The 55,864-nt window shown below is 72.9% G+C and carries 53 protein-coding genes (1 of these 53 cut by a window edge); 23 read left to right on the plus strand and 30 right to left on the minus strand.

All coding sequences use genetic code 11. The features are described from left to right. Together ACFY1T_RS29600 and ACFY1T_RS29605 are read left to right on the plus strand one after the other, a co-directional pair. The coding region (locus ACFY1T_RS29600; RefSeq protein WP_390790860.1) for a putative Ig domain-containing protein at positions 1-312 on the plus strand (312 nt) is incomplete at its 5' end. 440 nt (positions 313-752) lie between these two features. Then, positions 753-1,535 (plus strand): CAP domain-containing protein, encoded by a 783-nt coding sequence (locus tag ACFY1T_RS29605; protein ID WP_390790861.1) that lies wholly within the window; start codon positions 753-755, stop codon positions 1,533-1,535. 9 nt (positions 1,536-1,544) lie between these two features. Here the strand turns inward: ACFY1T_RS29605 and ACFY1T_RS29610 are convergent, their stop codons facing one another. The 5 genes from ACFY1T_RS29610 to ACFY1T_RS29630 all read right to left on the minus strand — a co-directional run bounded on the left by ACFY1T_RS29610 (position 1,545) and on the right by ACFY1T_RS29630 (position 4,883). Then, positions 1,545-2,786 (minus strand): ROK family transcriptional regulator, encoded by a 1,242-nt coding sequence (locus ACFY1T_RS29610; protein WP_390790862.1) that lies wholly within the window; start codon positions 2,784-2,786, stop codon positions 1,545-1,547. Positions 2,787-2,860: 74 nt separating this feature from the next. Next, entirely contained in the window at positions 2,861-3,427 is a 567-nt protein-coding gene (locus ACFY1T_RS29615; protein ID WP_390790863.1) for a DinB family protein, read from the minus strand. Between the two features lie 46 nt (positions 3,428-3,473). Continuing rightward, the gene (locus tag ACFY1T_RS29620; protein WP_390790864.1) at positions 3,474-4,097 is read right to left on the minus strand and encodes a glyoxalase; all 624 of its coding nucleotides are present in this window, start codon (positions 4,095-4,097) and stop codon (positions 3,474-3,476) included. A 5-nt stretch (positions 4,098-4,102) separates the two neighbouring features. Continuing rightward, the gene (locus ACFY1T_RS29625) at positions 4,103-4,435 is read right to left on the minus strand and encodes an AraC family transcriptional regulator (RefSeq protein WP_390790865.1); all 333 of its coding nucleotides are present in this window, start codon (positions 4,433-4,435) and stop codon (positions 4,103-4,105) included. Positions 4,436-4,472: 37 nt separating this feature from the next. Next, positions 4,473-4,883: a VOC family protein gene (locus ACFY1T_RS29630; protein ID WP_390790866.1), complete on the minus strand. Its 411-nt coding sequence runs from the start codon at positions 4,881-4,883 to the stop codon at positions 4,473-4,475. Between the two features lie 444 nt (positions 4,884-5,327). Here ACFY1T_RS29630 and ACFY1T_RS29635 point away from each other — a divergent pair, with 444 nt between their 5' ends. The 4 genes from ACFY1T_RS29635 to ACFY1T_RS29650 all read left to right on the plus strand — a co-directional run bounded on the left by ACFY1T_RS29635 (position 5,328) and on the right by ACFY1T_RS29650 (position 10,855). Beyond that, complete coding sequence (locus ACFY1T_RS29635; protein WP_390790978.1) at positions 5,328-6,053, plus strand: response regulator transcription factor; 726 nt, start codon at positions 5,328-5,330, stop codon at positions 6,051-6,053. 4 nt (positions 6,054-6,057) lie between these two features. After that, a complete protein-coding gene (locus ACFY1T_RS29640; RefSeq protein WP_390790867.1) occupies positions 6,058-7,326 on the plus strand; it encodes a sensor histidine kinase in 1,269 nt (422 codons plus the stop codon). Between the two features lie 129 nt (positions 7,327-7,455). Then, entirely contained in the window at positions 7,456-8,238 is a 783-nt protein-coding gene (locus tag ACFY1T_RS29645) for an ABC transporter ATP-binding protein (protein WP_390790868.1), read from the plus strand. A gap of 55 nt (positions 8,239-8,293) precedes the next feature. Beyond that, complete coding sequence (locus tag ACFY1T_RS29650) at positions 8,294-10,855, plus strand: ABC transporter permease (RefSeq protein ID WP_390790869.1); 2,562 nt, start codon at positions 8,294-8,296, stop codon at positions 10,853-10,855. Positions 10,856-10,957: 102 nt separating this feature from the next. Here the strand turns inward: ACFY1T_RS29650 and ACFY1T_RS29655 are convergent, their stop codons facing one another. The 3 genes from ACFY1T_RS29655 to ACFY1T_RS29665 form a co-directional block, all read right to left on the minus strand. Continuing rightward, positions 10,958-12,175, minus strand: a complete 1,218-nt coding sequence (locus tag ACFY1T_RS29655) for a cytochrome P450 (protein WP_390790870.1) — start codon at positions 12,173-12,175, stop codon at positions 10,958-10,960. Then, the gene (locus ACFY1T_RS29660) at positions 12,172-12,888 is read right to left on the minus strand and encodes a tRNA-dependent cyclodipeptide synthase (RefSeq protein ID WP_390790871.1); all 717 of its coding nucleotides are present in this window, start codon (positions 12,886-12,888) and stop codon (positions 12,172-12,174) included. The genes ACFY1T_RS29655 and ACFY1T_RS29660 overlap by 4 nt, the downstream gene beginning before the upstream one ends. 183 nt (positions 12,889-13,071) lie before the next feature. Beyond that, positions 13,072-13,278 carry a hypothetical protein gene (locus ACFY1T_RS29665; protein ID WP_390790872.1) on the minus strand — a complete coding sequence of 69 codons (207 nt, stop codon included), beginning with the start codon at positions 13,276-13,278 and terminating at the stop codon, positions 13,072-13,074. Between the two features lie 170 nt (positions 13,279-13,448). Between ACFY1T_RS29665 and ACFY1T_RS29670 the strand changes: the two genes are divergently transcribed. Next, positions 13,449-14,435: a cation diffusion facilitator family transporter gene (locus ACFY1T_RS29670; protein WP_390790873.1), complete on the plus strand. Its 987-nt coding sequence runs from the start codon at positions 13,449-13,451 to the stop codon at positions 14,433-14,435. Positions 14,436-14,492: 57 nt separating this feature from the next. Here ACFY1T_RS29670 and ACFY1T_RS29675 read toward each other — a convergent pair whose 3' ends face one another. Continuing rightward, positions 14,493-14,768 (minus strand): isoamylase early set domain-containing protein, encoded by a 276-nt coding sequence (locus ACFY1T_RS29675; protein ID WP_030863784.1) that lies wholly within the window; start codon positions 14,766-14,768, stop codon positions 14,493-14,495. A gap of 293 nt (positions 14,769-15,061) precedes the next feature. On the opposite strand from ACFY1T_RS29675, the gene katG reads away from it, so the two are divergent. Next, complete coding sequence (gene katG / locus ACFY1T_RS29680) at positions 15,062-17,251, plus strand: catalase/peroxidase HPI (protein WP_390790874.1); 2,190 nt, start codon at positions 15,062-15,064, stop codon at positions 17,249-17,251. 138 nt (positions 17,252-17,389) lie between these two features. Here the strand turns inward: katG and ACFY1T_RS29685 are convergent, their stop codons facing one another. The 6 genes from ACFY1T_RS29685 to ACFY1T_RS29710 are packed head-to-tail and all read right to left on the minus strand — an operon-like array spanning position 17,390 to position 23,094. Further along, a complete protein-coding gene (locus ACFY1T_RS29685) occupies positions 17,390-18,454 on the minus strand; it encodes a pyridoxal-phosphate dependent enzyme (protein ID WP_390790875.1) in 1,065 nt (354 codons plus the stop codon). Then, on the minus strand, positions 18,375-19,379 hold the full coding sequence (locus ACFY1T_RS29690) for a GHMP kinase (RefSeq protein ID WP_390790876.1): 1,005 nt from the start codon (positions 19,377-19,379) through the stop codon (positions 18,375-18,377). Before ACFY1T_RS29690 ends, ACFY1T_RS29685 begins: the two co-directional genes overlap by 80 nt. Then, entirely contained in the window at positions 19,379-20,230 is an 852-nt protein-coding gene (locus tag ACFY1T_RS29695) for a Rossmann-like domain-containing protein (RefSeq protein ID WP_390790877.1), read from the minus strand. The genes ACFY1T_RS29690 and ACFY1T_RS29695 overlap by 1 nt, the downstream gene beginning before the upstream one ends. Beyond that, the gene (locus ACFY1T_RS29700) at positions 20,227-21,039 is read right to left on the minus strand and encodes an ABC transporter ATP-binding protein (RefSeq protein ID WP_390790878.1); all 813 of its coding nucleotides are present in this window, start codon (positions 21,037-21,039) and stop codon (positions 20,227-20,229) included. Before ACFY1T_RS29700 ends, ACFY1T_RS29695 begins: the two co-directional genes overlap by 4 nt. Continuing rightward, a complete protein-coding gene (locus tag ACFY1T_RS29705) occupies positions 21,036-22,082 on the minus strand; it encodes a FecCD family ABC transporter permease (RefSeq protein WP_390790879.1) in 1,047 nt (348 codons plus the stop codon). The genes ACFY1T_RS29700 and ACFY1T_RS29705 overlap by 4 nt, the downstream gene beginning before the upstream one ends. Then, positions 22,072-23,094: an ABC transporter substrate-binding protein gene (locus ACFY1T_RS29710; protein ID WP_390790880.1), complete on the minus strand. Its 1,023-nt coding sequence runs from the start codon at positions 23,092-23,094 to the stop codon at positions 22,072-22,074. Before ACFY1T_RS29710 ends, ACFY1T_RS29705 begins: the two co-directional genes overlap by 11 nt. A 137-nt stretch (positions 23,095-23,231) precedes the next feature. Between ACFY1T_RS29710 and ACFY1T_RS29715 the strand changes: the two genes are divergently transcribed. The 11 genes from ACFY1T_RS29715 (at position 23,232) to ACFY1T_RS29765 (ending at position 36,971) form a co-directional block, all read left to right on the plus strand. Further along, the gene (locus ACFY1T_RS29715; protein ID WP_390790881.1) at positions 23,232-24,506 is read left to right on the plus strand and encodes an MFS transporter; all 1,275 of its coding nucleotides are present in this window, start codon (positions 23,232-23,234) and stop codon (positions 24,504-24,506) included. 95 nt (positions 24,507-24,601) lie between these two features. After that, positions 24,602-25,153, plus strand: coding sequence for a GNAT family N-acetyltransferase (locus ACFY1T_RS29720; RefSeq protein WP_390790882.1), 552 nt, complete (start codon positions 24,602-24,604; stop codon positions 25,151-25,153). Between the two features lie 155 nt (positions 25,154-25,308). Further along, positions 25,309-26,790, plus strand: coding sequence for a Y4yA family PLP-dependent enzyme (locus tag ACFY1T_RS29725; RefSeq protein ID WP_390790883.1), 1,482 nt, complete (start codon positions 25,309-25,311; stop codon positions 26,788-26,790). Then, positions 26,787-28,112 carry a pyridoxal-phosphate dependent enzyme gene (locus ACFY1T_RS29730; RefSeq protein ID WP_390790884.1) on the plus strand — a complete coding sequence of 442 codons (1,326 nt, stop codon included), beginning with the start codon at positions 26,787-26,789 and terminating at the stop codon, positions 28,110-28,112. Before ACFY1T_RS29725 ends, ACFY1T_RS29730 begins: the two co-directional genes overlap by 4 nt. Before the next feature lies 1 nt (position 28,113). Continuing rightward, positions 28,114-29,334, plus strand: coding sequence for an aminotransferase class V-fold PLP-dependent enzyme (locus ACFY1T_RS29735; RefSeq protein WP_390790979.1), 1,221 nt, complete (start codon positions 28,114-28,116; stop codon positions 29,332-29,334). A 55-nt stretch (positions 29,335-29,389) separates the two neighbouring features. After that, entirely contained in the window at positions 29,390-30,172 is a 783-nt protein-coding gene (locus ACFY1T_RS29740; RefSeq protein ID WP_390790885.1) for a class I SAM-dependent methyltransferase, read from the plus strand. Positions 30,173-30,330: 158 nt separating this feature from the next. Then, complete coding sequence (locus ACFY1T_RS29745) at positions 30,331-32,007, plus strand: FAD-dependent oxidoreductase (protein ID WP_390790886.1); 1,677 nt, start codon at positions 30,331-30,333, stop codon at positions 32,005-32,007. Continuing rightward, positions 32,004-33,467 (plus strand): ATP-binding protein, encoded by a 1,464-nt coding sequence (locus ACFY1T_RS29750; protein ID WP_390790887.1) that lies wholly within the window; start codon positions 32,004-32,006, stop codon positions 33,465-33,467. The genes ACFY1T_RS29745 and ACFY1T_RS29750 overlap by 4 nt, the downstream gene beginning before the upstream one ends. A 35-nt stretch (positions 33,468-33,502) precedes the next feature. Beyond that, on the plus strand, positions 33,503-33,859 hold the full coding sequence (locus ACFY1T_RS29755; protein WP_390790888.1) for a UBP-type zinc finger domain-containing protein: 357 nt from the start codon (positions 33,503-33,505) through the stop codon (positions 33,857-33,859). Positions 33,860-34,272: 413 nt separating this feature from the next. After that, positions 34,273-35,496: a methyltransferase domain-containing protein gene (locus ACFY1T_RS29760; RefSeq protein ID WP_390790889.1), complete on the plus strand. Its 1,224-nt coding sequence runs from the start codon at positions 34,273-34,275 to the stop codon at positions 35,494-35,496. A gap of 107 nt (positions 35,497-35,603) precedes the next feature. Further along, a complete protein-coding gene (locus ACFY1T_RS29765) occupies positions 35,604-36,971 on the plus strand; it encodes a (2,3-dihydroxybenzoyl)adenylate synthase (protein WP_390790890.1) in 1,368 nt (455 codons plus the stop codon). Positions 36,972-37,317: 346 nt separating this feature from the next. On the opposite strand, the gene ACFY1T_RS29770 is transcribed toward ACFY1T_RS29765, so the two are convergent. The 5 genes from ACFY1T_RS29770 to ACFY1T_RS29790 all read right to left on the minus strand — a co-directional run bounded on the left by ACFY1T_RS29770 (position 37,318) and on the right by ACFY1T_RS29790 (position 44,112). Next, positions 37,318-38,667: a carotenoid oxygenase family protein gene (locus ACFY1T_RS29770; protein WP_390790891.1), complete on the minus strand. Its 1,350-nt coding sequence runs from the start codon at positions 38,665-38,667 to the stop codon at positions 37,318-37,320. A gap of 59 nt (positions 38,668-38,726) precedes the next feature. Further along, the gene (locus ACFY1T_RS29775) at positions 38,727-39,185 is read right to left on the minus strand and encodes an SRPBCC family protein (protein WP_390790892.1); all 459 of its coding nucleotides are present in this window, start codon (positions 39,183-39,185) and stop codon (positions 38,727-38,729) included. Further along, positions 39,182-40,654 (minus strand): MFS transporter, encoded by a 1,473-nt coding sequence (locus tag ACFY1T_RS29780; RefSeq protein WP_390790893.1) that lies wholly within the window; start codon positions 40,652-40,654, stop codon positions 39,182-39,184. The genes ACFY1T_RS29775 and ACFY1T_RS29780 overlap by 4 nt, the downstream gene beginning before the upstream one ends. 136 nt (positions 40,655-40,790) lie before the next feature. Next, positions 40,791-42,782, minus strand: a complete 1,992-nt coding sequence (locus ACFY1T_RS29785) for an AAA family ATPase (RefSeq protein WP_390790894.1) — start codon at positions 42,780-42,782, stop codon at positions 40,791-40,793. A gap of 76 nt (positions 42,783-42,858) precedes the next feature. Then, positions 42,859-44,112, minus strand: coding sequence for a cytochrome P450, cyclodipeptide synthase-associated (locus ACFY1T_RS29790; RefSeq protein WP_390790895.1), 1,254 nt, complete (start codon positions 44,110-44,112; stop codon positions 42,859-42,861). Positions 44,113-44,585: 473 nt separating this feature from the next. Between ACFY1T_RS29790 and ACFY1T_RS29795 the strand changes: the two genes are divergently transcribed. After that, positions 44,586-45,248: a DUF4232 domain-containing protein gene (locus tag ACFY1T_RS29795; RefSeq protein WP_390790896.1), complete on the plus strand. Its 663-nt coding sequence runs from the start codon at positions 44,586-44,588 to the stop codon at positions 45,246-45,248. Between the two features lie 59 nt (positions 45,249-45,307). Here the strand turns inward: ACFY1T_RS29795 and ACFY1T_RS29800 are convergent, their stop codons facing one another. Then, on the minus strand, positions 45,308-45,661 hold the full coding sequence (locus ACFY1T_RS29800) for a nuclear transport factor 2 family protein (protein WP_390790897.1): 354 nt from the start codon (positions 45,659-45,661) through the stop codon (positions 45,308-45,310). A gap of 70 nt (positions 45,662-45,731) precedes the next feature. Between ACFY1T_RS29800 and ACFY1T_RS29805 the strand changes: the two genes are divergently transcribed. Further along, entirely contained in the window at positions 45,732-46,604 is an 873-nt protein-coding gene (locus tag ACFY1T_RS29805; RefSeq protein ID WP_390790898.1) for a LysR family transcriptional regulator, read from the plus strand. Between the two features lie 26 nt (positions 46,605-46,630). Here ACFY1T_RS29805 and ACFY1T_RS29810 read toward each other — a convergent pair whose 3' ends face one another. The 5 genes from ACFY1T_RS29810 to ACFY1T_RS29830 all read right to left on the minus strand — a co-directional run bounded on the left by ACFY1T_RS29810 (position 46,631) and on the right by ACFY1T_RS29830 (position 51,176). Beyond that, positions 46,631-47,629, minus strand: a complete 999-nt coding sequence (locus ACFY1T_RS29810; protein WP_390790899.1) for an FAD binding domain-containing protein — start codon at positions 47,627-47,629, stop codon at positions 46,631-46,633. Further along, a complete protein-coding gene (locus tag ACFY1T_RS29815; protein ID WP_390790900.1) occupies positions 47,626-49,737 on the minus strand; it encodes a xanthine dehydrogenase family protein molybdopterin-binding subunit in 2,112 nt (703 codons plus the stop codon). Before ACFY1T_RS29815 ends, ACFY1T_RS29810 begins: the two co-directional genes overlap by 4 nt. Then, a complete protein-coding gene (locus tag ACFY1T_RS29820) occupies positions 49,734-50,261 on the minus strand; it encodes a (2Fe-2S)-binding protein (protein ID WP_390790901.1) in 528 nt (175 codons plus the stop codon). Before ACFY1T_RS29820 ends, ACFY1T_RS29815 begins: the two co-directional genes overlap by 4 nt. Positions 50,262-50,313: 52 nt before the next feature. After that, a complete protein-coding gene (locus tag ACFY1T_RS29825) occupies positions 50,314-50,589 on the minus strand; it encodes an isoamylase early set domain-containing protein (protein WP_390790902.1) in 276 nt (91 codons plus the stop codon). Between the two features lie 125 nt (positions 50,590-50,714). Next, positions 50,715-51,176, minus strand: coding sequence for an SHOCT domain-containing protein (locus tag ACFY1T_RS29830; protein WP_390790903.1), 462 nt, complete (start codon positions 51,174-51,176; stop codon positions 50,715-50,717). Positions 51,177-51,444: 268 nt separating this feature from the next. Between ACFY1T_RS29830 and ACFY1T_RS29835 the strand changes: the two genes are divergently transcribed. Together ACFY1T_RS29835 and ACFY1T_RS29840 are read left to right on the plus strand one after the other, a co-directional pair. After that, on the plus strand, positions 51,445-51,801 hold the full coding sequence (locus ACFY1T_RS29835) for a carboxymuconolactone decarboxylase family protein (RefSeq protein WP_390790904.1): 357 nt from the start codon (positions 51,445-51,447) through the stop codon (positions 51,799-51,801). 390 nt (positions 51,802-52,191) lie between these two features. Beyond that, on the plus strand, positions 52,192-53,256 hold the full coding sequence (locus ACFY1T_RS29840; protein ID WP_390790905.1) for a hypothetical protein: 1,065 nt from the start codon (positions 52,192-52,194) through the stop codon (positions 53,254-53,256). Positions 53,257-53,271: 15 nt separating this feature from the next. Here the strand turns inward: ACFY1T_RS29840 and ACFY1T_RS29845 are convergent, their stop codons facing one another. The 4 genes in view from ACFY1T_RS29845 to ACFY1T_RS29860 are tightly spaced (at most 38 nt apart) and all read right to left on the minus strand, a layout consistent with a single transcriptional unit that may run on beyond the window. Further along, on the minus strand, positions 53,272-54,696 hold the full coding sequence (locus tag ACFY1T_RS29845; RefSeq protein WP_390790906.1) for a cytochrome P450: 1,425 nt from the start codon (positions 54,694-54,696) through the stop codon (positions 53,272-53,274). After that, on the minus strand, positions 54,693-55,316 hold the full coding sequence (locus ACFY1T_RS29850) for an ATP/GTP-binding protein (protein ID WP_390790907.1): 624 nt from the start codon (positions 55,314-55,316) through the stop codon (positions 54,693-54,695). The genes ACFY1T_RS29845 and ACFY1T_RS29850 overlap by 4 nt, the downstream gene beginning before the upstream one ends. Next, a complete protein-coding gene (locus ACFY1T_RS29855; protein WP_234435394.1) occupies positions 55,297-55,611 on the minus strand; it encodes a DUF742 domain-containing protein in 315 nt (104 codons plus the stop codon). Before ACFY1T_RS29855 ends, ACFY1T_RS29850 begins: the two co-directional genes overlap by 20 nt. Positions 55,612-55,649: 38 nt before the next feature. Then, positions 55,650-55,864: the 3' portion of a roadblock/LC7 domain-containing protein gene (locus ACFY1T_RS29860; RefSeq protein WP_390790980.1), read on the minus strand. Its footprint extends 175 nt past the window's final position; 215 of the gene's 390 nt are visible here — the last part of the coding sequence; its start codon lies beyond the right edge, outside the window — the gene reads right to left on this strand; it ends in the stop codon at positions 55,650-55,652.

The raw sequence follows: 55,864 nt of genomic DNA on the forward strand, positions 1-55,864 counted from the left end.
ACCCCCACTCCGACGCCGACCCCCACACCCACCCCGACCCCCGGCCCCGGTGACCTGAAGCTGACCAACCCCGGCCCCCAGACCTGCAAGTTCAACCAGACCTGCACCATCCAGCTCACCGCCACCGGAGCCAAACCCACCCTCCGCTACTCCGCCACCGGACTCCCCTTCGGCCTCACCATCGACACCAACACCGGCCGCATCACCGGCAAACCCTGGACCACCGGAACCCTCCAGATCACCGCAACCGCCACCGACTCCACCCCAGCCACCGCCACCGCCACCTTCCCCCTCACCGTCAACTGGTTCTGACCGGCAACCGGGGGCGGGCGCACACCACCCGCCCCCGAAGCCGCGCTTGGTTCCACGCGAAACAGTGACATGCATCACCACCGGTGAACTGATCACGGAAGCATTACGTCCGTTCTCATCTCCCCGACATGTCGATATTTGTCCCACTCGAATCGGCATTCCACCCTTCGCCCGACATGGGTGTCCCCAGCGACGCCACCATCGGCGGCAACTGGCCATGTCACAGCCGTGTCTGATGGAGGATCCCGATCTCACGAGGCCGGCCGGCCACCCGGTCAGCACGACTGTCCGCCCTTTTCAAGCCCGGCGCCCGGCGCTGTCCCGCGGCCCGGCGGCGGGACTTGCCAGCCCGTTCCGGGGCTTCTAAGAATGGCGGCCCGGCCCCCGCGCTCCAGCAGCTCAGGCGCAGGACGCATCGCAGAAACCACGTGAGGTCACGCATGCACAAGCACCGCAAGAAGACGCACTACAAGAAAATAACCATCGCCGCCGTCACCCTCGGCCTCGTGGGCATCCCCACGGCCGCCATGGCGTGCCTGCACACCAATGAGGCGGGCGGGGCGAAGGCCGGCGGCAGGCACGGCATGCGCCCTTCCCACACCGCCCCCTCCCCCACCGAGTCGATCGTGACCGTGGCGGAGCCGACGCAGGCCCCGGTCCCCTTCGAGACCGCGACGGCCACCCCGGTCACCCCGGCCGCGCAGACCACCGGGGCCCCGGAGACCGAACAGCCGGCCACCGAGCCGACGCGGCAGCCCCCCGCGGCGAAGCCCGCGCGCCCGGCCCCGGCGAAGCCCTCCGCTCCGGCCACCGCGGAGCAGCCGGCCACCCCGACGGGCGGGGCCTCCGGCCCGGCCGCCGAGGTGGTGGCCCTCGTGAACCAGGAGCGCGCCAAGGTCGGCTGCTCGGCGCTCACCGTCAATCCGAAGCTGACCGCGGCCGCGCTGAACCACAGCCAGGACATGGCCTCGCACTCCAACATGTCGCACACCGGCTCCGACGGATCGGACCCGGGCGAGCGCATCACCCGGAGCGGCTTCGCCTGGACGACGTACGGCGAGAACGTCGCGTACGGCTACAGCACGCCCGAGCAGGTCATGACCGGCTGGATGAACAGCCCCGGGCACCGCGAGAACATCCTCAACTGTGCCTTCAAGGAGATCGGCGTCGGGCTCGCGCAGCCGAACTCCTACTGGACGCAGGACTTCGGCACGGCCCGCTGACGGCTCCCGCTAGCGGGAGGTGTCGAACACCTCGTCCCGCGTCGTGGCCAGGGCGCACTCCAGCGCCCCGCGCAGGACGGGGTGTTCGCGGATGTCGGCGAGGACCAGGGGCGGCTGGCAGGCGGACAGTTCGGCGAGCTCGGCCTCGACCAGGGCGCGCAGCGGCTCGCCGCCCGCGAGGAACACTCCGCCGGAGAGGACCACGAGCTCGGGGTCGAGCACGCCGGCGATCGAGGACAGTCCGGTGGCGACGGCCGTCGCGAACTCCTCCAGCACCTTGCGGTACGGGCCTTCGGCCTCGGCCGCGGCCCGCCTGAGGATGGCCATGGCCTGCCCGAGCGCCGGGTCGGCGGCCCCGCGCCGTCCCGGGCCGGCGGCGGTCTCCGCACCGTCCGCGCCGCTGCCGATGCCCAGCCTGCGCGCCATCTCGGGCACCACCTGGAATCCCGCCAGGTCCTGGTACCCGCCGGTCTCCGCCACTTCGGGGTTGCGCACCAGCGGGGTGCCGGGGACGGGCATGAAGCCGACCTCGCCCGCCCCGCCCGTACGCCCGCGGTAGAGGCGGCCGCCGAACATCATGGCGGCGCCGATGCCCTCCTCGTTCCACAGCAGGAAGAAGTCCTCGTACCCGCGGGCCGCTCCGGTGCGCCCCTCGGCGATGGCGACGAGGTTGACGTCGTTCTCGCAGTCGACGGGCATGGGCAGTCCGGCCGCCAGTTCCCGCAGCAGGGTCGGCGACTGCCAGCCCGGCAGGTGGCTGGGGTAGCGGAGGCGGCCCTCGCGGTGGTCGAAGGCGAGCGGGGCTCCGACGACGACCCGGTGGATGGCGTCGGAGGTGAGCCCGGCCGCCCGCGCGGCGCCCTCGACGGCCGCGATCACCTGGTCGACCTCGCCGCCGCACGCCTCGGGGTCGGTGAGCTCGTAGGTGCCGATCGTCCGCCCGGTGAGGTCCGCGACCGCCGTGCGGATCAGGCCGGGGGTCACGTCGAGCCCGGCCACGTACGCGGCCGCCGGGTTGAGGGTGTACAGCAGGGCGCCCGGTCCGGGGTGCCCGGCGGAGGTGCCGCCGGCCACGACCAGGCCGGACTCCTCCAGGCGGGCCAGCATCTGGGAGGACGTCGGCTTGGACAGCCCGGACAGCCGGGCGATCTGGGCCCGGGACAGCGGCCCCTGCTCCAGCAGGAGCTCCAGGGCGGCGCGGTCGTTCAAGGTGCGCAGGACCCGGGGTACGCCGGGCGCTCGGTTCGTCACACGTACCCCTGGTCGGCTGTCAGAAGATCTTCCCTGCCATGATACCGGCGCCTGCCCGGCCGGACCGTGGGCCGCTACTGGCCCACTCTTCCGTCGACGCACTCGCGCAGCAGGTCGGCCTGGCCGCAGTGCCGGGCGTACTCCTCGATCCGGTGCACCATCAGCTCGCGGATCGCGATCCCGTCCTTCCCCACGCGCGTGCCCAGGTCCGGGTGGGCGGCCAGCGCCGCGTCGGTCGCGGCCTGCTCGCGCTCCAGATCGGCTCGGGCGGCATCGACCACCGCCTGATCGGCGACGGCTCCGTGGAAGTCCGCGTCCTTCGCGCCGTACAGCTTCGGCAGCGGTTCGCCGTCGGTGATCCAGTTGCGCCAGTCCCGTTCCACCTCGGCGAGGTGGCGCACCAGGCCCAGCAGGGACATCGTCGAGGGAGGAACCGACCGGCGGGCGAGCTGCTCCGGGTCCAGGTCCTCGCACTTCATGCGCAGGGTGATGCGGTAGTTGGCGAGGAAGTCCTGCAGGGTCGCGAGTTCGCCGTCGGGGCTGTTCTCGTTGTTGCGGGGGTCGTCGTCCGGGTCGGCCCACATGTCGGGGTAGACGGTCGCCCGGGTCCATCGCGCGGATTGATCACTCATGCGTCGCATGGTCGTCCGCGAAGGCCCGGGGCCGCCACCGAATTCTGGAGACCGGTCAGGGCGCGGCCGTCCGCGACGGAGCCTCCCACGCGAACCCGTCCGGGTCGGCGAAGGCCTCGCCGTCGCCGCCGAGCACCAGCCGGTGCGATCCCGTCCCGTCGACGGGGACGCCGACCTCCTTGGCGAGGGCGCGGCGCCCGTACAGCGCCAGCTTGACGCCGCCCGCCGGGGCCTCGAACTGCACGTACTTGCTGCCGAAGCCCTTGGCGACCGTGAGGCCGCGGTCGAGGTAGAACCGCTTGCTCGCGAGCACGTCCGCGGATCCGAGCAGGAGCACCATCTCGTCGAACCGCAGCAGGGCCGGGCCCCTGTCCTTCTTCTCGGAGGTGGCGACCTTCCAGATGGTCCCGTCCGGTGCCCGGACGACGCCTCCGTAGCCCCAGAAGGACTTCGCGGCGGGCTTCAGCGGCGTGGCACCTGCGTCGAGGGCGGCGCCGAGGAAGCCGTCCACCACGGACGGCCTGGACACGGTGAGCGCGAGCGCGAACCCGCGGAAGCCGGTCGTCGGTGTCTGCGAGGCGCGCAGGCCCACCTGGTCGCCGAGGCCGAAGGCGGTGTAGAAGCGGTCGGCGGCCGTGGTGTCGGCCACCTCGAGGGTGACGGATGCGATGGAGTTCATGCCCTTCACGCTAGGTCCGGGAGGGCGGCCGCCGCTTCTCGATTCCTGACCGGTCCGCGGGCGGCCGGCGGTACGCCGGCCGGCCCGGTGGGGCGGGCGCCGAAGGCGGCGCGCTCGATGCGCCGCGCCATCAGATAGTCGTACGGCGACTTCCCGTACGCGAGCCGGAACTCCCGGCCGAGCTGCCCGGCCGCCATGCCCGCGCCGCGGGCGAGCGCCTCGACGTCCAGCGGCCGCGCGTACTCCCGGTCGATCCGGTCGCGGACGCGGCGCAGCCGGGCGAAGTCCTTCAGGCGCTGCGCCTCGGTGAGCGCGCGCCCCCACGCGGGATTGCACATGCCGGAAACCCCCTCCGTCCCTGCTCGGTGTCGCGGCTCAGCGCAGTTCCTGGATCCGGATCAGGTTGCCCGCGGGGTCGCGGAAGGCGCAGTCGCGGATGCCGTACGGCTGCTCGGTCGGCTCCTGCACCACTTCGGCGTCGCCCGCCCGGACCTTCTCGAAGGTGGCGTCGAGGTCCCGGGTGGCCAGCAGGATCCAGCCGTAGGTGCCCTTGGCCATCATCTCGACGATGGTGCGGCGCTCGGCTTCGGTGATGCCGGGGTCGGCGGCCGGCGGCGCCAGCAGGATGGACGTGCCGGGCTGGCCGGCGGGGCCGACGGTGATCCAGCGCATCTTGCCCTGGCCCACGTCGCTGCGGACTTCGAACCCGAGGATGTCGCGGTAGAAGGCCAGGGCGGCCTCCGGGTCGTCGTGCGGCAGGGAGCTCGTGTGAATGGTGATGTCCATGACCCACACGGTAGTTCCGGCGCCGCGCCCGGCGCTTCTCCGTTCCTGATCCGCGCGCCGGTCACTTTCCGACGGTGTTCATGAGGATGATCGCCGCGAGATCGGCCAGGATGACGCAGACGACGCCCAAGATCATGCTCCAGGCCCGGCGTGATTCGTCCATGCCTTTCAGTCAAACCGCACGGCCCCGGAGCGGCAACCAGAGTGCCTCCGGAACGGGGTTTGTATCCGCCGTGTATCAGGGAGCGCTTGGTCGTCCATCGAAGCGGGAGACCGGGTCGCCGAAGCCGTGGCCGCGCCCGTCACCTGCCGTATCGTTCCTTTTCGGGTCGCCCGCCGCCCCGCCCGTCCGCCCCCACAGGAGTCCTCCCCGTGTCCTCGTCCACCCCCGCCCAGGCCTGCGCGCGCCCCGTGCGCGTGCTGCTGGTGGAGGACGACGAGCTGATGCGCCGGTCCTTCACCGTCGCCCTCGAACGCTACGGCTACCGGGTGCGGGCCGCGGCCGACGGCCTCGCCGGGCTGGAGCTCTTCCGCGACGGCGGCCGGGACGGCGAGGGCACCGGCGTCCTCGACGGCGGCGACGGCGACGACGGCTTCGACCTGCTGATCCTGGACGTGATGCTGCCCGGCCTGGACGGCATCGGCCTGTGCCGCAGGGTCCGGGAGACCAGCCTGGTGCCGATCCTGATGATGTCCGCCCGCGGCGACGGGCTCGACATCGTGGCCGGTCTGGAAGCCGGTGCGGACGACTACGTCGTCAAGCCCGTGGACACCTACGTGCTCGTGGCCCGCATCCGCTCGCTGCTGCGCCGGGCGACGTACGCGCCCCCGGCCCCGGGCGCCGGGCGCGCCGCCGGCGAGGAGCAGACCGCCCCTTCCCAGGGCGACCTGCTGGTCTTCGGGGACCTGACCCTCGACACCGGCGGCCTGGAGGTCTTCGTCTCCGGAACCGCGGTGGCACTGACCCCGACCGAGCTGAAGCTCCTGCTGGAGTTCGCCGCACACCCGGGCGTCGTGCTGGAACGGCACACCCTGCTGCGCAACGTCTGGGAGTACGGCTGGGACGGCGACAGCCGGGTCGTGGACCTGTGCGTGCAGCGGCTGCGCCGCAAGCTCGGCCGGGACCGGATCGAGACGGTCCGCGGCTTCGGCTACAAGCTCAGGCGCTGAGACCGTGCGCCCGTACCGCCGTCTGCCCCGTCTGGACCGCGTCTCCCTGCGCTGGAAGATCGCCGCGCTGGCCGCGGCCACCGCCTGCCTGGTCGCGGCGGCCGTCGGCGTACTCGTACACCTGTGGACCGCGAGCGACATCCGCGGTCGCGCCGAGATGCGCGCGTTCAACGGCGTGTACGCGGCCATGGAGACGTACCGGCGCACCGGGACGCTGGTGGACGGCGCCGAACTCGATCCGGCCGAGCTGCCCCGCGTACTGGACCACCCGGCCGACGGCGTCCGGCACACCGCCTACGACGGCCGCGTCGACAACAACGTCGGCCCGAGCTTCTGGGCCGCCCAGCGGGTCGGCGGGCCGGGCAGCCCCGTGCTGGCCGTCCGCGTCAACATGAGCCCGGAACTCCACGACCTGCGCCGGCTCGACATGAGCATGGCCGTGGCCTCGCTGGTCTCCCTCGCCGCGGCCGTGCCGCTGGCGGCCTACGGGGCCGGGCTCCTCGGCCGCCGGCTGCGACGGGTCTCCGAGACCGCGGGGCGGATCTCCGCCGGTGACCTGGACGCCCGTACCGGGCCCACCAAGGGCGGCGACGAGGTGGCCGACATCGCCGCCACCGTCGACCTCATGGCCGACAGCCTCGGCCGGCGGCTTCGGACCGAGCGGCAGTTCACGGCGGACGTGGCCCACGAGCTGCGCACCCCGGTCGGCGGTCTGCTGGCCGCCACCGACCTGCTGCCGGCGGGCGAGACGGAGGACCTGGTACGGGGCCGCGTACGCGATCTGCGCGCTCTGGTCGAGGACCTGCTGGAGATCTCCCGGCTGGACGCGGGCGCCGAGCGCCCGGTACGCGCCCGCGTACCGCTCGGCGAGGTCGTCCGCGAGGCCGTGGCGCGCACCGGATTCGACGCGTCGGTCACGGTGGCGCACACCCCGGGCACGGCGGCTGCCGAGAGCGTCGAGACCGATCCGCGCCGCCTCGAACGGATCGTCGGCAACCTCGTCGTCAACGCCCACCGGCACGGCGCCACCCCGGTCGAGGTCACCGTCGAGGGCCGTACGGTCGTCGTACGGGACCACGGCCCCGGCTTCCCCGCCGACCTCCTGCGCGAGGGTCCGCGCCGCTTCCACACCGGCGCGGCGGAGCGCGGCTCGGGCCACGGCCTGGGGCTGACCATCGCCCTGGGACAGGCCCGGGTGCTCGGCGCCGAGCTGCGCCTGGACAACGACCCGGCCGGCGGCGCCGTGGCCACCCTCTGCCTGCCCGCGGCCTGACGGGCCCGCCCCGCCCGCTACACGACTGATACGAAGCGACGCGGCAGCCGACACACGGCGGCCCCCGCCCCCGATACACGTCCCGGACACCCTTCGAAGTGCATCCACCCGCACCGAAGAGGAGTCCCCGTGAGCGCCGCACCCTTTGACGCCCTCGCACCGCACCCGACGGCCGGCCTCGCGGCCGCCACCAGCGAACTGTCGAAGGTCTACGGGAGCGGCGACACCCGTGTCGTCGCTCTGGACCGCGTCAGCGTCGCCTTCCGGGAGGGCGAGTTCACCGCGATCATGGGCCCCTCGGGCTGCGGTAAGTCGACCCTGATGCACTGCGCCGCCGGGCTCGACACGGTCAGCTCCGGCTCCGTGCGCATCGGCACCACCGAGCTGAGCACGCTGGGCGACCGGCAGCTGACCGAGCTGCGGCGCGACCGGATCGGCTTCATCTTCCAGGCCTTCAACCTGCTGCCGACGCTGACCGCGCTGGAGAACATCACGCTGCCTCTGAGCATCGCGGGCCGCCGCCCCGACCGGCAGTGGCTGGAGCGCGTGGTCTCCATGGTCGGGCTCTCCCAGCGGCTCGGCCACCGGCCCGGACAGCTGTCCGGCGGACAGCAGCAGCGCGTGGCCGTGGCCCGCGCCCTGGCCTCCCGGCCCGCGATCGTCTTCGGCGACGAGCCCACCGGCAACCTCGACTCCCGCGCGGGCGCCGAGGTGCTCGGCTTCCTGCGCGACTCGGTGCGCGAGCTCGGCCGGACGGTGGTCATGGTGACGCACGACCCGGTCGCCGCCGGCTATGCCGACCGCGTGGTCTTCCTCTCCGACGGCCGCCTGGTCGACGAGATGGCCCGCCCCACCCCGGAACGGGTGCTGGACCGGATGAAGGCCTTCGACGCCCGCGCCCGCACCAGCTGACCCCGGCCCGGCTCCCCCGGCTCTCCCCGTACGCCCTCGTCCCCGAAAGCTGCCCATGCTGAGAACAGCCCTGCGCAACGTCCTGGCGAACAAGGCCCGTCTGGTCATGACCGTCCTCGCGGTCTGCCTGGGTGTCGCGTTCGTCTGCGGCACCCTCGTCTTCGCCGAGTCCTCCGCCGCCGCCTACCGCGCCGCCGCGTCGAAGGACTTCGCGGGGATCGCGGTCACCGTGACCCCGAAGTACGCCCCGCCCGGGGCCGGTGCGGAGAGGCCCGGCGCCCTGGACGACGCGCTCGTACGCAAGCTGGCCGAGGTGGACGGCGTCGCCGCCGCGCGGCCCGCGGCCGACGGCTCGGCCACCCTGAACGGCGCGGACGGCCGTCCGCTGCGGGCCGGCAGGGCATGGTCGAACCTGGCCGCCGCCTACGTACCCGGCAAGGACGGCACGGACAGCCGCCATCCGCTGGTCGAGGGCCGCGCCCCGCTCGGGGACGGGGAACTCGCCGTGGACGGCGGGACCGCCGCGGCCGGCGGGTTCAAGATCGGCGACACGGTCACGCTGGCCACCGACGGCCCCGTCCTGAAGAAGCGGCTCGTCGGCATCGTCAGGACCCGGGACTCGCGGGTGACCGCCGGCGGAACCCTCGCCGTGTTCGACAAGGCGACCGCCCAGGAGCTGTACGCCTCCCCCGGCCTGTACACCTCGATCGACGTGTCCGCCAAGCCCGGCACGGACGAGTTCGAGCTCGCCCGGCGGATCACCGCCCTGCTCCCGGCCGACCGGGCCGAGGCCGTCACGGGAGCCGCCCAGGCGATCCGGCAGGCCACCTACACCGACACGCTGACCCGCGGCCACCAGAAGATGCCGATGCTCTTCGCCGGGGTCTCGCTCTTCATCGGTTCCTTCCTCATCGTCAACACCTTCACCATGGTCGTGTCCCGGCGCACCCGGGAGATCGCGCTGCTGCGGGCGATCGGCGCCTCGCGCCGCCAGGTGGTCCGCTCCGTCCTGTGGGAGGCGGTCCTGCTCGGCCTGGTCTCGTCGGCGGCAGGTTTCGTACTCGGCCTCGGCATCGCCTCCGCACTGCCCCGCCTCCTGAGCACCTCTCAGGAAGCCCTGCCCGACGGCCCCCTGGTGATCGGCCCGCTGCCCGTCATGGCGGCGCTCGGCGTGGGCGTGGGCGTCACGGTGCTCGCCGCCTGGCTGCCGTCCCGCAAGGCGGCGAGGGTCGCGCCCATCGAGGCGCTGCGCACCGGCGAGCAGCCGCCGACCGCGACCGCCTCCCGGGTCCGGGGCGCGGCGGGACTGCTCCTGCTCCTCGGCGGCGGCGGACTGCTGGTCTCGCTGACGGGGGCGAAGGACGCGTCGGAGGAGAACCTGCAGTACGCGATGTTCGGCTGCGCCCTGCTCGTCGTCGCGTTGATCGTGCTGGCGCCGCTGCTCGCCGTCCCCGTCATCCGGCTGACGGGACGGCTGACCGGCCGCTTCGGGGTCACCGCGCACCTCGCCCGCGAGAACGCGCTGCGCGACCCGCGGCGCACGGCGGCCACCGCCTCCGCCCTGATCGTCAGTACGGCGCTGGTCGCCGGGCTCGCCGTCATCGGAAACTCCACAGAGCGGGCCCTGGACCGGCAGGCCGCGGCCGGCCTCGGCGCCGACTACGTGATCGGCAGCACGGGCAGCATGACCGCCATCGACCCGGGCACCGAGAAGCGGGTGGCGGGCACCCCCGGGGTGAAGACGGCGGCCGGCGTCGCGGACTCCACCGTCTTCACCGGCGGCGGCGTCCGAAAGATCGCCGGCATCGACCCGGCCACCGTGGGCGACGTCATGAAGCTCGACTTCGTCAGCGGCTCCCTGAAGGACCTCGGACCGGGACGGGTCGCGCTCTCCGCCGCCGTCGCCCGGGAGCAGGGCGTGAGCGCGGGCGGCCGGGTCAAGGCGCGCATCGGCCGCAACCAGGAGTTCACGCAGTACACGGTCGTCGGCGTCTACGAGGACAACCCCACCGCCGGGGAGGTGCTGGGCTCCCGTGCCGACGTGCAGCGCGACAGCTTCCTGCCCGGCTCGGTCCAGCGGATCCTCGTGCGCACCGACGGCGCCGCGGTCTCGAAGACCACCGAGGACCGGCTGCGCGCGGCCGCGGGCAACAGCCCGCTGGTGCAGGTGAAGGACCGGCAGGCACTGGTGGACGAGGCGGCCGGCTCCCTGGCCGACCTGCTGACCCTGATGTACGGGCTGCTCGCGATCGGTACGGTGATCTCGCTGCTCGGCATCGTCAACACCCTGGCCATGTCGGTCGCGGACCGCACGCGCGAGATCGGTGTCCTGCGTGCCATCGGCATGGAGCGTGCCGGGATCCGGCGGATGATCCGCCTGGAGTCGGTGACCGTGGCCGCCTTCGGCACGCTGCTGGGCCTGACGGGCGGGCTGTTCGGGGCCTGGGCGGTCGGCTCGCTGGCCAACGGCGCCATGAAGGAGTACTCCCTGGCGCTGCCCTGGGGGACGCTGCTCCTCGTGTGTCCGGTGTCCTTGACGATCGGCGTGCTCGCGGCCGCCGTGCCGGCCCGCCGCGCCGCCTCGCTGAGCCCGCTGGAGGCCGTGGCGGAGCGGTGACGGACGGACGCACGTGACGCCGGGGGCCGGGGTGGTCAGACCCGGCCCTCGGCGCCGTGCGTTCAGCGCGGGCGCATGCCCGTGCTCATCTCATGCTCATGCTCACCAGAGCACGGGCATCCGCTCGGGGATCCGCTTCATGAACCCCGTGCGCCAGACGAGTTGCTCGATCGGCACGGCCAGGTCGAGGCCGGGCAGCCGCTCGAGGAGCACCTCGATGGCGATCTGCGCGTGCCGCTTGCCCAGGGCGGTGGCGGGGCAGTAGTGGCCCCCGCCGCCGAAGGACAGGTGCGCGTTCGGGTTCGGCCGGTCGAGGCGTACCGTGTGCGGGTCCTCGAACTCGGCGGGGTCGTGGTTCGCGGCCTCGACGAGGACGAGGACCAACTCCCCCTTCTGCACGGTGACGTCGCCGAGCTGCATGGTCTCGGTGGCGATCCGGGGCAGCCCGTCCGCGATCGACAGGTTGATGCGCAGCAACTCGTCCACGGCGGCGGGCACGAGCGTCGGGTCGGCGATCAACTCGGCCTTGAGTTCGGGGTGCTGGATCAGCGACACGAGCGCCATCGTGAGGAATCCCATGACGCTGATGACGCCCGCGCCGAACATCGTGACGCCGACGGTGGCGAGCATCTCGTCGGTCAGGTGCGCGTAGTCGGGGTCCTCGCGCAGGGCGGCGAGCTCGGCCATGAGGCCCGTCGTCGCCGGGTCGTCGAGCCGGCCGATCATGTGGTCCATGTCGCGGTCCCAGTTGATGCCCGCCGCGGGGATGGGGCGCGGGCTGTTCATGAACGCGACGTGCAGCGACCGGTAGAGGTCGGGCCCGTCGCTCTGGGGGATGCCGAGGATGTGGCAGTGCAGTCCGGTGGAGTACGGGACGGTGAAGTCGTGGCGCAGGTCGGCCGGAATCCCGGTGGCGACGAGCTGGTCGACGAGGGCGTGCGCGTGGCCGACCAGCCACTCCTCCAGCCCGGGAGCCTTCGGGTTGAGGGCCTTCATCACGGCCTTGCGCAGCCCGGCGCCCGTGATGTTCCCCATGTTGTTGACCACCTCCGGGGGGATGGTCAGCGCGTACTGGCGGGGTGCGCCCTCGGCGGAGGTGTCCTTGAGGGAGAACCGGGGGTCGTCGAGCACCTGCCGGCACAGGCGGTACGAGGACACCAGCCAGGCTTCCGCCCCGGCTATCGTGCGGACCTTCTTGACCGGCTCGCGGGTGAGCAGGTGCGTGATCTCGTCGGGCAGTCGCGTGCCGTTGGCGTCGAACGGGAACCGGGTGAGCTCGTCGGCCGGGGCGGCCGTGATGGGTTCGATGGTGCTGGTCATGCGGAGCGGTCCTGTTCTTCGCGTTCTTCGGCGGGGGTGATGACGGCATGGCCCTGATTGCGCGAGGCGCGCAGTCCCCAGCCCCGCGCGTACAGCAGCTCCGCCAACGGCAGTGCCTGGTGGTAGCAGTTGAGGGAGGAGCTGACGCCGAGGATGGCCGGTGTGTCGAGGAACAGCGGCACTTCGGCGCACACGTACTTGATGCACACTTCGCGCTGCAGCTCGGTCGGCGGCAGGCCGTTCAGCTTGTCGGCGAGGAACCGGGCCGCGAGCTGGTCGCACACCTCGCGGAATTCGGGGTCGTCGGCCATGAGGACGTCGAGCCCCGAGCGGATGCGCTGGTAGGCGGGGAGTTCCAGGAGCGCGGACATGGGGCGGCCGCGCAGCCGCTCCCCCTCGGGGTCGAGGGCGGCGACGGCGGAGGTGACCTTGGCGCGCACTCCGCGGAGGTTCTTCACCGCCTTGCGCTGCGCCTCGACCTCCGGGTAGCCGAGTGCCACGAACATCTCGGCGACGTGCATGTCGGTCCAGATGAGATCGACCTGGCGGAAGTGGTCGAGCCCCCACCGGGCGAGTTCGAGCACGCGGTCGTGGGTGAAATAGGAGTTCCCGGACGAGATGCCTATGACGGCATGGTCTCCCTCGTCGTGGATGACCTGGCAGTGAGGCGTATAGGGACGGACGGCGAAGATGCCTTGAATGGCAGTCGTCAACGTGAGTATTTCCCCTGCGCCGCGAGTCCCGCAGGGCCGTGTGCCCTGGGTGTGGCGACGCGAGAGATGACGCTACAGAGAACGGCCCTGATGATCCAGAGCTACCGACCGGTTACTCTACGGAATTGTGCCGCGCGAGCCGTGCGATCATACGATCTTGCCCCTCGGCGGATCCGCCAGGGGTCATTCCGAGGGCTTCCCGTGAGGGATCTCGCGCACCGGTCCGGGCCCCTTCTTCGGGGACTGCCCCGGCCTGTCGAGACGGCTCGCCTCGTCGGTGTCCGCCGCCCGCACGGGGTGTTCGTCCTTGCCCGTGTGCGGGGCGCGCCGTCGCTGCCCGTCCCCGTGGCCGTGCAGGGGTACGCCTCCGGCGCCGCCTTGGTCTTCCATGGCCCGTCACTCCTCGACCGCGTGTGCGTCCCCCGCAGTGCACCTGCCCCGCCCCTCGAGCGGGAAACCTGCGCCGGTTGGGACGCCCCCGTGCGGGCAGGCGCCGCGGTACGAGAACACGAGCCGGTACCGCTCGTACCCGACCCACGCGCAACCAGGGGGCCGAAGCCATGGGCGATACCCGTACGCACTCCGAGCGCAAGAGGAAGCAGGACTCCGAGACCCGGTTCACCGTGTGGGTGGCCCTCGCGGCCAATCTGGTCATCTGCGTCGCCAAGGCCGTCGGCGGCGTCATCGCCGGCTCCCCCGCGCTGCTGTCCGAGGCGGCCCACTCGGTGGCCGACAGCCTGAACGAGGTCTTCCTGCTGGCCTCGGTCAAGCGCAGCCGGCGCCCGGCCGACCGGCGCCACCCCTTCGGCTACGGCAAGGAGCGCTACTTCTGGTCGCTGCTGGCCGCCGTCGGCATCTTCGTCACCGGAGGCTGCTTCTCGGTGTTCCAGGGCGTGGAGGCGTTCCGCGCGGGCGGTTCCGAATCCCACGAGGGGTATCTGATCGGCTTCGCCGTGCTCTTCGTGGCACTGCTCGCCGAGGGGGCCTCGCTGGCCCGGGCCGTCCTCCAGGTCCGCGGCGCGGCCGCGGCCGCCGGCCACGGCATGCGCGAGGAGATCCGGGTGGGCCGGGATCCGGCGCTGCGGACCGTCCTCGCCGAGGACGGCACGGCCTGCGCGGGCGTCCTGCTGGCCATGGCCGGCATGGGCCTCCACATGGCGACCGGGCGGATGGCCTACGAGGCGTCCGCCTCCGTCCTGATCGGCGTCCTGCTCGTCTACGTGGCCTACGCGCTCGGCAAGGGCGCCCGGGCCCAGCTGATCGGCGAGGCCGCCGATCCCGAGGTCCAGCGCGGGGTGCGGGAGCTGCTGTGCGAGCAGCCGGAGATCGACTCGGTCACCGCCCTGCTGACGATGCGGCTGAGCCCGGATTCGGCGCTCCTGGCCGCGAGCGTCGACCTGACGCCCGGGTACGACAGCGAGACCGTCGAGGACGCGATGGTCCGCATCAGGGAGGAGCTCAAGCAGCGCTGGCCCGAGCTGGACCAGGTGTTCCTCGACGTCACGGACGCCGCGGCGGCCCGCCGTGCGACGGGCCGCGCCCGATGACCGCCGCCGCGGCGCCGCCCGCCCCGGCCGTGCGGGCGGGGCGGGCGGCTGCCGGGATCAGGTCTGGAGGCGGCAGTTGGGGCCGTCGTGGCCGTCGGCGCTCTCGTCGTTGAACCAGTAGTCCCCCGCCGCGAGGTAGCGGAAGGAGTGCGTGACCTTGGCCGGCAGCGCCACCGTCACCGCGCGCGTCCCGTCGGGACGGGATTCGAGCACGTGGGAGCCGGGTTGCCAGCCGTTGAACGTTCCCACCACGCTGACCGGGCCGGGCGGGTCCCCGTCGGGCAGCACGAAGGTGACCTCGGTGGCGTTCTTTCGGCGCTGTCTCTCGAGCACGGACAACTCCTTCTCACTGTCGGGAGGGGGCCATCCTGACGGTCCGGCCCGTCCCCGACCGGCGACCCGCCGGGGCGCGGGACACGTCACCCGTCCGGGTCGACCGCGTTGATCCGAAAACCCGCCTTTTCCCGAATTCCTGAGCGCCCGGAAGAGTTCTGCGTGTTCTCGCGGCCGTGCGGTCCGCGGTGCGCGACCATACGGACGCCCGGCAGTCAGCAGTGAGAAGTCAGCGGCAGAAGCAGAAGAAGAACAGAGCAGCAGAAGACACCGAGACAGGAAGAAGGGCGGACGTGTCCGGCAGCGAAAGCGAGAACCCAGCAATTCCCTCCCCGACCCCGGCGCCGACTCGGCCCAGGACGAATCAGGACTGGTGGCCGAATCAGCTGGACCTGCAAGTCCTCCACCAGCACTCGCCCCTGTCCGATCCGATGGGCGAGGAGTTCGACTACGCGAAGGAGTTCGCGACCCTCGACGTCGACGCGCTGAAACGGGACGTCTTCGAGGTGATGACCTCGTCCCAGGAGTGGTGGCCCGCCGACTACGGCCACTACGGGCCGCTGTTCATCCGGATGAGCTGGCACGCCGCCGGTACGTACCGCATCGCCGACGGCCGGGGCGGCGGCGGGGCCGGCTCCCAGCGCTTCGCCCCCCTCAACAGCTGGCCGGACAACGCCAGCCTGGACAAGGCGCGCCGTCTGCTCTGGCCGGTCAAGCAGAAGTACGGGCAGAAGATCTCCTGGGCCGACCTTCTGATTTTCGCCGGGAACTGCGCCATCGAATCCATGGGTCTGCCGACGTTCGGATTCGGATTCGGGCGCAAGGACACCTGGGAGCCGGAGGAGATCTTCTGGGGGGCCGAGGACACCTGGCTGGGCGACGAGCGCTACAGCGGCGACAGGGAACTCTCCGGTCCGCTGGGCGCCGTGCAGATGGGGCTGATCTACGTCAATCCGGAGGGGCCCAACGGAAACCCCGATCCGGTGGCCGCCGCCCGCGACATTCGCGAGACGTTCGCGCGCATGGCGATGGACGACGAGGAGACGCTGGCGCTCATCGTCGGCGGTCACACGTTCGGAAAGTGCCACGGCGCCGTGGACCCCGCCTACATCGGGCCCGAACCCGAAGCGGCCCCCATCGAGCAGCAGGGCATCGGCTGGAAGAACGCGTCCGGCACCGGCGTCGGCGTCGACGCGCTCACGAGCGGGCTCGAAGGCGCGTGGACCACCGCGCCGACGAAGTGGGACAACGGCTACCTGGACAACCTGTTCGGATACGACTGGCAGCTGACGACCAGCCCCGCCGGCGCCAACCAGTGGACGCCCGTGGACCCGGCGGCCCAGGGCACGGTGCCCGACGCCCACGACCCGTCGAAGCGGCACGCCCCGATGATGCTCACGACGGACCTCGCGCTGAAGGTCGATCCGGTCTACGCGCCGATCGCCAAGCGCTTCCACGAGAACCCGGACCAGCTCGCGCTGGCCTTCTCCAAGGCCTGGTACAAGCTGCTGCACCGCGACATGGGTCCGCTGCCGCGCTACCTCGGCCCGTGGGTCGCCGAGCCGCAGCTGTGGCAGGACCCCGTGCCCGCCGTCGATCACCCGCTGGTGTCGGACGCGGACGTCGCCGCCCTCAAGGGGAAGATCCTCGCCTCGGGACGGTCCATCCCCCAGCTGGTCACCACCGCCTGGGCGGCCGCGGCGAGCTTCCGCGGCACCGACAAGCGCGGCGGGGCCAACGGGGCCCGGATCCGGCTCGCGCCGCAACGGGACTGGGAGAGCAATGCCCTGCCCGAGGTGGGCGAGGTGGTGGGGACCCTGGAACAGATCCGGCAGGACTTCAACGCGTCGGCGACGGGCGGCACGAAGGTCTCGCTCGCCGACCTGATCGTCCTGGGCGGGTGCGCGGCCGTCGAGCAGGCCGCCAGGAACGCCGGGCACGAGGTCACGGTCCCCTTCACCCCGGGGCGTACGGACGCCTCGCAGGAGCAGACCGACGTCGACTCGTTCGCCGTGCTCGAGCCCAGGGCGGACGGGTTCCGCAACTACCTCCGGCAGGGCGAGAAGCTCGCGCCGGAGACCCTCCTGCTGGACCGCGCCAACCTGTTGAACCTCACCGCTCCCGAGATGACGGTCCTGGTCGGCGGCATGCGCGCCCTGAACACCAACTTCGGGCGGTCCCGGCACGGCGTCCTCACCGACCGGCCGGAGTCGCTGACCACCGACTTCTTCGTCAACCTGCTCGACATGGGTACGGAGTGGAAGGCCTCGGCCGCGGCCGAGAACGTGTTCGAGGGCCGCGATCGCGCCTCGGGCGAGGTCAAGTGGACGGCCACCGCCGTCGACCTCGTGTTCGGTTCGCACTCGCAGCTGCGGGCGCTCTCGGAGGTCTACGCCTCCCAGGACGCGGGCGGGAAGTTCGTGCGCGACTTCGTGTCCGCGTGGGACAAGGTGATGAACTCCGACCGGTTCGACCTCGGCTGATCCCCGGCCCCTTTAGAGTCGGTACCTGAGTCCGAGTCCGAGTCAGAGGGCCCGGTCGGCCACCCCCGGCCGACCGGGCCCTTCTCGTGCCGCCGCGCTCCGGTCGCCGGGGTGGCTCGCGGGTGCGCGCCGGGGAACTCACCCCGGCCGGCCGACCCCCCGGACCGCAGGTGCGGCAGGGGCGCGGTTCCACCGCATCCGGGACCACGGGAGGGCCAGTTCTCCCTGGTCGCGGACCTCCCGCGGCGCGAGGTGCTCGATCGGCGCCGCCTCCCGGTGCCGGGCGTGGACGGTGTCGGCGTACCGGTGCCCGGTGTCGGCGGCGATGAACAGGACCGTGCGCTCTGGGGCGCGCTCGCGCTCGTGGCGGGCGGCGAGGTAGCCGGCGCCGGTGGAGAGCCCCGCGAAGACCGCGTGCCGGCGCAGCAGATCGACGCTGCCCGCCAGCGCGGCGTCGAACGAGATCCAGTGCAGGATGTCGTACAGCTCGTGCGAGACGTTCCCGAACGGGATGGAGCTGCCGATCCCGGCGATGATGATCTCGGGGTCGCGGACGTGCTGGGCGCCGAAGGTGAGGCTGCCGTACGGCTGGACGCCGACCAGTTCGACATCGGCCGGTGCGCCGTCGGCCGGGCCGGCGGCCGCCCCGCGCAGGTAGCGGGCGAGGGCTCCGGTGGAGGCCCCCGAGCCGACCCCTCCCACGAGGGTGAGTCCGGCCGCGTCTGCGGTCCCGCCTCCGGTCGCCTCACGTATCCGGTCGGCGATCACGCGGTAGCCGAGGTAGTGGACGTCGTCGTGGTACTGCCGCATCCAGTGGTACTCGGGGTGCTCGGCGAGGATCTCGTGGATCCGCTCCACCCGCCGCTCCTGGTCGAGCCCCAGGTCGCTGCACGGCTCCATCTGCTCCAGGGTCGCCCCGAGCACGGCGAGCTGGGTGCGCAGGGTGCCGTCCACCGTCGTCGAGCCGACGATGTGGCAGCGCATGCCGTACCGGTGGCAGGCCAGGGCGAGGGCGTACGCGTAGATGCCGCTGGAGCTGTCCAGCAGGGTGTCCCCGCGGCGCACCGCCCCGGTGTCGAGCAGACGGCGTACCGCGGCGAGGGCGGAGACCACCTTCATGGTCTCAAAGCGCAGGCAGACGAGCCGGTCGTCGAGCCGTATCAGGTCCGGACGGCCGATCGCCTCGGCGATGTGCTGGTCCATGCGGGAACTCCTTGCCGTTGGCGGGGAAGGTGGTGAAGGTCCGGGTGGCGGGGATGCCGTGGGCGTCGAGGGCGCGCAGGCAGCCGCGTACGCGGTGGCGCAGGCCCGGCGCGGACGGGTCGAAGAGCACGCCCGCCACCGCGCCGCTGTGCGCGATCTGCACGCCGACCGCCCCGACCCGACGGTGGATCGCGGTCAGCGCCTCGAACTCCGGATGACGGAGGACTTGTTGGCCGCGCCGGGCACTGGCGGTGGCCACCTCGCCGAGGAGCCGGGCGTCCGCGGTGGCCACCGCCCGGCGCAGCAGCGTGCGCAGCCGCTCCCAGGCCCGTACGTCGTCCTCGTCGGGTTCCCGTACGGGCAGGGAGAGGGTGTCCACGGGCGCGCCCCCGCCGAGGGCGCAGCCCACCACGACGAGCGGCGGCAGGGCCGGGCCGAGGGTTTCCAGTACCCGGCCCTCGCGCTGGGCGAACAGCACCGGCCGGCCGTCCAGCATCAGGGGGTCGCAGGCCTGTTCCGCCCGTACGGCCAGCCGGGCGACCGTCTCGGGGTCCGGCCGCATTCCGTACGAGTGCGCGACCGCGCGGACGGTGGCGATCACGTCACTGGTCGAGCTGCCCATGCCGAGGCCCACGGGGATGTCCCCGGTGAGCCTCAACTCGCCGCCGCAGGGCGGCTGTCCGGCCCGCCGCGCGCATTCCGCCACCGCGAGGGCCGCGGCCCGTACCGCTTTCGTGCGGTCGGCGGGCACGGCGGTGAGTGCTCCGGGCGCCGTACCGGGTCTGCGGACGAACTCGGCGCGGCTGCCCGGGCCGGCCATGGGGAGGGTGACCAGGCCGGCGCACCGGCGGCCGTCGGTGTCGAGGAACACCCCCTGGAGGATCTCGCCGTGGTGGCAGGGGGCGTGTCCGGTGCCGGTGGGCATCACGCGCCGTTCACCGTCCGGTAGCGGTACAGGACCGTCTCCTCGGCACTGAACTGGGAGAACGGGAACGGCTCCGCGCAGAGGGCGGTCACGCCGGAGCCGAGGAAGGCGCGGGCGACGGCGCTTCCGGTCTGCGCGTAGACGATCAGCGGGATGCCGCGGGAGCGGCAGCGCTCCAAGGCGGTGTCGAAGGAGCCGTTGCTCAGGGTCATTCCGGTGGCGACGACGGCCTCGGCGCGCTCCAGCACCTCGTCCATGTCGTCGGTGACGGGGTCGCCCCACTGGGTGGTCTCGAGGTTGAAGTCGCAGGGCAGCGGTTCGCCGCCGCGCTCGCGGATCGCCTCGACGAGCGGGTTGACGACGCCGATGAGAGCCACGCGGGCCCCCGCCTCGATGTCGAGCAGCCCGGCGATGGCCGCGTCGCGGGCCCTCGCGCGCATCTCGGGGGTACCGGCGGGGAGGATGACGGGTTCGGCTTCGCCCGCCGTCGCGGCCGCCCGGTGCGGGCGGGTCTGGGACAGGTACGCGTCGAGGGCGGCGATCCTCAGCGGGCGGGGGGCCTCGCGCAGCAGGGCGTCGAGCGGAACGCCGCAGGAGTCGCGGCAGACCGCCGGGTCGATCTCGCCGGCCTCGAAGGCGCAGCCTCCGAAGGAGCCGCCGAGGCGGACCAGGACGTACTGGTTGAGGTAGGTGGTGTCGCCGCCGGCCAGCCGGGTGCCGTGGTGGATCCAGAACACGCTGGTGGCGACGAGTTCGGAGGGGAGCGGGCCGTGTTCGCCGGCCAGGACTGCCTCGACGAGCCCGTCGACGGACGGCGGCGCGAAGGCGGGGAGGGGGGCGGTGCGGTTCACGGGGTTCCTTTTCGGAGGGTGGATCGGGGTACGGGGGGCCGGGTGCCGCGCGGTCCCCGGTAGGTGACCGCGGGGTGGCCGAGCGGATCGGTCGTGAGTGCGGCGTCGACTTCGAAGACCTCGGCGAGCCGCTCGGCGGTGAGAACGGCCGCGGGGGCGCCGGAGGCGATCAGGCGGCCGTGGTGCAGGAGCAGCAGCCGGTCGCAGTACCGGGCGGCGAGCGACAGGTCGTGCAGCGCGACCAGGACCGTCTGCCCGCTCCCGGCCAGCAGCTCCATCAGTTCCAACCGGTGTTTGACGTCGAGGTGGTTGGTGGGCTCGTCGAGCAGGAGCGCGTACGGCTGCTGGGCCAGCGCGCGGGCGATGTGGGCGCGCTGGCGCTCCCCGCCCGACAGGGCCTTCCAGGGCCGGCCCGCGAGCGCGGTGAGTCCGACGCGGTCCAGCGCGTCGGCGACCACGGCCCGGTCGGCGGCGTCCGGTCCGCGCCAGCGGTCCCGGAAGGGGGTCCGTCCCAGGCCGACGACGTCGGCGACCCGCAGGTCGCTGTCGGCGCCCGGGTCCTGTGCCACGAAGGCGACGTGGCGGGCGGTCCGCCGGGCGCTCCAGCCCCGTACGGACTCGCCGTCGTAGCGGACCGTACCCGCGTCGGGCGTCCGCAGCCCGGCCAGGCAGCGCAGCAGCGAGGACTTGCCCGAGCCGTTGGGGCCGAGCAGCGCGACGGTCTCGCCGGAGGCGATGTCCGCGCCGACCTCCCGTACCACCTGCGTGCCGGCCACCGACCAGCTCACGTTCTCGGCGCTGATCCTCACAGCTCGCCCCGCTTGCGCAGCACGAGGAGGAAGAGCGGTACGCCGAGCAGGGCGGTGACCACACCGACGGGAACCTCGCGGGGCGCGAAGGCGATCCGCGCGAGCGCGTCCGTCCACACCAGGAACACCGCGCCCGCGAGCGCCGCGTACGGCAGGAGCAGCCGGTGCAGCGGCCCGACGAGGAACCGCACCCCGTGCGGGACGATCAGCCCGACGAATCCGATGGCGCCGACGGTGGCCACCGCGACGGCGGTCAGGGCGGCGGTGACCACGAGCAGCAGCATCCGCGTGGGCCGCACGCCGATCCCGAGGGACGCGGCGGTGTCCGCGCCGAAGGCGAGTCCGTCGAGGGCGTTCGAGCACAGCCAGGCCACCAGCAGCCCCAGCGGGGTGACGATCGCGCAGACCGCGACGGTGTCCCAGCGGGCCGGAGCCATCGAGCCGAGCAGCCAGTGGGTGACGGCCCGCGTGGTGTCCGCGTCGGCGGAGGCCATCAGGATCAGCGAGGTCAGCGCGGTGAAGAGCTGGCCGACCACCACTCCGGTGAGGACGATGCGGACCGAATCCAGTCCGGTGCGCCGCAGGAGCAGCAGGAGCAGTCCGAAGGAGAGCAGCGCGCCGGCGAGCGCGCCTCCGGTGACGCCGAGCGTGCTCGCGCCGATCCCGAGGACGAGGACGGTGACGGCTCCCGCGGAGGCCCCTGAGGAGACGCCGAGCAGGTAGGGGTCGGCGAGGGCGTTGCGGGTGACGGCCTGGAGCACCGTGCCGCAGACGGCGAGCGAGGCTCCGACGAGGGCGGCCATGAGCACGCGCGGCAGCCTCAGGTCCCAGACGAGCGAGTCGACGAGCGGGGCCGGCGGGCTGACGTCCAGGCCGAGACGGCCGCCGAGGACGCGGCCGAGTCCGGTCCAGCCGACGTCCGCGGTGCCGATGCGCACGGCGCCCGCCACCGAGACGGCCAGCGCGCCGGCGGCGAGGAGCAGGAGGACCGCGTGGGCCGTCCCGGCGGGGCCCCTCGCGGTGGTGGCCGGGTCAGCGGACATGCCCGAGGTCCTTCATGCCGTTCGCCAGCAGTTCCAGGGCGTGCACGGAGCGCACGGACGGGTCCAGTTCCATGCCGGGCACCTCCAGGATCCTGTCCTCGCGGACCGCGGCCAGCTTCGAGACCACCGGGTGCCGGGCCATCTCGGAGCGCTTCTCGGCGGCGCTGTCGCCGGGCCGTCCGCGCTCCGAGAGGTCGCCGATCACGATGAAGTCCGGCTCGCGCTTTGCGACTTCCTCCCAGGTGACCTCCGGCCAGTCCTCGTCGACGTCGTCGAAGGCGTTCCTCGCGCCGACGATCCGGCTCATCTCGCTGGGCAGGCCGCTCCTGCCGGCCACGTACGGCATGCCGTTGAAGACGGAGTAGAGGTAGACGACGCTCGGCCGCTGCGCGCCCCGGGGGGCCTGGGCGGCGCTCTCCCGCGCCTTGGCGACCGCCGCGCGCTGTTCGGCGGCGAGCTTGCCGGCCCGCTCCCCTGCGCCGAAGAGCTTGCCGAGGTTCTCGTAGTCGGAGAAGAGCAGGTCGAACGGGGTGGTGCCGGGAGCGTTCTGCCGAGGGCAGTCCACGGCGCTGACGAAGGTGGGGACTTCGAGGGCGGCCAGTTCCTCGCGGGTGCCGGCGCGGTCCGCGGTGTAGAGGTCCGCGGAACCGGCGACGACGAAGTCGGGTGTGGCGGAACGGAGTTGCTCGCCCGTCGCGATCTTCGGGGCGATGACCGGGATCGTGGCGTACGCGGCCGCGTACTGCGCGGGGATCTTCGTCTTGAGGTTGGCGGTGCCCGCCATGCGGTCCTGGAGACCGAGCGCGAGCAGGGTCTCGGTCGAGGCCTGGTCCAGGGCGACGGTCCGCCGCGGCGGCTCGGCGAAGGTCACCTGACGGCCGCAGCTGGTGACGGAGACCGCGCCGGGCGCGGGCTTGCCGTCCGCCGCGGAGCCGGCGCCGGCCGCGGTGGAGCAGCCCGCGGTGGCGAGGGCGAGGGTCAGGGCTGCCCCGAGGCGGGCGGGGTGGCGCATGGGTTCTCCTGTCGGGAAGGGGAGGCGGACACGGACGTGCCGCGTTCGAAGAGTACTGTAATGGTATTCATTTTCATTAACGAGAGCCGGGGGTGGCTCACCGAGCCGCTCCCCCACCCCCGAAGGAGCCCCCGCACGTGGCGACCACACCCACGCCGGCCGCGGCCAAGTCCGCTGCCCCGCCTCCGCGTCCGGTCCTGCGCGACCCCGCCTTCCTGCGCCTGTGGGCGGGCACCACGGCCTCCGGACTCGCGACCTGGGCCCTGCCCTTCGTCCTCGGTCTCGCCGTGCTCCACCGCGAACTCGGCGCCGCCGGCCTCGGCCTGGTGCTCGCCGCCCGCACCGCCGGCTTCCTCGCCGCCGTCGCCGTCGGCGGTGTACTGGCCGACCGGCACTCCCGCCGAGCCGTCGTGCTCTGGTCCGCCCTCGCGGCGGCCGCCGCCGCGCCCCTGCTCGCCGCGGGCCTCGGCCGCTCACTCGTGCTGATGACGGCCGCCGCGGCCCTCGCCGGGGCCGGACAGGGCGCCTGCCGCCCGGCGTTCCAGGCCCTCACCGCCGAGACCGTCGAGCCGGCGCGCCGTCAGCAGGCCAACGCCGCCATGACGATGGCGGTCCGCGGATCCACACTCGCCGGACCCGCCCTGACCGCCCTGCTCGCGGCCTTCCTCGACGTCGGGGCGCTGCTGCTCGGCATCGGCGCGCTCTGGCTGGTCGCCGCGCTGGTACCCGGCCGGGGCACCGCCGCCGCCGGCGAGGACCTCGCCGCGCCGCCCGCCCCCCGCCCCCGCGCGGGCTTCCGCAGGGAATTCCTGGAGGGCATGCGCGAGGCGCGCCGTCACCCGTGGTTCCTCGCCGGACTCGCCGCCCTCGCCGCCGTCATCACCCTCGGCTACTCCGCCACCAGCGTCGCGCTGCCGCTGATCAGCCGGGACCGGTACGGCACCGAGTGGGTGCTGGCCGCGGCCGTGACCGCGTACACCGTGGGCGCCCTCGGCGGGGCCCTCGTCATCGCCCGGTGGCGGCCGCGCTCCCCCGGCCGGGCCGCCTTCGCCGGGCTGGCGGCGTACGGGCTCGCCCCGCTGAGCCTGATGCTGCCGGTCCACCCGGTGGTGGTCGTCGCGGCGTACGCCGTTGCCGGAATCGGCATCGAGCTGTTCAACGTGCCGTGGTTCACCGCCACCCAGCGCGAGGTGGCCCCGGACAAGCTGGCCCGCGTCTCCTCGCTGGACTTCCTGGTGTCGTACGGCCTGGCGCCCGTCGGGCTCGCGCTGATCGCCCCCGCGATCGACGCCTTCGGGGTCACGGCCGTACTCGGCGCCTGCGCCGCCGCCTGCTTCCTCGTACCGGCAGCGGCGGCGCTGGTGCCCACCGCGCGCCACCTCGGCCGCCCGAGCCCGGCGCCGGCGGACTGAGCGCGGACGGCCCCGGGCCACGGCGCACCCCGCCCCCGGCCGGCTCTCGCCCGGCCGGGGCACGCGCGGGCGCCGCGTCTGGCAAGCTGCGCTCCATGACCGCGCCGCACACACTCGATTTCGCGCAGATCACCCGCCCGCGGGAGCTTTCCGCCGAGCTGCGGGACCAGCTCGTCGACTGCTGGGTACGGGTCATCAACGCCGGGGGCGCCGTCATCCCCCGCGGGCTCCCCATGCCGCCGGTGCGCAACGACCAGGCGGACCCGGCCCTCGGCCGGCTCGTCGGCGCGCTCGATCCGCGCCGCGCCCGGATGCTGATCGCCACGGCCGGCGGGCGGCTGGCCGGTTGGCTGGTCCTGCGCCGTGACCCGCACCCCCTCGTCGCGCACTGCGGCGCCGTCAACCACGTCATGACCCACCCCGACTTCAGGGGCCGCGGCATCGGGACGGCGCTGATGCACCGGGTCGGCGATCTCGCCCGGCAGGAGATGGGACTGGAGCAGCTGCACATCGCCGTCCGGGCCGGGCTGGGGCTCGAGGAGTTCTACGGCCGTCTGGGCTGGCGGGAGATCGGGCGCTGGCCCGGCGGCCTGCGGGTCGCACCCGGCGACGACCGCGACGAGGTCCTCATGTACCTGCCCCTCTGAGCAACAGGAGCCCCTTCCGCCGCACTTGTCGCCGCCCCCCTCCCCGTCGCGTTTCGGCCATCTCCCTGCTGCACGCGTCCGCACGGGATCAGCCGGGCATGAACAGGGCCGCGAGGAATATCGTCTGCGATCGGCGCGCGGGAGGAGCAGCTGGGATGGACACCGGCCCCCTGTACCTGGAACCGCGGCTGGCGCCACGGCTCGCCGCGCTGCTCGGCTCGGCCCCGTTCCTGCACATGCTCGTGGACGCCCTCGGCTCGCCCCTCAACGTGCTCCTGCCCGACCAGATGGCGCGGAACGCCGAGGGCTTCCGCTCCGTCTACCGGCGCCACCGGCTCGGCGGGCAGGTCTTCTTCGCCCACAAGGCCAACCGTTCCCGGTCCCTCGTACGGCGGCTGACCGCGGCGGACGCGGCCGTGGACGCGGCCTCCGTCGGCGAGCTCCGCCGCGCCCTCGGCGCCGGCTTCACCGCCGACCGCATCATGGCGACCGGACCCAAGGACCCGGCGTTCCTGTGGCTCGCCGCGCGGTCGGGGGTGACCGTGAGCGCGGACGGTCCGGGCGAGCTGGAGGCTCTGGCAGGCCTCGTGCGCCGCCACGACCTGCCCCGCCCGAAGGTCCTGCTGCGCCTGAGCGAGTTCGAGACCTCGGGGCCCAGGATGCTCAGCCGCCGGAGCCGGTTCGGCACGTCCGTGAAGGCCCTCGGGCCCCTGCTGGACCTGCTGGAGCGCCACCGGGACCACGTCGATCCGATCGGCGTCGCGTACCACCTCGACACCACGAGCCCGGACGAGAAGGCCATCGCCCTCGAAGGCTGCCTGCGGGCCATGGACGACCTGCGGTTACGGGGATTCCGGCCCCGTGTGGTCGACATCGGCGGCGGCTTCGGCGTCAGCTACCTCGCCCACGCCGCCCAGTGGGACCGCTACACGAGCGAGCTCGCGGCCGCCGTCATGGGCCGGCGCCCGCCGCTGGCCTGGGGCGGCCACGGGTACGGCCTGCACGCCGAGGGCGGTACGCTGCGCGGCGCCCTGAGCCTGTACCCCGCCCACCGCCCGGTCGCCGGCGCGGGCTACCTCGACGCGCTCCTGTCGCAGCCCGCCCCCACCCTGGGCCGGGCCCTGGGCACCCTGCTGCTGGAGAGCCTCTACGACCTGTACACGGAGCCGGGCCGGGCCCTGGCCGACCAGTGCGGCCTCTCCCTGGCACGGGTGCTGGAGGTGCGCCGTGCGGACGCGGGCCCCGCACTCGTACGCCTCGCCATGAACGCGAACGACGTCGCCCTGGAGGACCACGGGATCCTCGTGGACCCCGTCCTGGTGCCCCGCGAGGGCGAACCCGCCGGCCCGCCGGAGCCGGTCGGCGTCCACCTCATGGGCAACCTGTGCCTGGAGGCCGACCTGATCACGCGCAGGACGGTGTTCCTGCCGCGGCTGCCGCGTCCGGGCGATCTGCTGGGCTTCGCCAACACCGCCGGCTACTGCATGGACTTCAGCGCGACGCACGCCCAGCAGCAGCCGGTGGCACGGACCGTGGCGGTCCGTCACACGGGGGACTCCTGGCGCTGGTGCCTGGACGAGGAGTACTGGCCGGTCGAGGAGTTCGGGCCGACATCCGATTCGGGGGGACAGGCATGAGGTACGACAGCATCACCGAGGCCATCGGCAACACCCCGCTGGTCCGCATCGATCCGGCCGTACACGGCCTGCGCCACATCGATCTCTACGCGAAGCTGGAGATGCTCAACCCCTTCGGCTCGGTCAAGGACCGGGCCGCCTGGAACATGGCCCGGTCCGCGCTGCCCGGCGCCCGGGAGCGCGGCGAGACCGTCGTCGAGCTGTCCAGCGGCAACACGGCCAAGGCACTGGCGGTGATCGCGGGCATGCACGGGCTGTCGTTCAAGAGCGTCACCAACCGGATGCGCATCGCGGAGGTCAAGGACCTGCTCCTGCTGCTGGGCGCCGAGATCGAGGAGCTGCCGGGCCGCAGCGAATGCCTGGACCCGACGGACACCGAGGACCCGCTGACCCTCTTCCACCAGCGGCTGAACGAGTCCGGCGGAGCCCATCTGCACACCGACCAGTACTTCAACGCGCTCAACACCGAGGCGCACGAGACGGGTACGGGTCCGGAGATCGTGGCGGATCTGGACGGCCGGGCGCCCGACTGGTTCCTCGCCTGCGTCGGAACGGCCGGTTCCTCCACGGGCGTGGCCCGGGCGCTGCGCGCGCACGATCCGGACGTACGGGTGATCGGGCTGGTGGGCGAGAAGTCGGACTTCATCCCCGGCATCCGCAACATCGACGAGGTCCACGAGGTCGGCCTCTTCGACCCGGCCACGTACGACACGATCGAGTCGGTGGGCGCCGACGACGCGATCGACGGCATGCTCACGCTGGTCCGGCGCTGCGGGATCCTCGCCGGCCCCACGGGCGGCGCCGCGTACCACGGCACCGTGCGCCACCTCCGGGCACTCGACGCGGAGCTGACGGGGCCGGAGCGCAGGACCGCCGTCTTCATCGTCTGCGACCGGGTGGAGAGCTACCTCGGCTACGTCAAACAGCGCCGCCCGGAGCTGCTGGGCCGTCCGCCCGCGCGGAACTCCGTGGGCACGCTGAGCGCTGCCGAGGTACGGGCGGCGCAGGTCGTCGAGGTGGCCGACGCCCGCAAGTGGATCGCGGCGGAGCGTCCGCTGGTGATCGATCTGCGCAGCTCCTTCGCCTACGCCGCGCTGCACATCGACGGATCGGTGAACATCGTGGACGAGCTCTTCGACGAACTGGTGCGGGGCGGGCTCCCGTTCGGCAAACGGCAGCCCGTGCTGCTGGCGTGCCCGGTCGGCGAGCAGTCGGCGCGCTACGCCGCGCTGCTGACCCGGATGGGCCATCCCGACGTGCGCAGCCTCGCGGGCGGGATCATCGCCTGGCGGGACGCGGGTGCGCCGCTGGTGCGTGACTGACATGGCCGGGACGGCCGGGACGGCCGGTGCCGCCGGCGCCCTGGTGGAACTGTGCTCCTGGCAGCGCCCGCTGCGCGCCCAGTTCCCGATCGTCGTGGCGAACCCCGGGCTCGCGTACCTGGACAGCGCCGCCACCGCGCAGAAGCCGCAGGCCGTACTGGACGCGGTACAGCGCTACCTGACCACCTCCAACGCCAATGCGGGCCGCGGCTCGTACCCCTGGGCCAATGCCACGACGGCCACGGTGGAGCGGGCCCGCGACCGGGTCAAGGAGTTCCTGGGCGATCCCGATCCGGAGCGCTCCCGCGTGCACTTCACCAGCGGGGCTTCCGACGGCCTGCGGGCCGTGGCCCGGGACTGGCTGGCGCAGCGGCTCACCGACGGCGACGAGATCCTCGTCCCGTTCGCGGACCACGAGGCGAACCTGGCGCCGTGGCTGGAGGTACGGGAGCTGCTGTCGCGCCAAGGCGTCGGGATCCGGGTGCGCGAACTGCCGTACCAGGACAGCTCGGGCGACTACGATCCGGTGGCGCTCGCCGCTGCGGTGGGCCCGCGGACCCGTTTCGTGGCGGCCACCCATGTGCACCACGTGTACGGCGTCGACATGAACGTGCACCGGATCCGCCGGGTGGTCGGGCCGGACGTCCCGATCTGCCTCGACGCCGCGCAGAGCATCGGACACCTGCCGGTCTCCGTGGCCGAACTCGACGTGGACTTCGTGGTGTTCTCCGGTCACAAGGCCATGGCGCTGCCGGGTACGGGTGCGGTGTGGTCCCGCGGCCGGCCCGGGGGCCGGCGGTTCCGGCCGGGCGGCTGGGCCGGCACCCCGAACACCGTCGGCATCGCGAGCCTGGCCGCCGCCCTCGACTGGCTCGACGCGGCCGGTACGGACCGGATCGAGGCGTGGACGGTGGCGCTGGCGGCCCGGCTGACGGACGGCCTGAGCCGGCTGGCCGCGTACGAGGTGCTCGGCTGCCGCTCCAGCCTGGCGGCCGACTCCGCGGTGCAGCGGCGCCGGAGCATCGTGACGTTCCGGCATCGCGAGATCCCCTCGCGCGACCTCGGGTTCATCCTCTACGGCCACGGGTTCATGGTGCGCTCCGACAGCCACTGCCAGGCGGGCGCCGGGGAGTCGGACGGCTCGGTGCGGGTCAGCCTGCACGTCCACAACACGTGCGAGGAGATCGAGGGGCTGCTCACCGCCCTCTCCAGTCTGCAATGATTTTCATGTGGAGTTCAGGGCCGTGAGAGCGGCAGGAGCACGAGCGGACAGCGACATGAACGTGGGCAGTGCGATCGACGCGGGCACGGCGGCGGCGGCGAGCCGCTGGGTGGAGCGCTGGGAGCGGCAGCAGCAGCGCTACGCGATCGACCGCGAGGAGCGGTTCACGGTCATCTCGGACGTGGTCGAGCGGGTCACGGCCGGCGGCGGGCACGCCGCTCCGCTCCTCCTCGACCTGGGATGCGGACCGGGCTCGCTGGCCGCCCGGCTGGCCGCGCGCATGCCGGCCGCCGAGGTCGTGGGCGTCGACGCCGATCCGCTCCTGCTGGAGCTGGGGCGGGCGCACCACGGAACGGCCCTGCGCTTCGCGCAGGCCCGCATCGGGGAACCGGGCTGGCTCGACGCCCTCGCGCTGGACCGTCCGGTGGACGCCGCCGTCTCGACGACGGCCCTGCACTACCTCGGCGAGGAAACGCTCCGGCGCACGTACGGGGAGCTGGCCGGGCGGATCCGCCCCGGAGGGGTCCTCGTCAACGGCGACCATCTGGAGCCCGACTCCCCCAAGGTCCACGAGCTCGCCGTGGACATCGGCCGGCGGCGCGCCGAGCGCCAGCAGGCCCTCGCGCACGAGGACTGGGAGTCGTGGTGGTCGGGCGTACGGGCCGACCCCGCGCTGACGCCGCTCCTCGCCGCCCGCGACCGCCTCACCCACCCGCACTGCGAAGGCAACAAGCTGACCCTCACCGACCACCTCGTACTGCTGCGCGAGGCGGGCTTCGAGCACGTCGGCACGGTCTGGCAGTTCGGCAACAGCCACGTGGTGGTCGCGGTCCGCTGAGTCCGCGGGACGGTGACCGGGAGTGAGCGGCCGCGAACCCGGAGCGCCCGTGCGCGGCGTTCCGGGGCGGTCCCCGGGCATCGAACATACGATGGGCGGGAAACCGGCGCGGGCGGCTCGCCGTGCGGCCCGCCCAGAGCACTCGGGGTGGAGAACGTATGGCACAGGCCGCCGATACGGCGCGGACCGTCATCCTGACCGTGGACGACGACCCGGGAGTCTCCCGCGCCATCGCCCGTGACCTGCGGCGCCACTACGGCGCCGACTACCGGATCGTGCGCGCCGAGTCCGGCGAGTCCGCGCTGGAGGCGCTGCACGAGCTGAAGCTGCGCGGCGACCTGGTGGCGGTGATCCTCGCCGACTACCGCATGCCGCAGATGAACGGCATCGAGTTCCTGGAGCAGGCCCTCGCCGTGTACCCGGGCGCGCGGCGCGTGCTGCTGACCGCGTACGCCGACACCAACGCGGCCATCGACGCGATCAACGTCGTCGACCTGGACCACTACCTGCTCAAGCCCTGGGACCCGCCGGAGGAGAAGCTCTATCCGGTCGTGGACGACCTGCTCACGGCGTGGCGCTCCAGCGACTACCGGCCGGTCCCCGCCACCAAGGTGGTCGGACACCGCTGGTCGGCCGGCTCCTCGCGCGTACGGGAGTTCCTGGCCCGCAACCAGGTCCCGTACCGCTGGTACTCCTCCGACGAGCCCGAGGGCCGGCGGCTCATGGAGGCGGCCGGGGCGGACGGGCAGCGGCTTCCGCTGGTGGTGACGCCGGACTGCACGGTGCTGATCGAACCGGAGGCCGCCGAGCTGGCCGCCCACGTGGGGCTCGCGACGACCCCGGCCGCCGACTTCTACGACCTCGTCGTCATCGGCGGCGGACCCGCCGGGCTCGGCTCGGCAGTGTACGGGGCCTCCGAGGGGCTGCGGACCGTACTGGTCGAGCGCTCGGCCACCGGCGGGCAGGCCGGCCAGAGCTCCCGCATCGAGAACTACCTCGGCTTCCCCGACGGGGTCTCCGGCGCACAGCTCACGGACCGTGCCCGCCGCCAGGCCGGCCGGTTCGGCGCCGAGATCCTCACGGCGCGCGAGGTCACGGGGCTGGAGGTCAACGGCGCGGCGCGCGTGGTGCGCTTCTCCGACGGCTCGGCGGTCGCCGCGCACAGCGTCATCCTGGCGACCGGGGTCTCGTACCGGCAGCTCCTCGCGCCGGGCTGCGATTCCCTGACCGGCTGCGGGGTGTACTACGGCTCCTCGCTCACCGAGGCGGCGGCCTGCCAAGGGCAGGACGTGTACATCGTGGGCGGCGCCAACTCCGCCGGGCAGGCGGCGATGTACCTGGCGCGCGGAGCGAAATCGGTGACGCTGCTCGTCCGCGGGGAGTCCCTGAGGGCCTCGATGTCGTACTACCTGATCCAGCAGATCGAGGAGACGGCGAACATCACGGTGCGGACCCGGACCGTCGTCGAGGAGGCGCACGGCGACGGGCACCTGGAGCAGCTGACGCTGCGGGACGTGGACAGCGGTGCGACCGAACTCGTCGGCTGCCAGTGGATGTTCGTGTTCATCGGCGCGGCCCCTCTCACGGACTGGCTGGACGGTACGGTGCTGCGCGACGAGCACGGGTTCATCCTGACCGGGCCGGACCTCACCGCGGACGGGCGGCCGCCCGCCGAGTGGGAACTGGACCGTCCGCCCTACCACCTGGAGACCAACATCCCCGGCGTGTTCGTGGCGGGCGACGCGCGCGCCCAGTCCGCGAAGCGCGTCGCTTCCGCCGTAGGAGAGGGAGCCATGGCCGTGATGCTCGTCCACCGGTACCTGGAGCAGTCATGAGCGGGCAGCCGATGCCGTGCAGCCCGCAGGAGATCGCCTCGCTCTTCCTGTTCGAGAAGCTCTCCCCGGAGCAGCTGGGGCGGCTGTGCTCCGAAGGGCGGGTGGAGCGGTTCGACGCCGGCCCGGTCTACACCGAGGGCGCCCCGGCCACCTGCTTCTACGTGATGGTCGAGGGCACCGTCGTCCTGTCCCGCCGGGTCGGCGGCGACGACGTGGAGGTGAGCCGGACCTCCCAGCGCGGGGTGTACGCGGGCGCCATGCAGGCCTACCTGGGCGACCAGGTGCCGCAGACGTACACCAACTCGATGCGGGTGACGGAGCCGACGCGGTTCTTCGTACTGCCCGCGGAATCGTTCGCGGCCGTCATGCGGGACTGGTTCCCCATGGCCGCGCACCTGCTGGAGGGACTGTTCTTCGGTTCCCGGAACACGCAGCGGGCCATCGGGCAGCGCGAACGGCTGCTGGCGCTGGGATCGCTGTCCGCCGGTCTCACCCACGAGCTCAACAACCCGGCCGCGGCGGCCGTACGGGCCACCGCGACGCTGCGGGAGAGGGTGGGCAAGATGCGGCACAAGCTCGCGATCATCGCCCAGGGCCCCTATTCGCGCGAGGCGCTCGCCGAACTCATCGAGATCCAGGAGCGCACTGCCGAACGGGTCGCCAAGGCGCCGGTGCTGAGCCCTCTGGAGGCCTCCGACCGGGAGGACGAGCTCACCGACTGGCTCGAGGACCACGGCATCCAGGAGGGCTGGCGGATCGCGCCGACCTTCGTACAGGCCGGGCTGGACACGGACTGGCTGGAGCAGGTCGCGGCGACCGTGGCCGAGGACATCCTGCCGGGGGCCGTCGGCTGGCTGAACTACACCGTCGAGACCGAGCTGTTGATGGACGAGATCAACGACTCCACCACCCGCATCTCCCACCTGGTGGACGCGGCGAAGCAGTACTCGCAGCTCGACCGTGCCCCGCACCGGGTCGTCGACGTCCACGAACTCCTCGACAGCACCCTGCTGATGCTGTCCGGCAAGATCGGCCGCAGGGTGCGGGTGGTCAAGGACTACGACCGCTCCCTGCCGGAGGTTCCCGCCTACCCGGCGGAGCTCAACCAGGTGTGGACCAACATCATCGACAACGCCGCCTTCGCCATCGCGAGCACCGGCGGCGAGGGCACGCTGACGGTCCGCACGGCACGTGAGGGCGACCGCCTGCTGGTGGAGTTCCGCGACACCGGGCCCGGCATCCCGGCGGACATCCGCAGCCGCATCTTCGACCCCTTCTTCACCACCAAGCCGGTCGGCGAGGGCACCGGCCTCGGCCTCGACATCTCCTGGCGGATCGTGGTCAACAAACACCACGGCAGCCTCCAGGTCGAGTCCGCACCGGGCGACACCCGGTTCCAGGTGCTGCTGCCGCTGACCGACCCCGAATCCGAGACCACGCAGACCTCCGAGACGGCCTAGTCCGCCTAGGCCACCGAGACCGCCGAGGAGCCGGCATGACCGACGACATCAACGGAATCGACCCGAGCGTCCCGCCCGCCGGACCCGGCTGCGCCGACTGCGACGCGGTGGGCGGCTGGTGGTTCCACCTGCGCCGCTGCGCCCAGTGCGGTCACATCGGCTGCTGCGACTCCTCTCCCGCCCAGCACGCCACCGCCCACTGGAAGTCCGCCGGACATCCGCTCGTGCAGAGCTTCGAGCCGGGCGAGGAGTGGTTCTGGAACTACGACACCGACGCCCTGTACGAGTCCGGACCGGCGCTCGCCCCGCCGTCCGCCCACCCGGCGGACCAGTCGGCCCCCGGACCGGCCGAGCGGGTCCCGCAGGACTGGACGAAGCGGCTGCACGCCTGACGGTGCCGCGGGGGCTCAGGGGAGGGGCACACGCGGCATGAAGACGGCATTCGACCTCGCAGATGCCATCCATAGTGACAAATTCGCCTCTTGAATGATTGACTGGGCCCATCAGGCCATCACGGCCTGATCCGTGTCCGGATCCCGTCGCCCTGCCAGGCCGACCGTTGGCTGACTGACACGCACACCGGCCCCGTGACGGTCGAGCGGCTCTCACCGCCACGGGGAGCACCGGCGAATGGCCCCTGCATGCCGATCAGCGGTGTTCGGCACGCAGGGGCTTTGTGCTTCCCGACCCCTCCCCTCCACGTCTCATGGACGAAACGCATCTGGCATATGCGCCCCGCCTGGGGGCATGCTTGCGCAGATGCGGTCTGAAACCGACAGGCCGGCTCGAATGTGAGGACTGAGGTATGACGGTGGTCGTCATGCACCACGCGGCCGGGGAGACACCGGCCGACGTGATCCGGGTGCTCGCGGGGGCCGGGCTCGCCTCCCGGGCGGTCCCGCTCGCGGACGGCGCGGACCCGACCGCCGACCTCGGCGGTGTCGAGGGCCTGATCCTCCTGGGCGGCTCCGGGTCCGCCGGTGCGGACGGCGGGGTGGACGGCGGGACCGGGGGCGGGGCGGGGCTCGTCCGCGCCGCCCTCGCCGCGGAGGTGCCCGTACTGGCCCTCGGGACCGGTACGCGGCTGCTGGTCCGGGCGGCGGGAGCCGCCATGGGAGCCGGGTCCGGCCCGGTGGCCGGCCTCCCTGCGCTGGAACTCACCCCGGCCGCGGACTCCGACCCGCTGTTCGCCGGGGGCGCCCGCCCCTCCCCGGGCCTGCACCCGGCCCGCGACCCCCTGGAGCTGCCGGCCGGCGCCGTGCTGCCGGCCGCCTGCGACGGATACCCGGAACAGGCGTTCCGGATCGGCGCCGGAGCCTGGGGCATCCGGTTCCTGCCGGCCCCGCCGGGGCACGCCCTCGACCCGTGGGCCGAGGAGCTCGTGGGCCGGTTCGCGACACTCGTGACCGCCCGCGCCGAACACACCGCCACCCGGGCGTTCTTCACCCGCCGTGCGGACGCCTGGGAGGAGCGCTTCGCCCACCAGACCCCCGCGTACGAGGCCGCCGTCGCCCGGCTGCGCCTGGAGCCGGGCGGCCGGGCCGTGGACCTCGGCTGCGGCACCGGCCGTGCCATGCCCGCGCTGCGGACCCAGGTGGGGCCCCGCGGCCACGTGCTCGGCGTCGACCTCACCCCGGCCATGCTGGCGTCCGCCGCCCGGCATGGCCGGACCCGCCACGGGCACCTCGTCGCGGCCGACTGCACCCGGCTCCCGCTGGCCGGCGCCTGCGTACACGGCATCTTCTCCGCGGGGGTGCTCGACCACCTGCCCGACCCGTACGCCGCCCTGCGCGAATGGGCCCGCGTCACCGCGGCCGACGGCGTGCTGATCCTCTTCCACCCCTCGGGCCGGGCGGAGTGCGCCGCCCGGCACGGCCGCGCCCTCGACCCCGGCGACCTCCTGGCCGAGCACAACCTCCGCCCCGCGCTGCAGACCTCGGGCTGGCGCCTGGACGAGTACGAGGACGCCGGCGGCCACTTCCTGGCCCGCGCGGTGCCGCTCGCCCGACCCGGAGCCCTTCGGCCCTGATTGGACCTTCCGCCGAGCCGGCCGCGCATCCGTGGTGGGGAAGGCGCATTGTGCGTACGGGTGTCGGCGGATTGGCTTGGTCCAGGAAACGGGACCCGAGGAAGCGGATGGCACCCATGCTCACCGGCTATACGCCCTGGCCCGAGGAGTTCGTCGACCGCTACTGGGCGGCCGGTCACTGGCGCGGCAACACGCTGGACAACCTGCTGCGCGGCTGGGCCGTGCAGTACGGACCGCGGACCGCGCTGGTGCACGGTGGCGCCCGCACGACGTACGCGGGCCTGAACCGGCGCGTCGACCGCGTGGCCGCCGGACTGCGGCTGCGCGGCCTGCGGCCCGGGCAGCGGGTCGTCGTCCAGCTGCCGAACGTGCCCGAGTTCGTCACCACCGTGTTCGCGCTGATGCGCATGGGCGCGGTCCCGGTGCTCTGCCCCGTCTCGCACCGCGGCCCCGAGGTGTCCCACATCGTACGGATCACCGAGGCCGTCGGTTACGTCGGACCCTCGACGTACCGGGGCTTCGACCACACGGCGATGGCCGCCGACATCGCCGCTCAAGGGCCCTTCCTCCGCCGGGTGTTCACCTTCGAGGCGCCGGGCGGTTCGTCCCCGTACGGCGGCTTCTCGACCGACCCGGCGGGCTGCCACTACTTCCCGCTGGCCTCCCTGGACTCCCCGCCCGGACCGATGCCCGCGCAGGGCTCCGACCAGGTGGCGTTCTTCCTCCTCTCGGATGCCGCCACCGGTGCGCCCCTGCTCGTTCCCCGTACGCACAACGACTACGCCTACCAGGCGCGGGCCGCCGCCGAGCTGGTGTCCCTCACCGAGAACGACGTCTACCTCGCCGCGCTGCCCGCCGAATCCAACCTCGCCCTCGGGTGCCCCGGCATCGTCGGCACCCTCTGCGCCGGCGGGACCGTCGTCCTGGTCGAGGACCCGGACCGCGCCGATGACTGCCTCGCGGCCGTCGAGCGGGAGCGGGTCACGATCACGTCCGTGACGCCCGGCGCCGTCGGGCACTGGCTCGACGCACTCCCCAATGTCCGGGCCGACGTGAGCAGTCTGCGTCTCCTGCAGGTCGGCGGCCGCACGCCGCTGCCCCGGGCGACGGCCGAACGGATCGTGCCCGCATGGGGCTGCCGTCTCCAGCAGGTCTTCGGCATGCCCGAGGGACTGCTCACGCTCACCCGGCCCACCGATCCGGACGAGACCGTGCTCACCACGCAGGGCCGCCCGCTCTCACCCGACGACGAGGTCCGCATCGTCGACGCGGACGGCAACGACGTCCCCGACGGCGAGCCCGGCGAACTCCTCGCCCGCGGCCCGTACACCCTTCGGGGCTACTACCGGGCGCCCGACCGCAACGCACGCGCCTTCACGCCCGACGGCCGTTTCCGCACCGGCGAACGCGCGCGGCGCACCCCCGGGGGCGATCTGGTCGTGACGGGCCGCCTCCAGGACGGGCAGAGGCCGTAGATCGCGACGGGGCGGGCCGTCGGGCGCAAGGGGGTCCCGGGTGGCCTCGCGGATGCCCTCGCCCGTCAGCGGCTTGTGGGCCGTGCCCCCGGTTGGGGATCGGATCCCGGTCGCCCCGGGCGACGAGGGCGTCGTACTGCGCCGCCACGTCCTCGCCGTGCGGGGCGCCGTCCGCCGATGCGGAGCACCGGGCGGTGTGGGGCTGCCGGATCCCGGGCGGGAGCGGTCGACGGGTACCCGCATCGTTCGCACTGCATCCGCCGGTGCGGCGGTGACGAGGCGGTGCCGGAGCCGCGGGGTGCCCGCGGCTCCGGCTGACTTCCTGCTCCCGGACGGCCCCGGCGCCCTACAGGTCGCCGTCGGGGACCCAGGAGCCGTGGACTCCGGCCGTCACCCGGCGGGGCAGGTGGACGGTGGCGACCCGGTCGAGGCCGGCGGCGTCGAGGACCAGCAGCTGGGAGGAGTCCTGCTTCAGGTCGGAGACGACGGTCAGCAGATAGCCGTCGTCCTCGCACGTGGCGTCGGCGGCGGGGACGAAGACGGCTTCGCTGGGCATCCGGGCATCGCCCACCTGGTGGATGCGGCGGGCACCGGTGGTGCGGTCGTACTTGACGACGCCGTAGCCGCCGTAGCCCTTCTCGTCGGGGAAGGAGATGGCGTACTGGTAGCGGTTCTCGGCGCCCAGGTAGTTCTCGTTGAGCGTCGGGAACTCCACCGGCAGGTCGTCGATGATCTGCTCGCTGACGGCGCCGTCGGCCATGTCGATGACCCAGCGGCGGGTGTACGAGCGGGAGCCGGGCTCACTGCCTCGGTCGGGCGCGCCGATCCACCAGTTCCAGGAGAGCCGGAAGCCCTCGCGGTCCACGGTGGGTCCTTCCAGGACGATGCGGCCCTGGCCGTCCTCGTAGGCGTTGGAGACGTGGAGCATGTTGCCCGGCTCCACGGAGAACCAGCGGATCTGCCCGGTGCCGTCGGCCCCGCGCGGCATGACGCCGATACGGGCGGGCTGGCTGTCGCTCCAGGCGTAGGGGATGCCGGAGTGCTCCGTGGGGTCGAAGGTGACGTTGCCCTCGACGAACACCACGTGCCGGCGGGTCAGGGCGAAGTCGTGCTTCAGCGAGGCCGTCGCCCCCGGGATCTCGGCGCTGTGGACGACGTCGCCCTTGGCATCGGCGACGTAGTAGGTCAGGAACGGCGGGAACGGCGAGGACCCGAAGAAGTGGAGCTCCCCGGTCACCGGGTCCTCCTTGGGGTGTGCGGTCATGGCGCTGCGCAGCTTGCCGTCGAAGTCGTAGGCCCCGACCGTCTCCAGCTCCGGGGTGAGCTCGAAGGGGAGGTTCGACTCGCACAGGGCCAGGAGGCGTCCGGCGTGTTCGATGATGTGGGTGCCGGCGGTGCTGGCGGTGAAGTCGGGTCCGTGCTCGGTCATGTAGGGGGCGCCGTCGAGGGCGGGGGTGTGCACCCAGCGGTTGCGGTACCACTCGGCCGCGCCGTCGCGCAGCCGGATGCCGTGGACCATGCCGCTGCCCTTGAACCAGTGGGTGGGGGTGACGCCGGGCTTGGGGTTGTGCCCGTTGCGCAGGAGCCGGCCGTTCAACTCGGGGGGCAGGGAGCCTTCGACGGAGAGGCCGGTGACGGTGATCTCGTCGGGGACGGGGGTGTAGTGGCCGCTCAGGTAGGGCTTCGGGGTGGTCATGGCGGGTGTTCCTCCGGTACGTGGATGCGGTTTGCCGAATGAAGGTGTGCGGCGCGGGGTCAGGCGGCCTGTTCGGAACGTGACTTGAGGTGGGAGAGCCAGGCCTCCAGGGAGGCGTGGAGGGCCTTGCCGAGCTCGTCGGCCGCGGCTTCGACGGGGGCTCCGGCCCAGGACTCCTCGGTGCGGACGGTGGTGCGGTCGGTGCCGTCGGTGGTCGGCTCGAACGTCCAGACGTGTATGCCGGTGATGCCGGCGGCGGGCCCGCCCCACACGATCCGCTCCCCGGGGACCAGCTCGTACACGGTGGAGGTGATGTCCAGGCCGTGGGTGTGCCAGCTGAAGGAGTTGCCGGGCAGGAGAGGGCCGTGGACCTCTGCCCGGTCGATGTCCGCGTTCCAGGCGGGCCAGTGCGCGATGTCGGTGTGCAGGCCCCACACGGTGGCGGGCGGGGCGTCGATCACGGTGTTCAGGCGGACGATGACGGGAGCCGTCTCGTCGACGGTGACGCTGGTTGTCATGACGCTGCTTCCTGTTCGGAGCGGATGGGTCGTGGAGAGCCGCCTGGAGGGGTGCGGCGGGTGAGGAGCAGTGCGAGGACGGCCGTGGTGAGGAGCACCGCCGCCGAGACCGCGAACGCGGTGCGGTACCCGGCCGTGAGGGCCTCGAGAGGGGGCAGGCGGCCGGCCGCTCCGGCGGTGACGGAGCCGGCCAGGGTGGCGAGGGCGGCGAGGCCGATCGCGCCGCCGACCTGGCGGGTGGTGTTGACCAGCCCGCCGGCCAGGCCCGCGTCCTGCCGCGGGACGCCGTCCACGGCGAGCGCGGTGAGCTGGACGAAGGCGATGCTGAGGCCCAGCCCGACCAGGACGCTCGGGCCGAGGACGTCCGTGAGGTAGCTTCCGTCGGCGCTCATCCGCGACAGCCACAGCAGTCCGGCGGCCTCGGTCAGCAGGGCGGCGGTGACGGTGGCGGTGGCACCGAGCCGGCGAGCGATGCGGGGGGCGAGTACGGCGCCGAGCATATTGGCGGCGGCGAGGGGGAGTTGTCCGGCTCCGGTGGCCAACGGACTGGATCCGAGCACTTGTTGCTGGTAGAGCGGCAGGAAGAAGAACAGGGCGATCCATACGGACCCCAGCAGGGCCATCAGCAGGTTGCCGGCGGCGACCCGGCCGGTGGCGAACAGGCGCGGCGGCAGCAGCGCGTTCGGCCGGCGGAGCTCGATCCGGTGGAAGGCCGCGAGCAGCACGGCGGAGGCGCCGAGGGAGCTCAGCACCGCGCCGTCGGTCCAGCCGGCGCCGCGTGCGGTGGTCAGGCCCCAGACCAGGCAGGTCAGGGCGAGGGTGACGGTGGCGGTGCCCAGCAGGTCGAACCGCCCGGCGGCTTCCCGCCCCGCGTCCCGCGGTACGAGTACCGCCACCGCGGCCAGGACCATGGCCGCTCCGAGCGCGACCGAGTGGAAGATCCAGGGCCACCCCCACGCCTGGGTGAGCACGCCGCCCAGCAGGACGCCCCCCGCCCCTCCCGCCCCGGAGACCGCACCCCAGACCCCCAGGGCCCTGCCCCGCCCCGCGCCGGACGGGAACAGCCCCATCGCCAGCGCGAGCGCGGCCGGTGCGATGGCGGCGGCCCCCACGCCCTGAACGGCACGGGCCGCGATCAGTACGCCGGAGGAGGTGGCCAGCCCCGCGGCCAGCGAGGCCAGCGCGAACAGGGCGAGCCCGGCGAGCAGCACCCGGCGGCGGCCGAGCAGGTCGGCGACCCGGCCCCCCGCCAGGAGCAGCGCCCCGAACGCCAGGCCGTACGAGTTGACGACCCAGGTGGTCCCGCCGTCCGAGAGGCCCACCCCGGCACGGATCTGCGGGAGCGCCACGTTCACGATCGAGGTGGCGAGCATGACGGTGAACTGGGCGGCGGCGAGTGCCGCGAGGACCGCTCCCGGCCCGGCGGGCCGACGTACCGCCCGGTCCGTCTGCGTGTGTGCGTCGTTCATGGCGCACACACTCGGCGCGAACGGTGTCCACTATCCAGGCCCGGCGGGAGCGGGCACTGTCCACTCCTGTCCGCACCTGTCCACGCGGCGCGGACGGCCCGGCCGGCGGCACGCCGCCGCCGGCGCGGGCCCGGCGCTACCGCGGGTCGTGCAACTCCCGCTGCCACAGGGATTCGCTGAGCAGGTCCAGGCCCTGGCGCAGGTGGCGGCGGTAGGTGCCGTACGGCAGGCCGAGACGGCGGGCCGCGGCCTCCTGGGTGGGCGCCCCGGAGAAGTAGCCCGCCGCCAGGGCCTCGCGGGCCCGGACCCCGCGCGGATCGGCGGCGAGTTCGTCGACGGCCCCGCGCAGCAGCGCACGCAACTCGTCCACCGGATCCTCGAAGTCGGCCGCGAGACGCGTGCGCATCAGGGCGCAGGCCGCGAAGGCGCCCGCATCGCGCCAGTGGGCCAGGGCCTCGCGCACGGCCTGGTCGAAAGCGGCGCGCGACACGGGCGACGGCCCGGACCGGACCGGCTCCTCGGTGGCCGATATGAAGCGCATGAGCCATGACTCCACGGGGACTTGGCGCCAGTCCACACCGAAGACCCCGTACGTGTGGTCGCCGACGCGCGGGCGGGCCCCGGTGTCGTTGAGGGTGCCCTTGACGCGCGCCGCCCACGTCTCGGCGTCCTGGTACACGGCGAATCCGTACGCACGACCGCGGGCGCGGGCCGCCTCGGCCTGGGCCCGGGAGCTGCTCAAGTCGATGACGCGCGAGGGAACCTGGTACTGCTCGGGGTAGATCGAGAAGCGGCTCACCCCGATGTGCTCGCCGGGGCTCACCGGCTCCACGGCATCGGTGTACCGCCATGCGGCGGCAACGACGGGGTCGGTGGCGAGGTCCTGGGGGTCGGCCGGGGCGGGCAGGACCAGCCGGGCCGTGAACGCCACGATCCGGCCCGTGCTCACGAGCCGGTAGACGCTGAAGGCCTCCGGCTGGCGCTGCGCCCAGTACCGGACGAGTTCGGCGGAGGCGGCTCCCTCGGTCTCCTCCGTCATGCGCAGCACGACATCGATGTCATCGGGGTGCAGGGGGCGGTCGTGCACCTCGTCCTCGCGCGACCAGGAGCGCAGCCGAGCCAGGGTCGCGCCTTCCCGGAAGAGGTAGAAGAGCTCGTCGGTGACGGTCCACACCCTTTCCTCGGGTGCTTCGCGCAGGATGCGCAGGTACTCGTCCGCGAGGCGCCTGCGTATCGCCTCGAAGGCGTTGGGCGCCCGCCAGCGCAGGTCGGCGGCGAGCGTCTCGCGTGCGGCGTCGTGCGGGTGGAGCCCCCGGTGGGTGGATTCGATGAACGGCAGCTCGCGCAGCCAGGAGAAGAGCGGGTGGGCGTCCTCGTCGGGCAGCACCGCGGCGAGCAGTTCCTCGGACGTCGAGTGGGCCTGCGCCGCCACTTCCAGGGCGCGGCGGTGGGCCGCCGTGGGCACCTCTCCGATCAGCCCCGCCAGCAGGGTGCGCAGTACGTCCGCCGTGGGGGCCCAGATCTCCTCGCGGCCGCATCCGTCCGATCCCGCCGCGGCCGCGAGGGACAGGGCCAGCGGGTTGCCTCCGGCGAAGCGGAGCACCCGGTCCCGCAGTTCGGGCCGGATGTCCGCCGCCACGAGCAGGCTCCGTGCCTGCTCCTCGGAGAAGGGTTCCAGCTCGGTCACGTGCAGGAGCCCGGACCAGGCGGGATCGGCGGTCCACTGCGGCTGCGGGGGGCGCCGGCCGGCCAGGACGACGAGGGTGTCGTCCGCGGCGCGGGGCAGGAGGTCGTGCCACAGCCAGCTCTCCAGCCACTGGCAGTGCTCGAAGGAGTCCACGAACAGGACCGTGCCCGGAACGTCCAGGAACGGGCCGGCGGCACGCTCGAATTCGGCCGGATCCCGGCTGACGAACCGCCCGTCGAGCTCGACGAGCAGCCGGCCGGCCGCTCGGGCCCGGTCCGCCAGGTGGCGCAGCAGCGTCGACTTCCCGATGCCGCCGGGCCCGCACACGTAGAACGCGAACGGGGCCTGCGGATCGCCGGCCAGGGCCGCCTCGAAGCGCCCGAGTTCATCGTCCCGGCCGACGAAGGCGCGTACGCGCGCCCTGCTCAGTCTTTCCCCCACGGACACCATGGCGGCTCCCAACTTCCTTGTGCATGACCCGGATTCGTCAGGTCGAACGGAGATCCTAACGGAGGTGTCACCCGGCACTTCGGAGCTCTCGTTCGCCGAGGTGGACGGGGGTGAAGTCCAGGGACAGCGCGACCGGGCCCCGGGTGTACAGGCCGCTCTCCCGGTAGCGGGCGCCGGGGCTGTGGCGGACCTGGTCGAGCAGGGGCAGGAGCATGGCGGCGACGGTCTCGATCTCGGCGCGCGCGAAGGCCGCGCCGACGCACTGGTGGAGTCCGCTGCCGAAGGACAGGTGCTGGGCGGCGGCGGTGAAGGAGCGGGCGGTGCCCAGGTCCGGGCGGTGGATGTCGAAGGTGTCCGGGTCGGCGAAGGCCTCGGGGTCCCGGTTGGCCGCGCCGATCATGCAGAAGACGGTGGCACCGGCCGGGACGGCGGCTCCACCCGCGAACACCGTGTCCCGCGCCGCCTGGCGGGGGATGAGCTGGACCGGCGGGGTGTAGCGCAGGGTCTCGGCGAGGGCGGCGGCCAGCAGCTCCGGGTCCCGGCGGACCTGTGCCAGCTGCTCGGGGTGGTCGACGAGGTGCTTGAAGAGCAGGGCGAGGGTCTTGTCCGCGGGCTCGGTGGCGGCCGCCAGAACGTTGATGATCAGCGCGGTGACATCGCGGTCGCTCATCGCGATGCCGTCGAACTCGGCGGTGCACAGCTTCGATACCAGGTCGTCGCCGGGGTCGCGGCGGCGCTGTGCGATGACGGGGAGGAGGTACGCCTCCAGCTGCTCGGCGCAGTCCATGCAGTGGCGGCGGCGCTCGGGGGTGAGGGCCATGCTGGTGATGAACTCGGCGATTCCGGCGTTCCAGGCGGCCAGCTGCCGCCAGTCCCGTCTCTCCAGGCCGAGGACGTCGAGCGTCACGTGGACGGCCAGGGGTCTGCCGAGGTCGTTGACCAGGTCCAGCCGTCCCCGGGCGAGGAGAGGGGCCATCAGTTCGGCGGCGTTGGTGCGGACGGCGCGTATCTGGTCGTGGAGGGCCTGCCCGGTGAAGGCCCGTACGACGATCTTGCGCTTCGCGGTGTGCTCGGCCCCGGTCATCTGCGCGAGGACCCGGCCCCGCATCACGGGCTCGGCGCGCACCTGCAGCGTCTCGGTCGTGAACGCCTCGTGGTCGGTCAGCACCCGCTTCACGTCCTCGTGGCGCGAGAGGAACCAGCTGTCGATGCCCGGCTCGTGGTGCACCGGAGTCCGCTCCCGAAGCCGGGCGAAGTGGCGGTAGGGGTCTGCGGCGAAGTCCTCGGACAGGACGCTGAATCGGGTGTTGCCAACGTGCACGGTGGTGCCCTCTCACATACGCGGTACGCGGAACGGCAAGAGCCGCGACGCGACGCGAACGCCACCGAGCACGACCAAGCCGCGCTGCTAGACGTACGAATCAAGCCACGGGTTGCGCGCGCGGGGGTACATGAGGACCGGCCCGTACGTCGTCAAGATCCACCGGGTCACGGGTCTGTCCCAGCGGGCGGCGGGCGCGAAACGGGGCGAATCGGCGGCGGCAGCCGGCGTCCCGACTGGTCGGCGGCGCGCCCGGCGCGTTGCGCCCCCGTGTGCGTGTAACAGGAATGTACTGGGGGGAGTTCGGGCGGAACGGCGGGACGGTCCGGACGGGTCTTGGTGATCGCAAATGCCCGCTCCCGCCGGCCCGCTCGTACCGACACGCTCCCACCGGCCCGCTTCCACCGGCCCGCTCCTCCCGACCCGCACCGAGCGCCCGGCACTGCCGACCTATCGATCCTGAGGAAGAAACGATGCGCGTTCACAAGCTCACCCTCGCCGCCGTGGCCGTTGCCGCGAGCTTCTCGCTCACGGCCTGCCAGAACGGCGAAGACGGCACGGCGCAGGGCAGCCCGTCGTCCGCGTCCTCCCCCTCGTCCGCGCCGGCCGCGTCGCCCTCGGGCGGTTCGGATCAGGGCGGCGGCAAGGCCTCGGGCACGACGGGCTCCGGCGGGAAGGGCGCGACCGCCGGGACCGGCTCCAACGGGGGCGGCAAGACCGAGAAGTGCCGCACCGACGGGCTGACGATCACGGCCCTGGACGGCACCGTCGGCGGCGACGCCGACGGAACCGTCGCGGTGACGCTGAAGAACCGCGGCAGCCGGGACTGCTCGCTCTCCGCGTACGCGGGCGTCGACCTCAAGACCAGCGCGGGATCGCTGTCCGCCAAGCGCACCGGAGAGCAGGCCGACACCACCGTGCTCAAGGCCGGGAAGTCGGTCTCCTTCGGCGTCAGCTACCCGCTCAACACGTCGGGCGGCTCCGGCGTCCGCATCACCGGGCTGGTCGTGACCCCGCCGGACGAGACGAAGTCGGTCACGCTCGCCTGGCCGGGAGCCGCCACGCTGCCCGTCACGGAGGGCGCCGGCTCCCCGGTGAAGGTCGGCCCGATCGGCAGCGCCGGCCAGGGCGGCTGACCCCTGCGCCCCGCCCTCGTCGCGCCGCCCGGCCGGCGGGCCGAGGGCGCCCGCGGGGGTCAGCGGGTCTGCTGCGCCAGGATCTCCCGCGGGTCGAAGGCGACGCGGATCCTGGTGATCCTCCCGTTCTCCACGTGGCTCCAGTTCGCCGTGGGGGCCGGCGGGGCGCCCGTCGTGTACAGGTCGAACCAGGTGATCACGTCCGTGTCGTCCGCCACCCTGGCGTGCACCTCGATCCGCTCCAGGATCCGGCCCATCCCGCGCAGGCCGGCGATGCACGCGTCCGCGCCTCGGGCCCGGCCCAGTGCGCCGACGAAGTCGACGTCGTCGGCCAGCAGACCGCGCAGCGCGTCGAAGTCGCCCTTCTCCCAGGCGCTGAAGTACTTCTCGGAAATCTCTGCCGGAGTCGTCATGCGTCCAGGGTCCCGCAGGAGCGGCCATCAGTCCAACAGATGATCGCGATGACGACTATCATCGGTGGTTATGGAACTGCACCAGTTGCGCTACCTCGCCGCGGTGGTGGACGAGGGCACCTTCACCGCCGCGGCCGCACGGCTGCACGTCAGCCAGTCCGGCATCAGCACGCAGGTGGGCAAGCTCGAACGCGAACTGGGGCAGCAGCTCCTGGAGCGGACGGGACGCCGGGTCCGGCTGACGGCCGCGGGTGAAGCCGTACTGCCGCTCGCCCGAGCGGCGCTGCAGACGCTGGACGGCATCGAGGACACCGCGGCCCGGTTCGCGCGGGCCGTCCGGGGCCGGGTCCGGCTGGGCATGATCAGGGGCTGCTCGATCCCCGGCTTCCTGGACGCCGTCGCCGGACTCGGGCGGACCCACCCGGGGATCACCCTGAGCCTCCACGAGGAGGACTCGGACGTGCTGCGGTCCCAGGTGCTCGCGCGCTCCCTCGACCTCGCCCTGATCGCCTTCGCCGGACGGCCCGAGCCCGCTCTGGACACCGTCGTGATCGTCGACGAGCCCATCGCCGTCGTCGTGCCCGAGGGCCACGGGCTGCGCCGCGGGCCGGTACGCCTCGCCGACCTGGCCGAGGAGAAGGTGCTCTGCCTCCCGCGCGGTACCGGGATCCGGGAGGCGTACGAGCGGTCGTGCCTCCAGCTCGGGATCGAACCCCGTGTGCAGATCGAGGCCAGCTCCCCGCAGACCCTGCTCGGCCTCGCCCGGCGGGGAGCCGGTGTGGCCGTTCTGAGCCCTTCCTCGGGGGCCGGCGAGGGCCTGGAGCCGGCTGTCGTCACCGACGCCGCGACGCACGCCTGCCTCGGGCTGGCCATCCGGCCGGACCACCGCTCCCCGGCCGCCCGGCTGGTCCTGGCCAGGCTCCGGGAGGCACTCGCGCCCTGAGACCGCCGGGACGCGCACTCGCCGCGTCAGCCGGATCGGCCACGCCCCTCCCACAGGTCGAGGAGCGTGGCGACCAGGACGTCCCGCGCCAGCGCAACCCTGTACGCGGTGGCGGGGACGGTGCGCGCGGCGGCGAGTTCCTCGAGCGCGGCCGCCGCGAAGCGGTCCGCCGTGGCCGGCGCTCCCCTCAGGACGGCTTCCGCCCGCCGCGCTCGCCACGGCGTCGTCGCGAGGCCGCCGAACGCGATGCGCACGTCCCCGACCCGGTCGCCGTCGGGATCGACCGCCACGGCGACCGAGACCAGCGCGAAGCTGAAGGAGGCCCGGTCCCCGACCTTGCGGTAGCGGGAGCGGGCCGCCATCGGCAGTGCGGGGAGCTCCACCGCCGTGATGAGTTCACCGTGTTCGAGGACGGTGTCGTGCTCGGGCCGCTCCCCGGGCAGCCGGTACAGGGAGGCGACGGGAATGCGGCGGGTGCCCGCCGCGCCCCGCACGCAGACCGTCGCGTCCACCGCGCACAGGGCGACCGCCAGGTCGGAGGGGTGCACGGCCGCGCAGCTCGCCGAAGCACCGAGTACGGCATTGTGCTCGGCGTGACCCTCCACGGCGGAACAGCCGGACCCGGGCCGCCGCTTGTTGCACGGGGTGTCCGGGTTCAGGAAGTACGGGCACCGCGTGCGCTGCATCAGGTTCCCCGCCAAGGTGGCCATGTTGCGCAACTGAGGAGAGGCACCGGACAGGAGCGCCTGCGAGACGACCGGATAGCGCTCGCGCACCTCCGGATGGGCGGCGAGATCGGCGTTGCGGACGGTGGCCCCTACGCGCACACCGCCGTCGGGGAGGACCTCGACCCCGCCCAGGGGCAGCCCGGTGACGTCCACCAGCAGGTTCGGACGGGCGATCCCCAGCTTGAGGTGGTCGAACAGGTTCGTGCCGCCGGCCACGAACACGGCCCCCGGATCCCCCGCGACCAGTGCCATCGCCTCCCGCACGCCGGCGGGGCGCTCGTAGCGGAAGGGCTTCATGTCCCGCGTCCCGGGGGCGCCGCGCCCTCCCTCACCCGGCGCACGCTGAGCGGCAGGCTCCGGATCCGGCGACCGGTCGCGTGGTGGACGGCGTTGGCGATGGCCGCCGCCGTCCCGACGATGCCGATCTCGCCGACGCCCTTGGCCCCCATGGGGCTCGTGTGGAAGTCCTCCTCGTCGATGCAGACGGCCTCGATCTCGGGAGCGTCGGCGAAGGTCGCCACGTGGTAGGCGGACAGGTCGCGGGAGTGGAAGTGCCCGTACGTCCGGTCGATGACCCCCTCCTCGCACAGGGCCATGGAAAGACCCATGACCATGCCCCCGACCAGCTGCGACCGCACGGTGACGGGGTTGATCACGCGGCCCACGGCGAAGACGCCGAGCATGCGCGGCACCCGGATCTCCCCGGTCGACGTGTCCACGGTCACCCGGGCGAACTGCGCGCCGAACGCGTGCTGGGAGTGGGTGCGCGCCTCGGCGAGCTCGGCAAGGGTGTCGGCGGTGGCCTCGAGACCACCGTCCGGCACCAGGCCGCCGCATCGCCCGATGCCGGTCCGCAGCGCCTCGCAGGCCCGCACCACCGCCGTCCCCCAGGAAGTCGTTCCGCTGGACCGGCCGGCCCAACTGGCCGACGGGTACGCGCTGTCGCCGACCTCCACCGTCACCTGCTCCGCGTCGACGAGCAGGGCGTCGGCCGCGATCTGGGCCAGTACGGTACGCGCTCCGGTGCCGATGTCCGAGGCCGCGATGCGCACGGTGTAGCGGCCGCGCCCATCGGTGCGCACGCTCGCGCGGGAGGGGAACCGGTACTGCGGAATGGTCGACGCGGCGACGCCCATGCCCAGCAGCCGTCGCCCGTCGCCGTACTCCGCGCGGAGGCGGTCGCGTTCGGCCCAGCCGAACCGCTCCGCTCCCAGCCGCAGGCAGCCGGCGAGGTTGCGGGTGCTGAAGGGCCGGCCGCTGTGCGGATCGTTCGCGGTGTCGTTGCGCAGGCGCAGCTCGACCGGGTCGAGCGCACACGCGACGGCGAGCTCGTCCATGGCCGATTCGAGGGCGAACATCCCCGGGCATTCGCCGGGTGCGCGCATCCAGGTGGGCGACGGAACGTGCAGCCTCACCCTCCAGTGCCTGGTCTCGCGGTTCGGCGCCGCGTACATGGTGCGCGTGGGAGCGGCCGGGTACTCGCAGTGGTCGCTCGTCAGGGACGTCTGCTCGAACGACACATGGGACACGGCCAGCAGGTGTCCGCCGGCGTCGGCACCGAGTCGGATCCGCTGGACGGTCGGCGTCCGGTACCCGGCGACGACGCTCAGCTGCTCCCGGGTGAGTACGGTCTTGACCGGCCGGCCGACGGCGAGCGCCGCCAGGGCGGCGACGACCACCTGGGCCCGTGGCGCGGCCTTGGAACCGAACCCTCCCCCCACGTGCCGGGCGATGACACGCACCCGGTCGGGGCCGATGCCGAACAGGTGCGCGAGGATGTCCCGCGTCCCCGACGGCCCTTGCGTGCTGTCGTGGACGGTCAGCGCACCGTCCTGCCAGTACGCGACCGTCGCGTGCGGTTCGAGCGCGTGGTGGTGGTACGGAGGAGTCCGGTACGTGGCGTCGACCCGGACCGGAGCCTGCGACAGGGCCGCCTCGACGTCGCCGTGCGAGCAGTCGGTCGGAAAGAAGGGACCGCGGTCGGGCGGTCGGCGGAATCCGTCGCAGGCGATGTCGAGGCTGACCCTGTGCGGGTCCGCGGCGTAGTCGATGCCCACCATCCGCGCCGCCTCGTGGGCGATCTGCGGGGACTCTGCGACGACCGCGGCGACGAACTGGCCCCGATGGCCGACCGAAGGCGACTGGAAGACGGCGAGGTCGCCGGCACCGGTCCGGTTCAGGCGCGGGCAGTTGCCGCCGTGGATGACGGCCAGCACTCCAGGTCGGGCGAGGGCTTCCTCCGGACGGACCGCCGTGACCCGCCCGTGGGTGATCTCCGCCGGAACCACCGCCACGTACGCGAGGTCCGGGAGGGCCACGTCGCCGGTGTAGCGGGCGCTGCCCGTGACCTTCGCCCGGGCCTCCCGCCGGGGCAGGGCCGCGCCCACGGACATGCGCCGCGTCACGGCGCCACGTCCATGATGGCGGCCACGATGTTCTGGTACGCACCGCAGCGGCACAGGTTGCCGCTCATGCGCTCACGGATTTCCGCCCGTGTGAGGACCGGACCGCCGGCCGGCGGCGCTCCCCTGGCGGCCTCGTCGAGCATGGCGATCGCCGAGCACAGTTGTCCGGGGGTGCAGAATCCGCACTGGAAGGCGTCACGGGCGACGAACGCCGCCTGCAGCGGGTGGAGTTCCGCCCCGGCCAGGCCCTCCACCGTCACGACGTGCGCGTCGCCGCACGCCACGGCGAGCGTCAGACAGCCGTAGACGCGCCTGCCGTCGACGAGCACGGTGCAGCAACCGCAATGGCCGCGCTCACAGCCGGCCTTGGCCCCGGTCAGGCCGAGGGAGTCACGCAGGACGTCGAGGAGGGACATCCTGGTGTCGATCGTCAGACGGCACCGCCGTCCGTTGACGTCCAGTGCGATGTCGGCGCGGACGGCCGGGCCGTCCTCGGCCTCCTGGGGCGACGGTGCGCTGCGCATGGGGCTCGACCCCCGTTCCGGCGGTCCGGGCGCCGACACGGTCGGCTGCGGTTCAGGTGTGCAGGCGGCTGTTGGGTCCGTCCTGGTCACCGGCGGACTCGTCGTTGAACCAGTAGTCGCCCGCCGCCAGGTAGCGGAAGGCGTGGCTGCTCTTGCTCGGCAGCTCCACGGTGACGGCGCGCTTGCCGTCCTTGCGCGGCCGGAGCGTGTGGACGCCGGGCTGCCAGCCGTTGAAGTCGCCCACCACGCTGACCGGGCCGGGCGGCGCGTCGGCCGGGAGGATGAAGGTGACCTTGGTGCGGTCCTTGTCGAGCGTGCGCTCCAGCATGGGGGCTCCGGGCTGTGGGGAGGGAGGGCTACGGGCACATCCTCGGCGGCGGACGCCCGGCCCGCACGCCGGCGCCGCTGCCCGGGTACCGACGTCACCCGCCCACCGCATCGCCGGGCCGCCGCTCACCCACCGGGCGGGCGGGTGCCGGGGGTGGTGCGGTCTTCGGGACCGTAGTCGGTCAGTACGAGCGCCTTCGCCCGCCGGAATTCCTCGTCCGTGATGTCGCCTCGCGCCCGCATGTCGGCCAGCTTGGCCAGTTCGTCGGTGCCGCTGGGACGGGCCTTGGCGACCTCGCCGATGTAGGCGTCGAACTCCTCCTGCCGGGCGCGCGCGTGCGCCCGTTCCCGGCTTCCCATGCCCTTGCCCCGGGCGACGAGGTAGACGAACACGCCGAGGAACGGCACCAGGACGACGAGGGCCGTCCAGCCGGCCTTGCCCCAGCCGCCCAGGTCGTCGTCCCGGAAGACGTCGAAGACGACCCTGAAGAGCAGGAAGAACCACAGGATCCACAGCGCCAGCCCGAGCATGGTCCAGAAGAGGCTCAGCAGGGGGTAGTCGTACGCGAGGTACACCTCAGTGGTCATGTCACCCCTCCACGTGGGCGGGCACCCGGCTCGTCGCCGGGCCGCGGCATCCATGGTGCCTCCCCGCGCCCCCGTCGGCATCCGGGCCCATGTCCGACCCTGCGAAGGCCCGGCCCCGGCCGCACCCGTACGCCCGTACGCCCGTACGGCCCAACGGGCGGGGGCCTCGCGGGACACCTAACCTGAAACGGCACCGCCGACACGCCCGTGATCCCGCGGTCAGCGGGCGGCGCGCCGGCTCGGATCAGCACCGAAAGGCGATACCGCCATGGCCTCCAGCTCCGACGCCCCCGTTCTCGACACGCTCGCGGCAATGACCGTCGACTCCATCGAGCACTGCGGCATGGACGAGAAGACGCTCATCATCACCCGCATCGCCGCCCTCGTGGCCATGGACGCACCGGCCATCTCCTACCTGGCCCACGTCAATCCCGCGGTCAAGGCCGACTTCACGGTCGAAGAGCTGCAGGACGTGCTCGTCGCGATCGCCCCGGTCGTGGGCACGGCGCGCGTCATGTCGGCCGCGGGCCACATCGCCCAGGCGTTCGGCGTCGTCATTGCGATGGCGGAAGCCGAGGCCGAGGCCATCGCCAACGCCGAAGCCGAGAGTCGCAACATGTCGTGACGCCCCCGCCGGACCGGGACTCCGGCCACGGCACCGCACGATCGAATTTGCACCAAACCAGACCAGAGTGATCGTCTCCTTGGCACAATCCTGCTCTGATCGTGGCCGAAGACAACCGCACAGGGTTGCAGATCGGTCGCAGTGGGAAGGGTTGGTGCGCCAAATGGCGGAAACTAGTCGCCGTCCGTTCCTGTAGTGGATCGTCACACCCCGACGCCGAGCCAGTCGGCCCGGCCGTTCCCGAATGTGCAGCGCGTTCACGTCCCCGCATGACGCAGCGAGTCTCCGACGGCTCGCTCACGCCCCTGAACTGGGATGTCGTTCCGATGACAGCCCGCTCGCGCTCGTGGGGCGCACACCGGTGTGCGCCAAAAGGGAGGTAGGGATCCCATGAAAGTGCAGGACATCGAACTTCCCATGCTGCGGATGCCGCACCCGGTGCGGCTGAATCCGTACCTGCCGGTCCTGCGCCAGGAGACCGAGACGTGGGCGCGCGAGATGGGCATGCTGACCGGCGACGAGACACCGGCGGCCCGGCCGATCTGGACCCGGTCCCAGTTCCACGCGATGGCCGTCGACCAGCTGACCGCCTGGACGCTCCCCGACGCCTCCCTCGTAGGCCTCCGACTCAACCACCGGTTCAACCTCTGGGCTCTGGCCTGGGACGACTACTTCGCCGCCGCCTTCAAGCAGACGGGCGACCTCGCGGGCGCGCAGGCCTTCACGGCACGTCTCCACGCCTTCCTGCCCCCGGATCCGGGCGCCCGGCTGCCGGAGCCGGTCAACGCGATCGAGAAGGGGATGGCCGACCTCCAGCAACGCCTGTTCCCGCCGAGACTCGCGCACTGGCGCCAGGGGCTCAACCGGGCGCTGGCACGCTACATCGACGCCGGGGTCCAGGAGCTGGTCAACAGCCGCGCCGGACGCGTACCCGACCTCATCGAGTACGCCCAGTTCCGCCGCGAGAGCTTCGCCGCGTACACCGCGCCCTACTCCGTCGAACTCGCCACCGGCGCACGGATACCCGAGCGCATCCGGCACACCCGGACCGTCCGCGCCCTCCTCGACGCCTTCATGGACTACATGGGCCTGGCGAACGACATCGCGTCCTACCAGCGGGAAGTCGACGACGAGTACGACGTCAACAACCTCGTCGTCGTCCTCGAAACCTCTCTGGGGATCACCGTCCAGGAGGCGATGCACGCCGCCGCGGACCTGATCTCCGCCCGGTTGCGCCACTTCGAGCACCTCATACGGAGCGAACTGCCCCCGCTCGTCCGCAGAACCGGGCTGGACCAGGCCGAACAGGCCGAGCTGGAGGCCTGGCTGCGCGGGGCCCGGAGCTTCCTGTCCGGGCTCCACGCCTGGTACACCGGGGCGCCCCGCTACGCCCCCGTGAGCGGGGCCGTCCCGGTACAACGCGCATCGGCCCCGGGCCCCGGGGTCCGGGGCTGATGCCCCGTACCGGGCCTAACCCATCCCCAGGAACCGCCTCAGCCGTGCCCGCCATGAGACGCGGGGTGCGGAATCCGGCAGCCGGGGTGCCACGGGCATCCCGACGGTCGGCGGGGGCGGCGCCGGCAGCGGCTTCGCCAGCAGCTCACGGGCTTCACGAGGACGGGCGGCGAACTTCACGGGCAGCGCCGTCAGATGCCGGGCCCAGGTCGAGGAGCGCCAGGTGAGCTCGGACTGGGGGACGGCCATGCCGATGTCGGGCAACCGGGTGAGCAGGATGTCGATGCCGGTGTCGGCGATGACACGGCCGATGTCCTGGCCGGGGCATTCGTGGGCGCCCGCGCTGAAGGACAGGTGCGCGCGGTTGTGGTGCACGCGGGTCGAGGGGTCCCGGCGGACCGCCTGATCGACGTTGCCGGCGGCCAGGCCGAGCAGCAGCATGTCCCCCGCCTTGATCTCCTGCCCTCCGAGCGTGGTGTCCCCGGTGGCCCAGCGGCCCGGGCACACCATCAGCGGCGGCTCGTCCCACAGCACCTGCTCCACCGCTTCGGGCAAGGTCATCTGACCACCGGCCAGGGACCCGCGGAACCGCGGGTCGCTGACCGTCATCCGCAGCACGTTGGCCATGAGGTTGGCCGTGGTCTCGTAGCCCGCGAGCAGGATGAGGCGCAGGTGGTGCTGCACCTCCTCGTCGGTGAGACCGGCCGGGTGGGCCATGAGCACGGACGCGATGTCCTGCCCGGGCAGGACCCGCTTGGCGGCGACCAGTTCCCTGAGGGTCTCCAGTACGTAGGCGTTGCTGGCGAGCGAGGTCTCGGTGGCCTTGAAGAGGTCCCGGGCCGCATGGACGAGCTTGGGGGCGTCCTCGTCCCGCATGCCGAGCAGGTGGGTCAGGACGAGCATCGGCAGGGGCTCGGCGAACTCGCCGACCAGCTCCGTCCTGCCGCTCTCGCTGAACTCGTCGATCAGCTGGTGTGCGAAGCGGGTGATGTGACGGCGGATCCCGCGCTGGTCGAACTGGTTGAGGGCGGCGGTGACGGCGCCGCGCAGACGCTGGTGCTCCTCACCGTCCGCGCACACGCAGTCGGGACGCCAGCCGATCATCGGCACGAGCGGCGAGGTCTCGGGATCGATCTCACCGCTCCTCCAGCCGTGCCAGGTGCGGGGGTCACGGGAGAACTGGGTGGAGCGGGTGGCCACGTCACGGTTCTCGAGGTAGCCGAGGACGAGCCAGGCGCGTACGTCCCCCTCGAGCAGGACGGGCGCCACCGGACCGTGCTCGGCTCTCAGCTTCTCGTACAGGCCCATGGGGTCGGTCTCGGCGGCGACGCCGTGGAGCCGGGTCGCTCCCCCGGTGCCCGTGGTGGCGTGGGCCGGGCAGCCCGGGGGCGGCACGAGGCCCTGTTCGGTCGTGGCGCGGTCGGCGGGCGGGACGGTCATGCGGACTCCTGGGCGGCGGCGAGGGTGCACAGGTAGCCCATCAGCGAGAGCAGGGCGTCACGGCAGGACGACCGGTCGCGCGCGTCACAGGTGACGATGGGCACGGATTCGTTGAGGTCCAGAGCGGTCCGCAGGACCGCCACCGGATGCTGCGGGGCCTCGGGGAAGGAGTTGACGGCCACGACGAACGGGACGCGTCGGTCCTCCAGACGGGTGATGATCTCGAAGCAGACTTCGATCCTGCGCGTGTCGACGAGGACCACCGCGCCGAGCGCGCCTTCGAAGATCCCGTTCCACAGGAACCAGAAGCGCTCCTGGCCCGGCGTCCCGAAGAGGTAGAGGATCAGCTCCTCGTTGATGCTGATGCGGCCGAAGTCCATGGCGACGGTGGTGGTGTTCTTGCCCTCGGCACCGGGATTGTTGTCGATCCCGACACCGGCCTGCGTCATGGTCTCTTCGGTCGTCAGGGGCGCGATCTCGCTCACCGCCCCGACCATCGTGGTCTTGCCGACGCCGAAGCCGCCGACGATCACCACCTTGACTCCCCTGGCGCCGTGCGGCAGCAGCATGTCGGTGCCGCGGGGCCCGGCGGCGGGTGCGTCAGAGATTGCGTAGTCCATGGATCACCGCCTCCAGAAGGCCGAGTTCGGGGACCGCGGCGACGGGAACCGGGGCGATCGCCTCGACCCGCCCGTCCTCGACGAGCTGCGAGAGCAGTGCCGTCAGGACGCTGAACGGCAGACTGAGATACGCGGATATCTCCGCCACCGACAGCGGGTACTGGCACATGGCGAGGATCGACGCCTGCTCGGGCTGCATCGCGGGTTCGGGTGCGGACCTCGATGTGATGAGGGTGACCAGGTTGAAGGCCTTGGCCGCCGAACCCGGTCCACCGGAGATGACGTAAAGCGGCACGGGACTGCCTTCGTCCCATGCGCCGTGGTGCTCTGATGTCACATCGCCTGCCCGACGTCATCACGCGGGGGGCTCGTCATGTGCCGGCCGATCCTGAACACGAGCGTACGCATGCGGTCGCCCAGCAGGCCCGCGTCCACTTCCTCATCGGCCAGTACCGCGAGGTAGGCCCCGGGTCCGGCGGCCATCAGGGAGAAGTACCCGCCGTCGACCTCGATCCCGACCATGCGGGTCGAGCCGTCTCCGTGCGGGA

This window comes from Streptomyces sp. NPDC001194 (genome assembly GCF_042896985.1).
GTDB lineage: Bacteria > Actinomycetota > Actinomycetes > Streptomycetales > Streptomycetaceae > Streptomyces.

Excerpts from the sequence above, each read along its gene's own strand:
- ACFY1T_RS29605 (WP_390790861.1), top strand. The coding sequence starts at position 753 with ATGCACAAGCACCGCAAGAAGACGCACTACAAGAAAATAACCATCGCC.
- ACFY1T_RS29615 (WP_390790863.1), bottom strand. The coding sequence starts at position 3,427 with ATGCGACGCATGAGTGATCAATCCGCGCGATGGACCCGGGCGACCGTC.
- ACFY1T_RS29620 (WP_390790864.1), bottom strand. The coding sequence starts at position 4,097 with ATGAACTCCATCGCATCCGTCACCCTCGAGGTGGCCGACACCACGGCC.
- ACFY1T_RS29625 (WP_390790865.1), bottom strand. The coding sequence starts at position 4,435 with ATGTGCAATCCCGCGTGGGGGCGCGCGCTCACCGAGGCGCAGCGCCTG.
- ACFY1T_RS29630 (WP_390790866.1), bottom strand. The coding sequence starts at position 4,883 with ATGGACATCACCATTCACACGAGCTCCCTGCCGCACGACGACCCGGAG.
- ACFY1T_RS29635 (WP_390790978.1), top strand. The coding sequence starts at position 5,328 with ATGCGCCGGTCCTTCACCGTCGCCCTCGAACGCTACGGCTACCGGGTG.
- ACFY1T_RS29650 (WP_390790869.1), top strand. The coding sequence starts at position 8,294 with ATGCTGAGAACAGCCCTGCGCAACGTCCTGGCGAACAAGGCCCGTCTG.
- ACFY1T_RS29655 (WP_390790870.1), bottom strand. The coding sequence starts at position 12,175 with ATGACCAGCACCATCGAACCCATCACGGCCGCCCCGGCCGACGAGCTC.
- ACFY1T_RS29665 (WP_390790872.1), bottom strand. The coding sequence starts at position 13,278 with ATGGAAGACCAAGGCGGCGCCGGAGGCGTACCCCTGCACGGCCACGGG.
- ACFY1T_RS29670 (WP_390790873.1), top strand. The coding sequence starts at position 13,449 with ATGGGCGATACCCGTACGCACTCCGAGCGCAAGAGGAAGCAGGACTCC.
- ACFY1T_RS29685 (WP_390790875.1), bottom strand. The coding sequence starts at position 18,454 with ATGGACCAGCACATCGCCGAGGCGATCGGCCGTCCGGACCTGATACGG.
- ACFY1T_RS29690 (WP_390790876.1), bottom strand. The coding sequence starts at position 19,379 with ATGCCCACCGGCACCGGACACGCCCCCTGCCACCACGGCGAGATCCTC.
- ACFY1T_RS29705 (WP_390790879.1), bottom strand. The coding sequence starts at position 22,082 with ATGTCCGCTGACCCGGCCACCACCGCGAGGGGCCCCGCCGGGACGGCC.
- ACFY1T_RS29710 (WP_390790880.1), bottom strand. The coding sequence starts at position 23,094 with ATGCGCCACCCCGCCCGCCTCGGGGCAGCCCTGACCCTCGCCCTCGCC.
- ACFY1T_RS29720 (WP_390790882.1), top strand. The coding sequence starts at position 24,602 with ATGACCGCGCCGCACACACTCGATTTCGCGCAGATCACCCGCCCGCGG.
- ACFY1T_RS29725 (WP_390790883.1), top strand. The coding sequence starts at position 25,309 with ATGGACACCGGCCCCCTGTACCTGGAACCGCGGCTGGCGCCACGGCTC.
- ACFY1T_RS29730 (WP_390790884.1), top strand. The coding sequence starts at position 26,787 with ATGAGGTACGACAGCATCACCGAGGCCATCGGCAACACCCCGCTGGTC.
- ACFY1T_RS29735 (WP_390790979.1), top strand. The coding sequence starts at position 28,114 with ATGGCCGGGACGGCCGGGACGGCCGGTGCCGCCGGCGCCCTGGTGGAA.
- ACFY1T_RS29740 (WP_390790885.1), top strand. The coding sequence starts at position 29,390 with ATGAACGTGGGCAGTGCGATCGACGCGGGCACGGCGGCGGCGGCGAGC.
- ACFY1T_RS29745 (WP_390790886.1), top strand. The coding sequence starts at position 30,331 with ATGGCACAGGCCGCCGATACGGCGCGGACCGTCATCCTGACCGTGGAC.
- ACFY1T_RS29750 (WP_390790887.1), top strand. The coding sequence starts at position 32,004 with ATGAGCGGGCAGCCGATGCCGTGCAGCCCGCAGGAGATCGCCTCGCTC.
- ACFY1T_RS29755 (WP_390790888.1), top strand. The coding sequence starts at position 33,503 with ATGACCGACGACATCAACGGAATCGACCCGAGCGTCCCGCCCGCCGGA.
- ACFY1T_RS29760 (WP_390790889.1), top strand. The coding sequence starts at position 34,273 with ATGACGGTGGTCGTCATGCACCACGCGGCCGGGGAGACACCGGCCGAC.
- ACFY1T_RS29765 (WP_390790890.1), top strand. The coding sequence starts at position 35,604 with ATGGCACCCATGCTCACCGGCTATACGCCCTGGCCCGAGGAGTTCGTC.
- ACFY1T_RS29770 (WP_390790891.1), bottom strand. The coding sequence starts at position 38,667 with ATGACCACCCCGAAGCCCTACCTGAGCGGCCACTACACCCCCGTCCCC.
- ACFY1T_RS29775 (WP_390790892.1), bottom strand. The coding sequence starts at position 39,185 with ATGACAACCAGCGTCACCGTCGACGAGACGGCTCCCGTCATCGTCCGC.
- ACFY1T_RS29780 (WP_390790893.1), bottom strand. The coding sequence starts at position 40,654 with ATGAACGACGCACACACGCAGACGGACCGGGCGGTACGTCGGCCCGCC.
- ACFY1T_RS29795 (WP_390790896.1), top strand. The coding sequence starts at position 44,586 with ATGCGCGTTCACAAGCTCACCCTCGCCGCCGTGGCCGTTGCCGCGAGC.
- ACFY1T_RS29800 (WP_390790897.1), bottom strand. The coding sequence starts at position 45,661 with ATGACGACTCCGGCAGAGATTTCCGAGAAGTACTTCAGCGCCTGGGAG.
- ACFY1T_RS29805 (WP_390790898.1), top strand. The coding sequence starts at position 45,732 with ATGGAACTGCACCAGTTGCGCTACCTCGCCGCGGTGGTGGACGAGGGC.
- ACFY1T_RS29810 (WP_390790899.1), bottom strand. The coding sequence starts at position 47,629 with ATGAAGCCCTTCCGCTACGAGCGCCCCGCCGGCGTGCGGGAGGCGATG.
- ACFY1T_RS29820 (WP_390790901.1), bottom strand. The coding sequence starts at position 50,261 with ATGCGCAGCGCACCGTCGCCCCAGGAGGCCGAGGACGGCCCGGCCGTC.
- ACFY1T_RS29825 (WP_390790902.1), bottom strand. The coding sequence starts at position 50,589 with ATGCTGGAGCGCACGCTCGACAAGGACCGCACCAAGGTCACCTTCATC.
- ACFY1T_RS29830 (WP_390790903.1), bottom strand. The coding sequence starts at position 51,176 with ATGACCACTGAGGTGTACCTCGCGTACGACTACCCCCTGCTGAGCCTC.
- ACFY1T_RS29835 (WP_390790904.1), top strand. The coding sequence starts at position 51,445 with ATGGCCTCCAGCTCCGACGCCCCCGTTCTCGACACGCTCGCGGCAATG.
- ACFY1T_RS29840 (WP_390790905.1), top strand. The coding sequence starts at position 52,192 with ATGAAAGTGCAGGACATCGAACTTCCCATGCTGCGGATGCCGCACCCG.
- ACFY1T_RS29845 (WP_390790906.1), bottom strand. The coding sequence starts at position 54,696 with ATGACCGTCCCGCCCGCCGACCGCGCCACGACCGAACAGGGCCTCGTG.
- ACFY1T_RS29850 (WP_390790907.1), bottom strand. The coding sequence starts at position 55,316 with ATGGACTACGCAATCTCTGACGCACCCGCCGCCGGGCCCCGCGGCACC.